The organism is Thiomicrorhabdus sp. Milos-T2, assembly GCF_000702325.1.
In the GTDB taxonomy this organism is placed as follows: domain Bacteria; phylum Pseudomonadota; class Gammaproteobacteria; order Thiomicrospirales; family Thiomicrospiraceae; genus Thiomicrorhabdus.
In genome coordinates this window covers 456,917-514,587 of the sequence record NZ_KL370891.1, presented here as the reverse complement: position 1 = coordinate 514,587, position 57,671 = coordinate 456,917, and the positions used below count along the sequence as shown (strand labels likewise).

Sequence of the window (57,671 nt, the reverse complement as noted above, 5' to 3'; positions counted from 1 at the left end):
ACATGAATATAGCGAGACTCATCTTTAACCCATAAACCGCTTGAAGAACCTATTGAAAAACTCTGATTTAAGGCTTCAGCACGCATTTTTTTGGCATAAGCTTCACTTTGAGGGGCAACAAATTCGCCAATTAACGCCATGACTATCCACATTAAAAACGCCGTTTTTAATACGGCCCACAAAATACGTTTAATGGACCAACCTGTCACTCTTAATATTGTGAGCTCTGATTGATTAGCTAAGCTTCCTAGACCCATTAATGTCCCAATCAATAATACAATTGGAAACAATTCAAAACTATAAACCGGAATTTTTAACAAGGTATATAGGGCGCCTAATCCAATGGTGTAAGTCTCATTTAATTTAGCGACTTGATTCATAAATTCAAAAAATGAAAAAATCACCATCAAAACCAGCATGACTAACAAGGAATAACTAACAACAACGCCGCCTAAATAACGCTCAATTCTATTCATTGTTATTTTGCTCCTTTAATCAAAGGTAGCCATGACTTTGGTTTATTTAAATGAGTATCCGTAATCGCGAACCACAAAAAGACAACGATTACCGGCCACAGACCAAGCCAAACAGGCCAGCCACCATTTGCAATACCTTCACGACCCAAAACTAATAATTGGTTATAAACAATATATAAAACCAAAGCGATAAATAGCTTAGCAAAACGCCCTTCTCTTGGACCCGTACGACTCATTTTTAAACCCAACAGACCCAAAACAACAATGCCAAATGGGGTGACTAATCGCCACTGTAATAAAGCAAGCTCTTCTAAACTTTTGGATTGCATTAACTCATAAGTCGTTTTTTCAAATACCTTAGGCCTTAACTTGCTAGGAGCCAATTCAGGTAAATAACCTTCAAATCTTGCAAATTGTTGCACGCTAACCTCCTTGTTAGCATGTAAATTTCGATAACTATATCCATTTTCCAAAACTAGAACGACTCGATTATCTATCCATTCAAAACGCCCTACAGGTGCAACAAGAATAAGGTCGTTTTCTTTATTGTGATACTTTAACCAGACAGACTCCATTTGCCCATTTTTAGAAATGCTCTTGGTGTAAAGCACACCCTGATTATTAGGCAATGGATTAAATTTACCAGGCACTAAGCCGGCGACTGGAGAAATGGTTTGTGCTTCACTAATTAAAATACGCTCTTGCTGATAACTCCAAGGAGAGACATTCAAACTAATCCATGCCGTGATAAGCGCGATTGGAATTAAGAATATAAATACAATTCGCTTGAAATAATCCGGACCAATAGAACAACTGTTTAAAACGACCATTTCCTGATCTTGATAAAGCCGACCAACCGCTAGCATCACACTAATCAAAGCGACTAATGGCAAAATAATTTCAAGAGCGGGAGGAATTTTAAGTAACAACACTTGTAGCACAACAGAGGCAGGAATTTTACCTTGCATGGCATCGGCTAAAAGCTTAGTAGCTTCACTACCAAACGTAATTAAAAGTAGAACAATCAAAACCGCTAAAAAGGTCAAAAGGAGTTCTTTTAAAATATATTTGTCGAGAATTCGCAAAAACGGCTTCACTCATATTAAAATGGGTTAATAAATATTTTTAAAACATTTTTATTCAGAACATTATACCCAACCCTAGGTGGGTGACATAAACAAAAGGCCGTTTGTACATGAAATCACTTCATTTTTCTTTTAATACTGAGCTTAGCAATATCGACACCCTTATATTACCCGTTACCTCTTCTGGGAAATTACCTCAAGGTATTGAAAACATTCCAAGCCTGCCTGAAATAGAAAGCTTTGTTGAAGGCCTTTATTCTGATGGCGATTTCTCTGGTAAAGTCGGTAAAACCTTACTTTTAATTAAGCCAAAAGACTTCACTATCAAACGTTTATTGTTAGTCGGTATGGGTGAAACAGACAAACTAACCACAAAAAGTTATTTAACATCGCTTAAAGCGACTGCGGATGCTTTGGATCATTGCGGTTCCATTAATACGGTTAATGCTTTAGTTTTTGTTGCCCCTGCAAATATTACAACAAACCACCAGGCCTGGTCGGTCATGCAAATTGCACAAGTTTTTCAAAAGAGTTTTTACGATTATAGTCACGAAAGTCGTGGAGAGCACCCTGTTAAAGAGCCCAAACTAGAAAACATGGTGTTTCCTTGTGCAGAGCAATCATTGGCAGCAAAACAAGGTCAATCTACCGCTTTAGGTATGGCGTTAACGCAAGATTTAGCTAATATGCCAAGCAACTTTTGTACACCGGCCTACCTTGCAGAAACGGCAATTCAATTGGGTAAAGATTATGGCTATGATGTAAACATTCTAGAACGCGATGAGATGATTGAAATGGGCATGGGTTCATTTATGTCGGTTGCTCAAGGAAGTAGTACTCCACCTAAAATGATTTGTCTTTCATACCAAGGCGGTAAGTCTGGTGAAGCTCCTATTGCGCTAGTGGGTAAAGGGGTAACTTTTGATACGGGTGGTATCTCTATAAAGCCTGGTCAAGCGATGGATGAGATGAAATACGACATGGGTGGCGCCGCCACGGTTTTAGGTGTATTTAAAGCATTGGGTGAACTAAAACCTAACATTAATGTTGTTGGTGTTATTCCATCAACAGAAAATATGCCTTCTGGTGACGCGGTTAAACCGGGTGATGTCGTTACCTCCTTATCTGGACAAACCATTGAAGTGTTAAACACGGATGCTGAAGGCCGTTTAATTCTTTGTGATGCTTTAACTTATGCACAGCAAACCTACCAACCAGCAAAAGTGATTGATTTGGCAACCCTAACCGGCGCTTGTATTATCGCCTTAGGACACCATGTTTCAGCCATTATGGGTAATAATCAAGACTTAGTAAATGAGTTATTGGCAGCAGGTCAAAGCACTTACGACCGTTTTTGGCAGCTACCTTTAGGTGAAGAGTGGGATGAACAGCTTAAATCTAACTTTGCAGACATGGCAAATATTGGTGGTCGTGCGGCTGGTTCAATTACCGCAGCACAATTTTTAGCACGTTATACCCAAGACGTTGACTGGGCTCATTTAGATATTGCTGGAACAGCATGGGTCAGCGGCGCAGATAAAGGGGCTACTGGTCGTCCGGTTCCAGCTTTAGTTGAATATTTACTAAAACAAGCGGGTTAAGGTAACATCAACCATGACAAGTTCCTCTTCTGAACAAACGTCGGCAAACAAAACGCAAACTCAAGCCGATGTTTTGTTTTACGTTTTAAATAGCAATCAACCTGCAGAACGTGAAGCCTTCCTCAGTAAATTACTGAATACGATTTGGAAGCAAAAACGTTTATGTGATGTGCGTTTTGCTAATCAAGCAGATGCAACTCGTTATGACTTAACGCTTTGGGATGCCAAACCTCAAAGCTTTATTCATCATGGTTTGGAAAACAATGTTAATGCTCCTATTCAACTTTATGGTGAACAAATTAGTCTAAAGTGTAAAGATGTATTAATTAATCTACACCCTGAGTTTCCGACTATTCATAATCAATATCAGCGTACGATTGAAGTATTAGATCAATCAGACTACCTTATTAAAATGGGGCGTGAACGCTGGAAACTCTATAAACAAGCGGGCATTGAACCCACTGTTCATAAAATTGGTTTTGAATAAGTTTTTAAAATACACCAGGCCTGGTAGCTTTCAAACGCAAAAAAATGGAGTTATAAATGGATATTACTCAACTATTAGAATTTAGTGTTCAACAAGGTGCTTCAGATTTGCACCTTTCTACCGGACAACCCCCCATTATTCGAATAAATGGTGATATCCAACGCATTGAGGCACCCAGTTTTGAAGCTGAGCAGTTACAAACCATGATATATGACATCATGAGTGACGAACAGCGACGTGGCTTTGAATCCTCTTTAGAAGCGGATTTTTCATTTGAGCTTCCAAATATCGCTCGTTTTCGTGCTAATATTTTTATGCACAACCGTGGAATTGGTGGAGTATTTCGTACCATTCCTAGTAATATCATTACGCTTGATGAGCTTGGCGCACCTGAGATATTTAAAGACATCTCCAGCTTCCCTCGCGGTTTAGTCTTAGTGACTGGACCAACAGGTTCTGGTAAATCTACCACCCTCGCCGCCATGGTTGATTTTATAAATAAAAAAGATCCTGCCCATATCCTTACCGTAGAAGATCCAATAGAATTTGTTCACCAACCGATCCGTTCTTTAATTAACCAGCGTGAAGTTCATAGAGATACTCAAAGCTTTACCAATGCCTTGCGTTCTGCCTTACGTGAAGATCCTGATGTTATATTAGTTGGTGAGTTACGTGATTTAGAAACCATTAGACTTGCTCTAACTGCAGCAGAAACAGGCCATTTAGTTTTTGGCACCTTGCACACCAGTTCAGCAGCCAAAACGATTGACCGTGTTATTGATGTATTTCCTGCGGAAGAAAAAGAGATGGTGCGCTCAATGCTATCCGAATCACTTAGAGCCGTTGTCTCTCAAACGCTGTTAAAGAAAACGACGGGGGGGCGAATCGCAGCTCATGAAATCATGTTGGTGAATTCAGCAATTCGTAACCTAATTCGAGAAGCCAAAGTACCGCAAATGTTCTCCGTTATACAAACGTCTAAGCAACTTGGTATGCAAACAATGGATCAAAACCTACTAGACTTAGTCAACAAAAACTTAATCACGCGTGATGATGCACGCTCTAAAGCAGCCAATAAAGCTGCTTTTGCGTAAATGCGTTAAAAGGATATTGCCATGGTTGATACAACACATCTTTCAGAGTTAGATAAATTATTAGTTTTTTTTACCAATAATGGAGGTTCTGACCTTTTCATTACCCCTGGCCGCCCAGCGACAATGAAAAAGGATGGAAAATTAATTTCACTTACTGAAGATAAAATCACCGCCGCTATGGCGGTTCAACTCTCTCATAAGATGATGAACCATGATCAATTGAGCACTTTTCAAAATACGCACGAAAGTAACTTTGCTTACCAAATTAGTGGTGTGGGTCGTTATCGTGTTAACGTTTTTATGCAACGTGGCACACCAGGCATGGTCATTCGTTCCGTTCATACCGATATTCCTGAATTTGATAAACTTAACCTACCTAGCATTATCAAAGAATCCATTATGGAAAAGCATGGTTTAGTGCTGATTGTTGGAGGAACCGGTTCTGGTAAATCAACCACCTTGGCCAGCTTAGTTGACGTAAGAAACTCCACTAAAGACGGACATATTATTACCATTGAAGACCCTATCGAATTTATCCATAGTCACAAAAAAAGCATAGTCACACAACGTGAAGTGGGGGTAGATACCGATAGTTACGAAAACGCACTAAAGAACACCTTACGACAAGCACCTGATGTTATTTTAATTGGTGAGATTCGTAGCCGAGAGACCATGGAACACGCGATTGCTTTTTCAGAAACCGGTCATTTATGTCTCTCTACTTTACACGCCAACAATACCAACCAAACCTTAGATCGTATTATTAACTTTTTCCCTGCCGACCACCGTGGGCATATCCTGCTAGATTTATCGCTCAACCTTAAAGCCGTGGTTTCACAAAGACTTATTCCTAAAATTGGTGGCGGACTGATTGCTGCAGTTGAAGTATTAATTAACTCTCCACGTATTTCAGAATTAATTTTTCATGGAAAAGTAAGTGAAATTAAACAAATCATGCATAATTCTGGCGCTTTAGGTATGCAAACTTTTGACCAAGCTCTGTTTGATCTATACGAAAATGGCTTAATTAACTATAAAGATGCACTACGTAACGCCGATTCAATGAATGATTTACGCCTTAATATCAAATTAAATAGTAAACTACCAACCCCAAACGATGACGATGGTGATTTATCATCAGAAGCCATTAAGTTTAGTTTAAAAGAAGAATAAAGTTTATCTATGTTTATAAAATTTTTAGGGTTAATCACCTTAACCATCTACCAGGCCTGGTCAATTAATGCGCTTGCCGCAAATAAAACTCATAACCACTCTACTGAAATACAAGCAGAGGATCCTGCTATTAAAGAGTTCTGTAAAGAATGGTCTCGAAAGTTACGCACCGTAAAATATCAAGGCTGCATGAAATTAGGTTTAGAAACCAGTGGTGCCAAAAGTGTAAAAGGTCGTGTATTAACACAGCGTCATTTCAAACCCGCTAAAGTCATCAAAGGGTCTCCTGAAGGTCGTATTTTGTTTATTAGTGGAATTCATGGTGATGAGTATTCCGCTATCAGCATGACTTACTTATGGATGCAAAACATGATTAAACACCAAAAGGAAAACCGCCAGCATTGGCTTTTTTATCCTTTAGTGAATCCAGATGGTCTTTTTAGAACCCCTGCTACTCGAATCAATGCCAATAACACCGATTTAAACCGCAACTTCCCCTCTCCAGATTGGGGTGAACTAGCAATTCGATACTGGAAAAAATATTATAAAAAGAATAAACGTCGCTATCCTGGTAAGGCAGCGAATTCGGAACCCGAAACACAGTGGTTAGTAAAAACTATAGAAGAGTTTAAGCCCGATGCCATTATTTCAGTACATGCGCCTTATGGATTATTAGATTATGATGGACCAGAACATGCAGTACCAAATAGAATTGGAGCTTTGAAACATAGAGAACTCGGTACTTATCCGGGCTCGTTGGGGCGTTATGCTGGTGAGTATTTGAATATTCCAGTACTCACCTTAGAACTACGATCTGCAGGCTCTATGCCAACCCAAAAAGAGATTTACAAAATGTGGAAAGACCTTGAACACTGGACTATTTCCAAAATTCAAGCTCAAAAAACCTCTGAAGCTAAGCAAGCCTTGAATCAAAAGCTTTCTGATAAAACGGTCATGAATAAGGTTACAAACACCAATAAACCTGATAAGCCTTAATTCATAAATTTTTAATTCATGACTGCTTTGTCAACTAATCGCTTTTTTAGTTTCACAAAATAAACAACCTAAGTTGTTCTATAGTTATTAAGATTCAACTAAGACCTTTACAAGGGTCTTTGATGTAAGAAAAAAATGAAAGGTTCTTTAGATGTAAAAGCTTAGGTTTAATCAGACAGCGATTGAGAAGCCTTTTTAAATATTACGCCTTTGTCTTAAATCCTGTTAAACAGGCTTCCCGTCACTTTTTGCAATTTGGCAAAAAGTAACCAAAAAACAAACCCCACTCCATAAATAGGCAAATTCTAAGCTTGTGAACTGAAAACGCTGAACTCGCTTCGCTCAAACAGCAGCGTTTTTTTACCGTTCACTACACTAAGAACCTTGCACCATTTATTACAAGGGGACTAATGGCGTTTGTCCAAGCTTCAATATTAAGCACCTCAGAAATAAAAAATAATTCTTAAACAAGCTATTGGGTGGGATTTTTAGGCTGAAGATAGAGAATTATAGCCTTTTTTAACTATTCATCGACCCTTGCAAAGGTTTCAATTACTTAGATGCAACCTGAATAGAGCCTTCTGATTGAACAACCACTTTCCAATCTCCATCTGGATCTCTTTGCCAAAATTGCTGAGTAAGCGTATTCTCAACTTTTCCTGGAAAGGTAATATAGTAGAGATTTTTTTCATTCGGGTATTTAAAAACACTAACCTTTTGCCAATCAACTTTTTCATGATTGTCTTGCAACCAAGTTTTTACATCCGCTAATAAAGATTCTTTAGTTTGCGAGACACCTAACGGCGCTTGCTTTTGATCGACAATCACAACCGGCGTTGAATAAGGCATACTATATTCTGATAGTAAACGTTTCATCGCCTTATTATTCAAGGCCACACAGCCACGACTCGCCTTAGGGGCTCTTGTATAGGTGTTACTAGGTACCCCATGCAACCAAATACCTGAACCGGTCTTACCATGAGATTTATCCCAAATATTAGGATAATTTAAAGGCAAAGCACCAACGCCGTATAAATCAGGAAGGGTATTGCCAGGAAGTAAATCGACTAAATGATAAACCCCAATCGGCGTTCTTTGATCACCTTCTCGTTGTTTCCCACTGCCTTTTTTACCCATAGTGACGTAATAATCAGCCACTCGAACCATTTGGCCTTTATCATTTTTATCATAGAGGTATAAACGGCTCTCTTGTAAAGAGACCAAAATAAGATTTTGTTGTGCGCTCTTGAGAACAAAATCATCAAACCCCGTTGAATGGTTTAAGCTCTCTTTTGAAAACTGCCAACGAACCTCTGCTTCATCCAGCAAAGTATTAACCGATTTAGCATGGTTTTGATGAACTTGTTTTACCAGTTTAAACTGACCCGCTTTAGCCGCCATCAGATCGGCTGTTAGTAATTGAGCAAGCTTATATTTTGGATTATGTTGTTGTAAATCGGTTACATTCGATAATGCCTTATCTAACTCTAAGCTATTGATAGCACTTAAGCTTGAAAGCAACTGTTTTTCGACTTTAACCACTTCATCAGCTTGAACAAGTGAAGCCTGAAAGCCTAAGCCGGTAAACAACAATGTTGTTAACAAATTTTTAACGCGATTCTTTGTTTTCATATATCTAATAACTGTAAGTGCATTAAGTTTTGGTTTAGTGACCATTATACATTACTACCTCTTGGACAATTTTCCACTGTCCATCATGCTTTTGCCAAAGTAAAACCTTGTAAACATCGTCCTTAAAACGGTCTGAATGATAACGTTGGTAAACTCGGGTTCTAACCATGGTAGATGAAATCGGAGTAATCTGAATTTTATCTAAAAACACTTTAATAAACTTGGGTTTTTGTAAATTACGATAACGGCTTTTTTTCCAAGTGTTAAAACTCATTCCGTCTTTAGGAATAAAAGCCTTTTCATCATAAAAACTAAGATAACCTGCGACATCTTGTGCCGACCAGGCCTGACGCCATTGTTCTAACCTGTTTTTCACCACTCTTACGGCATCTGCATTTTCAGCATCAATAATGACATTATTGGTAGGCAAGTGAGCTTGCTTAATATCAAAATATAACCATTTTCCTTGAGGTGAATTGACGGGTGTTTCTTTAAAAATTCGTTGATAAGCTTGTTGTGCATCATAAGCATAAAGTTGGTTAAGGTTTGCTAAAGTGGTGGAGACTTGGGCATCTGCCTGCAAAGCTTCATCTAATCGCTTTTTAGCTTCGGCATATTTTTTTTGTTTTATCAAAATAACGGCAATATTATTTTCTAATGCGCGTTTTAATTCGGGAATTAAATCCCCCGATTTATTCAAGCCTTCCCAAGTTGTCAAAGCACTATCTAATTGACCATTATGTGCAGCATCTAGTCCTTTTTGAAAGGTTTCAGCTTGTGCTGAAAGTTTTTTGTTATCGACCGCGTTAGCCTGAGAAGTTAGCGGCAAACATAGGGTGACCAGTAGAATCGGCAACCAAGCTTTGAGCTTAACAAAAGGCTTTATAGATGGCTTAACAAAAAAGAGTTGAATCATTGGAGATAAAAACATAAATATAAACTTGACCAAAAAATAAAAATAACGATGTATTTTAACGTAAATCACCTATACCAACCATATTACTTTTCAATGATTTAAGCTCATCACGTAAATGAGCTGCCGTTTCAAAATCTAACTCTTTAGCGGCTTTATACATTTGCTTTTCAACTTGTTTAATATGGCTTGCCATTTCTGCCGGTGTCATCGGTTTTTGAGTGTTATATTCTGCCGTATTTTGTGCCACTTTTTTATGATTACCAGGCCTGGTAGTTTTGGCTGCATAGGGTGAATCTTCTAGGATATCGCTTACTTTTTTATTGAGACCTTGTGGGGTAATTCCATTGTCTAGGTTGTATTGAATCTGCTTCGCTCTTCGTCGTTCGGTTTCATCGATGGCAGTTTTCATTGATTTGGTAATTTTATCGGCATACAAAATCGCTTTACCTTCAACATTACGTGCCGCTCGCCCTATTGTCTGAATGAGTGAACGCTCTGAACGTAAAAAACCTTCTTTATCGGCATCCAAAATGGCCACTAAGGCCACTTCTGGAATATCCAAACCTTCTCGCAATAAGTTAATCCCAATCAACACATCAAACTCACCCAAACGTAAATCACGAATAATCTCTATACGTTCTACTGTATCAATATCTGAGTGCATATAGCGCACACGCACATTGTGGTCTTCAAAATACTCAGTCAGGTTTTCAGCCATGCGTTTGGTTAAGGTCGTTACCAATATTCTTTGTCCTAAATCGGCACGCCATCTAATCTCACCCAATAAATCATCGACCTGAGTGGTGGCGGGTCTTACTTCAATAATAGGGTCTAATAACCCCGTTGGACGTACCACTTGCTCAACCATCGTAGAGCAATGCTCAGCCTCGTATTTAGCAGGTGTTGCTGATACAAAAATCGCTTGTGGCATGGCCCGTTCAAACTCTTCAAACATCATTGGGCGGTTATCTAAAGCCGACGGCAAGCGAAAACCATAACCAACTAAGTTCTCTTTTCTTGAGCGGTCACCTTTATACATCCCCCCAATTTGAGGAATGGTAACGTGACTTTCATCAATCACCAATAATGAATTTTTTGGGAAATAATCCATTAGAGTGGGTGGAGATTCACCAGCATTACGTCCAGATAAATAACGAGAATAGTTTTCAATCCCGGTGCAATAACCCAGTTCTACCATCATCTCTATATCTAATTTTGTTCGCTCTTCCAAACGCTGTGCTTCAACCAATTTACTCATTGACCTTAACTCTTCTAATCGGTCTTTAAGTTCAACCTTGACCTTTTCTACCATTTCTAAAACACGTTCGCGTGGTGTTACATAGTGCGATTTTGGGTAAACCGTTATACGCGTTGGTCTTGTCAAAACTTCTCCGGTTAAAGGGTCAAACCAAGCAATACTTTCAACTTCGTCATCAAACAATTCAATACGTACTGCATACTCTTCCGCTTCCGCAGGAAAGACGTCAATCACATCACCTCGCACCCTAAAAGTACCCCGCCACAATTCCACATCATTACGGTTGTATTGCATTGAGGTTAATCGCGTTAAAATATCACGTTGAGTAATTTTATCGCCTAGACGCAACTGCAAAATCATCTTGAGGTACATTTCAGGATCCCCCAAACCATAGATGGCTGAAACAGTGGCAATCAAAATAACATCTTCACGCTCAAGTAATGCTTTGGTGGCTGATAATCGCAACTGTTCAATTTGTTCATTAACGGATGAATCTTTAGAAATATAGGTATCAGAAGCGGGAACATAAGCTTCGGGCTGGTAATAGTCATAATATGAAACAAAATATTCCACCGCATTATTCGGAAAAAAACTCTTCATTTCACCATATAACTGCGCCGCTAAGGTTTTGTTATGAGCCAAAATAATCGTAGGACGTTGTACTGTTTTAATCACGTTAGCAATGGTAAATGTTTTGCCAGACCCCGTTACTCCTAATAGGGTCTGATAGGCTTCTCCATCCTGAATTCCTTCAACCAATTCCGCTATTGCCGTTGGCTGATCGCCATTTGGTTCGTACGGTGAAACTAATTCAAACGCTTTTGACACATTTTTTCCTTTAAAAATACCTATAACTTCCAGTAGAATGAAGAGAATAACTAACTTTTTGAGCAGAACATACTCGTTCTTCAATCAGCTGCGTTGTTCAAATGGCAACTTTCACTCATTTTTACAACTAAGCTTTGTATTATACCTGCTCAAAACTCTGTGGAGAAACCCAATCAATGGCCAAATTATCTGATCGTGTCAAACGTGTCCAACCTTCGCTTACCCTGGTAATCACCGCAAAAACTCAAGAACTAAAACGTGCTGGTAAAGATATTATTAGCCTAGGGGCTGGTGAACCTGATTTTGACACGCCAGATCATATTAAGGCGGCTGGGATTGCGGCAATTCAAAATGGTCAAACTCGTTATACAGCAGTCGATGGTACCGCAGATTTAAAAGAAGCCATTCAAGCAAAATTTAAGCGCGATAATGGCCTAAATTATGAAATGAATCAAATCCTAGTCTCTTCGGGTGGTAAACAAAGTTTTTACAACCTTTGCCAGGCGGCTTTAAATGATGGGGATGAAGTCATTATTCCTGCTCCTTATTGGGTCTCTTATCCCGATATGGCTTTATTGGGTGGTGGCGAACCCGTGATTATTGAAGCGGGGATTGAACAAGGTTTTAAAATAACCGCTACTCAGCTAGAGTCAGCTATCACCCCTAAAACAAAAATGCTAGTTTTAAACAGCCCTTCTAACCCAACTGGAGCGGTGTATTCTGCTGATGAGTTAAAGGCTATTAGTGATGTGTTAATGAATCACCCTAATATTATTATTGCCTCTGATGATATGTATGAACACATTATGCTAAGTGATGCCACGTTCACTAATATCTTAGAAGTCTGTCCAGAGCTATATGACCGAACTATAGTAATGAATGGCGTTTCTAAGGCTTATTCAATGACAGGTTGGCGAATTGGTTATGCAGGTGGACCGGTAGAGTTAATTGCCGGCATGCGTAAGGTTCAATCACAAAGCACCTCTAACCCTTGTTCAATTTCGCAAGCGGCGGCAGTTGAAGCTTTAAATGGTCCACAAGAATGTATTCAAACTATGTTGATTGAGTTTAAAAAACGTCATTTATATGTGGTTGAGCGTATCAATGCTTTACCTGGTTTTAAATGTATTCATGCAGACGGGGCATTTTATGCATTTATGGACATCTCAGAAGCGATGCAGATGAAAAGCTATCAAACCGATGCTGACTTTGTAGCTGACATTTTAGAACAACAATTAGTTGCTGCCGTTCCAGGTTCAGCTTTTGGTGCAGATAAACATATGCGTTTTTCTTTTGCAACCAGCATGGAAAACTTAATTAATGCACTTGACCGTGTTGAAGCATTTATGAAAGCTTAATCATTAATAAATAACCAGGCCTTATATGTTGAAAGTGTTCTCCAGAAGTGGAGAATTTATTAAGGACGCTTAGTAAAGGGATAAAGAGATCTTGCTACCAGGCCAATGACACCCAGAGTGATCCAGGTTATCAGATTAAGACCTTTATCCCCACACACTATAAACTGAACGGTATCTTAGGCAGGACAAGACTCCTAGCCTGTATTCATAAGGTTAGTACAGCCATAGTGTGAACTTACTAAACGAAATTAAATCCTAGCATAAAATAGGTATTTCGAACATGAAAATATACATCGGCATAGACATCAGTAAAGACACCTTTGACGTGGCGGTTTCAACTCAAAAGCAAAGTGTCACTTTTAATAACACCCCAGCGGGGTTTAAAAAGTTTATCAAGTGGCTTAGTGTTTTTGATTCTCCACACATCGCAATGGAAGCCACAGGCAAATACTATTTAGGATTAGCCTTGTATCTTTATGAACAAGAATACCCTGTGTATGTGATCAACCCATTTAAAATCAAACATTATGCTCAATCCAAACTAAAGCGTGTTAAAACAGACAGTGAAGATGCTAAGCTCATCGCAGATTTTTGTGAAGTACACAAACTCAAACCTTGGCAGCCTGACAGTCCGATTATCGCTAAGCTACAAGAGTTCTCAGCACTTCAATCCTTGTTAATTCAAACAAAAACCCGCATTAAAAACCAAATGCAAAGTTTGACAGAAAAAGAAGTACAGAAAATTCAAAAAGCTCAGATTAAACAGTTAGAAAAGCAGATTGAAAAGATTCAATCCCAAATGAAAGGCTGCGTTCAACAGGATGTTGAATTGGCTAAGCAGATGGCATTATTAACGTCCATTAAAGGACTGGGTGAAAAAACAGCGATTGAACTCATCACTCATATCAAAGACATTTATCGTTTTGATAATGCAAAGGCCTTAGCCTGTTACTCTGGTCTTGTTCCACAAATACAGCAATCGGGTAGTAGTTTAAATCGCTCATCGCTTTCAAAAATGGGCAATGCAAATTTAAGGAAGTGTCTCTACATGCCTGCGGTAAATAGTATTGCATACAACCCTGTCTTAAAATCCTTTGCAGACAATCTGAGAAAAAGAGGGGTTGCAGGTAAGAAGATAGTTGCCGCGGTAATGCGCAAATTAATTCATCTGGTTTATGCTATTCTGAAGAGTGGTAAACCCTTTGATCCAGAATATAAGATTGGTGCTTGACTATGAAAATCAAACACGGTATCTGGTAAGTTTTAGAAATTCTTTATAATCACTTTACCAGGCCTGGCTATTAAATATTTACCAAAAAACTTATCATAAATATCCATTCAAAATGTCTAATCACGCCATATCTGGCCAAAATTGATACTTAAGTCACACTCTTTAATCTTAAAATCAAACTGCTCATTACTAAAATCGGCTTCTTTGATAAAACGCCCTTCATGCAGACGATAAACCTTAGCTACTTTTTCTTCTGGATAGGCCAAAATATAAAATTTCACCCCTTCTTGTTGATAAAGTTCAAATTTAGTTAATTCATCACGCTTTGCAGATGTAGGCGAAACAATTTCAACAATTAACTCAGGCGTTTTAGTTAGTTTTTCACCCTGAATATTGCAAGCAATTAAGATATCTGGACGAACCACAGTATCATCAGAACTCTGCCAGTCTACTTCAGCCAAAACCTCGCAATTATCACAAGGTTTTAAAGCTTGATCCATTTGCAACATAATATATTTTTCTATTCGTTGATGAGAGATACTCGGTGATGGAGCCATTGCATAAGGTGCTCCATAAATAAGCTCCCAGTCCCCTTCCCATAATTGGTAATCTCTAACGGTGTAATGTTCGCTATAAGCTAAAGCCATAATTAAACCTCTTGTAAGTTTTTTATTATCATACACTTAATGAGTGATTTGCACGAGATGGTTGCACGAATAAAATAAATCTTACGGTCTAGCTAAACGCTCTCTTAAAAAAACAGGAAAACGTGGTAAACCTTTTTGCGTCAAACCCATGTACTGAAAAGTAATCACACTGCCAATTTTAGGGGGATGTAATCTTTGTTTATTGGTTAAACCGCTCCCTACTTTAATAATCTGTTGCTTCGCTGGATTCAACTTTATAAACAATCTTTCTATCTGCTCGGGTATCAGTTCGCATTCAACGGCCCCTACCAGGCCTGTAAATTTACCCTGACCTTTTGTGTAAGACTTAACAATACACTCTGCATCTTGTTTTTGTTTGATTTTTAAAGCCGTTGATAAACGTCCTGTTTGATAAATCGTAGTGGGGTTTCTAACCACCAAACCTTCACCACCTATTGCCAATATTTGCTTAAGCCTTATCTTCACATCTTGATTAGACTGAATCTTTTTTTGTTCTATGATTTTAATAAATGAATTGGCATTATGCTTTAGAAAAGACCTTAATACCGAGAGTCTTTCTAACAAACCGCCTTTTTGATTGGGTACTTCAAAAATATTATAGGTAATCTGTTTCCAACGATTATCAGGCATTTTTTGACGAACAATCGATACGGTTTCTTGAAACTTACCTCTTGCCAACCAGAGTTCACCGTCTAACTCAAACGGTGGAAAGTTTTGAGTAAACCATTTTGGCGTATTAAAAATATTGCCTTGTCGACTTATTAGATGCTTGCCGTCCCAATAAGCACGAACTCCATCAAGTTTCTCACTCATCACCCAACCCGAAACATCCAGGCCTGGTTGATAAGTTTTTAACAACATTAATTGTGGTTTTTCTTTTGCTAATACTGGCTGTAAATAGAAAACACTCAATAGTAGAACCATAAAAACCAAAAAACCTGGTTTATTGACCAGGTCTTTATGGTTGCTTTGCAATTCTGACACTTTCGAAAAGTGCTGCATTATTATTTGTCTTTAAAGCGTAAATCAGCTGAAATTTTAGTAAGCGTCTTCTCACCAATGCCTTTAACCTCTAAAAGATCTTCTGGCTTAGAGCAGTTCATCTTTTTGCAATGCTCAGATATCGCCATGGCTTTAGCAGGCCCAACACCAGAAAGTGCTGAAGAAATCTCGTCAACAGAGGCAGAATTAACATTAACAGGGCTTGCAGAGACAGAAAAACTTAAAATTGATAAAACACTAAACAAAAAGACGAAAATACGATTTTTAATTACCATGCCATTCTCCAAAATTATGATTCATTAAACTAAGCCATTGAATTGATTCAAAGACAAAAATTAAGATAACATAACCCAGAAGATAAATTAAGCACTATTTACACCTAGATAAGATTTAAACACGTCAAATAAGTATAAAATCAATTTTGTGTTAAGCATTAATATGCGAATTCAAGATATGTTTGTGCAAGAGTTTACCTTAATGCCTTTACTGCAATTTCTTTAAGATGCATGAGTATTTTAACTTTATCATGCTCACACTCAGAACTTAGTCGTTGATTAACTTTAAGTAATAAAGCTTTTATACCCGTTAAGCATTCTTCAAAATGTTCTAAAGCCTGCTTATTACTTAAGCTACAGGAGTCTATACCAAATCGTATCAATTTATCTTTAGCATGCCAACGCTTAGAACCAAATAACGTTAAAGCAGGTATATCGTTTTTAATGTAAGCCGTGGTACTCACAACATCATACGCTGGGGCAATTTCAATTTGATTGATATTTAAATAATAAACACCAAAGTTTTTAAGATGCGCATCTCCATTTTGTAATAAGTTATTCATCACAATCATCTTATAAAGCTGTGTTAATGATTTTAGCCTAAGATGACTAGAGCTAAATAATCGAAGACTCTTAGCAACTTGCTCATAACTCCCTTTATACTTATCATCCCTTTGTTTCGCTTGAAGCACACACATATCTTCAAAACCAAGCGGAGTACCATCATCTTGAATATCAAAACGTTTCATAATAAAAAACTGATCATCGTCAGATAGATAAAACTCTGGAACCACAATTCCCGCTTCTTTAACTGCAAACATACACAAGTATTCATTTAATGCTAAGTGTGGATAGTCATTCCCCCAGGTTTTAACTATGTAATCCTCCAGTTTTAAAGAGGCTTTGTCCTCCACTTTAGCAAGCACTTTTGGTTGAACGCCACTCAAAGGAGAATTCAAGGCAAATCTACTGACAAGTTCATCAAATAATTGAGGTGTATTGGGGTGTAAGAGATCTTCTAAATAAAAAGGGATCGAACTTGGAGAATCTTTTGAGTGATATTCAACCCTTCCTAGAATACTGCCAGATAACAGTGTTAGAAGACCAAAGTCATCTGTGTCGGTTATTTTGGCAAAATGTTTTTTGATAATCGAAAGCAAATAGCCTTCAGGCAAGTGCATCTCGAATATAGGGTGCAATTGAGTATTGACATAACTTTTCTCTCTTACAGGCATGGTCAAAGATACAAACTGCTCTGAATGACAGTTTGACAAGTAATTAAAAACAACCTCTGATTCGGTTTTAACGAGCTTTCCAGCAACCGAATCTAAAACAACAACATCTAATTTATTGCTCATTTTTCAACTCATCAAAAGTAGGAAAATGCGTTTTTTGTTTAAAACAAAGCTCTTGATCAAAGTATTCTAAGATTTTAATCACCTTACGAATACCAATATCAATTGAACGACCTTTTTCTAAAGCATTAATAGTCGCACGAGAAACCCCTACAGCATCTGCCAGTGCTTGCTGAGAAAGCGATTTAGATTTTCGTAGAGCAACTAACTCCACCCCAAGTTCTAGATAAGTCATAGCACTTCAATATGTATAAAATATAATACAAAATATCTTAAAAAATACAAAATGTAAAGTATTTAATACATTTATAAATAGAGATCGTAGGATAAAACTGACAATTAATCAAAAAGTGATTAAATATTTATCATCAGAAGTAACATTTGAGACCTTTGCAAGAATTGTGATTTAAAAAAACAGCGCAATAATCCATAACCAACGTCATACTACATAATCTGACCAAAGCCATGGATTGCCACGTCGCTACGCTCCTCGCAATGACGAATCTAAATGTTCTTAATAAAATCGATCGTCATTGCGAAACGAAGAACTCGGCTGTAGAGACGAGAACAACGCGAAGCAATCCATGGTTAAAGAGGAAAAGGTAACTCCAAAATCAAAGACTTGAACCTATAGACAGACAATCCATTGTGAGCCCTGTATTGCCACTATCTTCGACCTCGCAATGACTAAACTACATATTCCTAATATAATCGCCCTTCTTTGCGAAACGAAGAACTCGGCTGTAGAGACGAGAACAAAGCGAAGCAATCCATGGTTAGAAAAGAAATCCACAATCAAAGATCTGAACCAATAGTATGAGAGACTACTGAATAAAATCTACAATACCTGATGAATGTTTAAAACCAGAAACTAACTGCTCTAACTTTTTAGACACAATATTATATTCATGGTTTTCTAAAAGCTTAGAAATCGAATCCAATTCCAATTTTAACGATTGATAATCAAGATAATCTTCATGAGCCTTCATAATTCTAGGGTGATCTGTACCATCAACATTTTCACCAATTAATAACTCTTCAAACAACTTCTCACCTGGACGCAATCCAGTGTATTGAATTTCAATATCGCCATGGCCTTCAGTATCTATAATTTCTAACCCAGAAAGTTTAATCAATTTTTCTGCCAAATCCGCTATTTTAACCGGCTCGCCCATATCTAAAACAAACACATCACCACCAACCCCCATAGAACCTGCTTGAATCACCAAAGAGGCGGCTTCTGGAATGGTCATAAAATAACGCGTAATCTCTTTATGAGTTACGGTTACAGGGCCACCATTCGCAATTTGTTGTTTAAATAATGGAATAACGGAACCAGAAGAACCCAGAACATTACCAAACCTCACCATAACAAAACGAGTATTAGGATATTCATCCTGCAATGCTTGCAAACTTAACTCAGCCAAGCGTTTACTTGCTCCCATAAAATTAGTAGGGCGTACCGCTTTATCTGTAGAGACTAATACAAAGTTTTTAACTGCATTTTCTGCGGCTACTTCGGCAACCGTTAAAGTACCAAAGCTATTATTGTAAATACCTTCAGTAATATTATGTTCGACTAAAGGTACATGTTTATAAGCTGCTGCATGATAAATTGTTTCAACTTGATATTGTTTAACCAGATTTTCTAACTTAATTTTATTTTTAACATCGCCTAATATCGAAATTAACTCTATCTGTTGATTTGATTTTGCGATAAGTTGAATAAGTTCCTGCTGAATCGAGTACAAAGCGAATTCACTCAACTCAAAAATAATTAATTTTTTCGGCAGTTGTCGTAAAATTTTTCTAGAAAGTTCTGAACCAATAGAGCCACCGCCCCCAGTCACCATAACGACTTTATCTGTTATACATTGGCTTAAAAGGTTATCTTGTGCAGGAACGGCATCTCTTCCTAAAAGATCCTCAATACTCACTTCTCTAACATCAGAAAAAGAGACTTTTCCATCAACAATTTCTTCCATACTTGGCAATGTAGAAACTTTAATAGGAAAAGGTGCTAACCAATTCAACACTCCTTTTCGCTGTTTAGCATTCATCCCCGGTGTTGCAAGCAATATCTCTTTTACTTGAAAACGCTCAACTAACTCTTGTAAATCCGTACGTTGATAAACCTTAATCGCACCAATTTTTTGATGATGTAAACTCTTATCATCATCAATAAATGCCACCACTTTTTTATGAGAAACACCAGAAAGAGCCTGCATTAATTGACGACCGGCATCACCAGCTCCAAAAATCACAATAGAATCAGATTGCTCACTAGTGCCATTTAATCTGAGTAAGAACCAACGAATAATTAAACGTGAACCGGTTATGTACAATATCGCCATTAACCAGGCAATAATTAATGCAGAACGTGGATAAGCCAAATCCAACATTAAAATCGCTGTTGACCAAATCAAAAAACTTAAAGATACTGCCGTGAATACGGTAAACATAAAACGGTGTGTAATGTAGCGAACAACGGCTCGGTAAAGACCTAAACGAATAAAGACAGGTAACGCTAAAAACGGCAAAATAACAATGGATAAAGCAAATTGCTGTGGAATATCAATTGCTCCTAATCGAAGCCATACTGCGATTAAAGAAATTAAAATAAGGCTTACAAAATCCGTGGCAACAGAAATTACTCTTTTTTGCCAACGCGGTAATGGAACTAACCAATCTAAACTAAACATCAGTGCGACACTCCATCACGCTTAACAACCTTTAAAAAAGTAAGCCAAATAATATAAATATCAAACCAAAAACCTTGCTTAGACATATATTCAACATCTAAAGCGACTTTTTCAGGAATTGGCAATTCATCACGACCATTAACCTGCGCCCAACCTGTTAAACCAGGCACCAATTTATCCACACCCTCTTGGGTTCTAAGTTCAATTAAATCATCCTGATTAAACAACGCAGGTCTGGGGCCTACAAAACTCATATCGCCCTTCAAAATACACCAAAGTTGCGGCAACTCATCTAAACTAGATTTACGTAAAAAGTTGCCAATGGGCGTCAAAACACTTTTAGGATCTTGTAAAAGATGGGTTGCGACGGCAGGCGTATCAATCTTCATGCTTCTAAATTTTGGCATTTTAAAAATAGAATTATTTATACCGACACGATCAGACCAATATAGCATGGGCCCTTTAGAGGTAAGCTTAACCATTATTGCTACAATAATCGAAGGGATTAAAAGAATGCTTAAGGCGAATAAAGCCAATAAAATATCAAAGATTTTTTTCAAGATTAAATCCTGGTTGTATTTTTAGAGAACTATGCAAAACTTTGACTGCTTTTAATATAATCAATATCATAAAAAACTTGACCGACTCGCTGAATATGTTCAATCAAATCTTGTGATTCAATTTGCTCAAAAATAGAAATATCCATTAAATAAGGTGTATTTAATTCATCTAAATCAACAAGTACTCGGCTCAAAATCGCATTATCAATGGCATTACCAATAAGTGTCAAATCTATATCAGAACCAGGCCGATAATTCCCTTTAGCACGTGAACCATAAATAATAACTTGTTTAATTGCAGGATAACCTGCAAACACTTGCCGAATCCAAAATATGGTTTGATCAGACAAACCAAACATTACAAAAATGCCTGCATTTTTTCTGCAAACTGTTGAAAAGCCTTTTCATAATGTTTTTGTACCTTTGCAAACTCTTGTTCCAAAACACGCTCATCATACGTATGCACAGTTCGGTTTCGACTTTCAACCATATCCATCCACACCTGACCATCAACAATAAGCCCCAAAGAAAACGCCAATCGGCTTGCTGAACGAGAACCCGTAATACCCTGGTGGCCCTCATACTCCAAATAGTCTTTCATCACTTTCCAAGCCAGTTCATGAGTAAATTCAAATCTTTGCAAAATGCCTTCCTTGATAAGCGATTCAGCAGTTTTATCATGAGCTGATAAAGCCGAAGACAATTGACCTAATGCTTTTAAATAATTTTGATATCGCTGCTTCCAGCGAATGTCTTCACTCATAAATAATTCCTTATCAAACCTGAATACCATAACGTAACCAAAACTATTGAACCCACGTCACGTCACGTACACCCAAAAGCTGTCATCCTCTGGCTTGACCAGAGGATCTCACATTACAAACAAAAGATTATCCAGTCAACCTGGATAATGACGGAATAGTTTTATAATGTCGCCTTGTTATCATTCCAGCAAAGTACTCAGTTGTAGAGCCAAAAACCAAATTATTATTCATTACGAAACGAATAACTAGGCTGCAGAGACGAGAACAAAGCGACGTAACCCATAGTCAACGTCTTACTAGATACTCTGCCGGGTGCAATGGATTGCCACGTCGCCTCGTAGTAACGAATCGATATCCACACAATAGCACACCAGGCCTGGTATGCCCATCCGCAATTTTTTTTGGGATGCATGTATTTATTAACTTCGTGTTTTCTCGTCTCTACAGCCGAGTTCTTCGTTTCGTGTCTTCGTGATTGTTTTTAAATGACTCAGCGGTTTTCTTTAGTTGCTCATCCATAGTGGTAACAGGTTTCCAATCAAGTAAAACACGAGCTTTAGAACTATCTACTTGCAAAGATCCAAACAGCCGATTGGCCACAACACCTTTACCCAATAACTTAGCCATAAAAATCATTAACCCAACAGGTATGGGAAGCAATCTAGCTTTTTTATTAAACGCTTTAGCTACTTTTTGTAATAACTGAGTCGTAGAAACATCCTCACCATCCGAAATCAAAAAAACCTGATTCGCCGCTTTTGGTGACTTTTCTCTATCGGCACATAAAGCAATAAAATCAACCAAGTTATCTAAAGCCACTAAAGAACGTTTATTGTGAACTGCACCAAATGGCAAAGGTACTCCCTTATTAACCCAATTCATCATAGAAGCAAAATTAGCCTTAACACCAGGTCCATAAACTAATGGAGGTCGAATAATCACCACTTCCATACCTGTCTCTTCAGCAATTTTCAATAAGCCCTGTTCAGCCTCATATTTAGATAATCCATAAGGATTGGTAGGAATATATTTATCATCAGGCAAAAAAGAATTACCAGGCCTGGTAAATTCACCATTCACCTTAATCGAACTCAAAAACACAAACCGTTTAACACCAGCTTTAGATGCTTGACGAGCCAAGTTTACAGTAACATCAGTGTTTAATTGTCGATAAGCAACTAACGAACTTTTAGGGTCATCATTCATCATGTGAACGCGAGCGGCTAAATGAATTACAACCTCTTGATTATGCAAGACATCGAAAAAACCCACCATAGTAGACAAATCACCAATCACCACATCTGCATGGGCATTTAATAATTCTAAAGGCTGTCTAAGAATCGCGGTAATGTTACTGTTGTCAGATTGTAATTGCTTAACAAGTGCTTGACCAACAAACCCTGTTGCACCAGTTATTAAATAATTCATTGTATTTGGGCACCTAATAACCGTGTATATTCATCTATTACCAACTGATTTACATAATCAGCAGAAAAGTCTTTATAAGCTCTTTCTCTAGCATTATTACCAAGTCTTTCCACTTCTACTTTATCATCTATTAAAAACTGCATTGCCTTAGATAAATCATCAACATTCTTAGGCTCTACTAATATGCCTGTTTTATTATTTTCAATAGCATCACTTAAACCATATATATTTGATCCAATAGTTGGAACACCCATTGCAGCAGCTTCTATGACTGTTGTTCCAAAACCTTCTCGATAACTTGGTAAAACCATAACATCAGCAAGTTCATAGAATTCTTCAGGGTTAGGTGAAAAATCAAAAAATAACAGATTATCTGCTTTGGAAGCTTTAACTTCACTAATAAAACCCTCTAAAGTCTCCTCCAGAGGGCCTACTAAAAGCAAACAAAATTTGGAATTTGTATCACTGAGATTTTCGAATGCATGAATTAGTTCGATAACTCCTTTATCTTTAGTAAGCCTACCTAAAAATAAAAAAACAAAAACATCTTCCTCAATACCATATTTTCTTCTTGAATTTACACAACCATCCAAAGTGGGCTTAAATCTACTTAAATTCACGCCAGCCAAAGAGCCTTTTCCTAAACAACTAATTTGATTAGGCAAGGCAATTTTTTGCTGAATTAAAAAATCCATTTGACTTGGACTATCTGCATAAACATGAGTATTAAGCTTAACAACCAATTTATCCAGGCTTTTCAATAATACTCTTTTAAAGCCTGAAGACTCCGCCCATGCTTGTCCGGTAAATGTATGAAGTCTGACAGGCGTTCTGGCAAAAAAGCCTGATAAAGCCGTTAAAAGTCCGGCTTTTGGCGTAGTTGAATGCACAACTTGAAAACAATCTTTTCTGAATAGACTGTAGAGTTTAATGCATGAAAGCAAATCAGAAATCGGTGCAATGGGTCGTTTAATTTTCACAACATGATGATTTATGCCATCGAGGGTCAATTGTCCTTCTGAGCAAGCCACAGAAACATCGTATCCAGCAATTCTTATTGATTTTATTTGACTTTCTAGCTGCGTATTTACAAAAAAAGGCACCGTAGATACTCTACAAATTTTAATACTCATTTTTCATAAACCTGACAAATATGATCTTCAACATTCTTAGCGGGATAAAAATCCAGCTGTTTTTGTATTTTTGAATTTGAATAATGAATTTGAGAAGATAGATAGCGAACTCTACTTTGCGTCAACGGAAATGATGGACTAAACTTCTCTAAAATTTTGGTTATAAAAAAAACAAATCTACGAGGAAACCTAATAAAAGGTTTTTTAACCTTAAAACAATCAGCAATCCCATTAATTAATTCTTTTTGACTACAATCATTAGAAACAATAAACACTTGGTTTTTGGACTCTAGCTTCTTTTGAATGCAAAGCAGAATGGACTGAGCAACATCTTCAACATGAATGTAATTAACGATCGAGTTTTGCTTTCCAGTATAGAAAAAAACACCTTTTTTAACTAACACCCCTAACTGGCGTAAAGAATTATTTTTCATATCAGGTCCAAAAACAATCGTCGGTCTAATGATAGTATATGAACCATCGCAATCTAAACCATCTAACCTCTTCTGAATATATATATCAGCTCGTGCTTTGGTAACTTCATACATACCATGTGGAACGAGCTGGGACTCTTCTGTAATCATAGTCTTATGGCCATGACTTTCTTCAACAGCTCCATAACAACCCACACTACTCAGTTGAATCAATCGAATTTTTAAATTATTGTTGACTATACAATCTACAAGACTTTGAACTAGCTTATAATTGACAGACTCCATAAGATCTTCATCAACAACCTCACCCACACAATTAATAATAAAGTCATAACCAGAAATCAAACTTCTAAAATCTATTTTAGGATTTAATAGATCACATTCTATATAACTTAAATTAGTTTGAGTTCTCAAAGACGTATTATCTTTATTTCTGGTAACACAGGTAATTGAAAGATGGTCATGTACAACCAAAACATCCAATAAAGCCTTTCCTACAAAACCACTCGAACCGAATAAAATAACTTTCATAATATATGCTAATGCCTAATTGCTAAGTAAGCCTTTACTCTTCTCAAAAAATATAAAATTTTGGCAAGAATCGGAGTATATTCTCTTTGAATTTGATACATTTCTTTAGTGCCAAGAGCATAATCAGCAGAAATTCCTCCCTCTCTCATGGTGCTATAAATAACATTAGCATGCTGCCATTGAATATTCATATTATGTGCACGAAGAATCCAATCATAATCTGAAGCAATTTTCAGATCGGTTCTATATAAACCAACTTTTTCATAAACTCTTTTTCGCACAATCATTCCAGGATGAAATACTGACATGGTGTACTTTAACTTATCAATATTAGACTCGTAGGTATAATCCCCTGTTAGAGTTTGAAAATTTCCGTTTGTTAACAGTACATCAGTTTTTAAAGAGACCACACTCAATGCTTCAGACAAAGCATCATCCATCAAAAAATCATCTGCATTGACTAATGAAATAAACTCACCTGAACTCAATAATATGGCTTTATTCATTGCATCATAAATACCATTATCTGATTCACTCACCCAGTAATCTATCTGTTGTTCATAGTACTTGATAATATCTAAGGTACGGTCGGTAGAACCGCCATCAACAATAATGTATTCAACATTTGGCCATGATTGCTTGAGCACACTTTTGATGGTGTCTTCTATATGCTCTTCACCGTTAAAAACTACTGTAATAATCGTTATTAAAGAGAATTCAAAAGAGTCACTTTTAGCTTTACCCAAAGTACGAAGACCACCCTTATGTATATTTAAATTTGTATCTGTCACGAACAGCCTTACTTAAACTTTGGTATTTTAAACACTGAATCAACTTGTCCTTTCGCTACACAATCATCACCATACTTTTTTCTCAACCAGTCAGATTCAATTTTAAGAATTGCCTCATCACGAATTGCAAGCATTAGAATAGCTTTAATCTTAAACAGAAAAAAAACTCTAGCGTTATTGAAGATAAATTTGAAGTTTGCTAAACTCCAAATCCCAAAATACTTTTTATTAATCCTATAAGCCTCAATCATCGACTTTTTCATGTTAGATTGACTTGCTCCTTCTACTCTAAAAAAAAGGCCTATGGATTCATTCTTAAAGAATTCTACTCCACTTATATACATTCTTAGTAAATATTCATAGTCCGAAGCCAAAGAATATTTTAAACAGTAAATACCAAATTTTTCATAAACATCCTTGCTAATAAACATCGTTTGATGACAAATAGACATATTTTTTTCAAAGTTCTGGATTGGTTTTACTATTATGGCTAAATCTAGATGCTCATAAACATTTACATAATTGGAATACAGAACAACATTATTATTTGGAACTTCATTACTAAAAATATCATTTAGATAGTCCTGACCATAATAGTCTCCAGAATTTAGAAGGTTAATATAATCACCCTTTGACAGTGTTATCCCCTTATTCATTGCATCATAGATACCTAGATCTTGTTCAGAAACCCAGTAATCAATAGCATGTTCGTATTTACGGATAATATCAAGAGTACCATCAGAGGATCCGCCATCGATAATGATGTACTCAACATTATCGTAGGTTTGGTTAATGACACTAAGAATGGTTTCTTCTAGAAATTGTTCGCCGTTGTAAACAACCGTAACAATAGTGATAAGAGGCTTATCTTTTTCACTTTTTTTGAAGTAGCCTTGAGTACGCAAACCACCCTCGCCTTGACGCCCTTCGCCTTCTGGTAAAAAAACTACGGTTTCAAATTTGTCTTCTGGCTTATGTGTTGCTTTTATTTCTGCGTTGACTAAGTTTGCGTCCACCTTCTGCATACAGCGTGTGGTGCTATAATTTTTATTAAGATCTGTCATAGAGTCAATCTTTTATATTTATTTAGATACCTAACTTCATTAGGCTTAACAAGTATGCTTATTCAGGACCTACCAGGCCTGGTAATTTTTTAATTCAAAACGTCTTTATAAAGCTGGATGTACTTTTGTACAACCACTTTACTATCAAATTCACGCAATACTTTCTCACGATCATTCTGGCATAGCTCATGAGAACAGGAAGTATTTAGAATCCAATCAATACCTGCTTGCAAAGCCTTAAACTTCAAACGTTCTAGCTATATATATTTTCTTCTTTTCCTATCAGCTACTAACATGCCAGACTCATAGTCTAAAAAATATGTAACTAACTGGTCACAATGAACGGTCATGATAAATACCTACTTCTTACCCATTTCTTTGTGGCCTTACCCAAAAATATGTTGAGATTAAAATAACGCACAAAAACTGAATAAAGGACATCGATTCTATCCGATAGAAATTTAGATTGTTTGGCTGGTATATCTTCTATCTCATCAATCAGTTCTTTCTTGTTATAACCTTGAGCCAAGAGAACAGAATCTTCAATATTTTTAAAATAGTTCAATGCTAATTTTTTTCTATACTTTGTAGCAAATGTTAGCTTCCATTTATCAATAGAACCCGTGCTAACCGACTTGTAGTCGTGAACACCCTTTGGATCCCCCATTCGTCCTTTTGTGTCTTGGTTTGCAAAAGACTCAAGCATCTGCACGTCAAATTCTATATCGAGATATTGGCAGATTTTCTCTACATGCATAGCTGGATCCGATACAAATTGCTCATACTGAATAGCTAGTGCTTTGTCACCGAGTAACTGAAAGCCATCAGATAAAGCTTTAGGCCCTAAATTTAAATCACGTTCAAAATGGTACATTTTACGAAATGTTCCATTACTCCATGTTTGCATCATTGAGCTCATTACATGAATAGGATTACGAAATAAAAATATAAACTTAGCATCAGGAAACGCTTTAAATATTTCTGGAATAATTAAATAATATCTGGGTGTTTTGTCCAGAAAATAAATTTCATTGTTTTTACATTGCTTTTGGTAAAGAGTGCTCGCAAAGTCACCAAGTGCTTCATAATAATCAGTCTCCTTATTGGGCAAGTTATCAATAAAGTCCTCTATCGCAGAAAATGACACGTTATGACTGTATTCAGTTAAAACGCCATTTGGTTTGTAAGCATAACTAAACGGAAGCATTATCCAAGGTTCGGCTACGCTAGCTATTTGAGAGTGCGACATCAAAACACGTTGGAGTAAAGTTGAACCAGAACGAGGTAAAGAGAATAGGAATATAGGAGACTTCATTTAATTTTATCTTTTAGTGATTTTAAGAGAGGATAAATACCGGCCTTTCTAGAAAGCTCGGTCAACTGACTTTTTAAACTACCACTTCTGAACTTAAAATTTGCCTTTCTAATTTGTTCGTTTACTTTAGGTTTTTTTTCAAATACAAAACCCTCAGTCTTGCCCCATAACTTCATATGATGAAATTTACTACTTTTTCCACAATGTTCACCACTACCATCATGTCCAATATTTTGAACAAGAGAATAGCGAGGGTAAACGGTATACTGAGAGTTCAACAACTGATGATACATACACCTTACATCGCCTGCTTGCAATGAACCTACCGCCTCTTTTTGTGCCATTCTCATTACATCACTACCAGCAACATGCATTCTTTTATGTCTCGAAACTTGTTCAAATTCAGCTTTATCAATAGGACGATTAATCACATCAAGGGTTCTTCGATACAGCCCCATCCCCCAAGCACAATTTCGTGGCAACACAAAAAAATCCTTATTATATGTATTTATTATTCTTATAGGCGGACAATATCCGGTAATACTTAATATTCCTTCATCATTCTCATAAAAATCCAAAGCATCATTCATGAACCGTAAAAAACCTGGAGCCGTGACAATATCCTCTTCTAGAAAAATCATTTTTCCACAAATTCTAAGAACATCGTCCATGCCAGAGCGGTTATTAACAACACGATTATTCATCGTTCGTTCAAAAACAGTAATATTTCGAAATCCAGCTACGCCTTTTAAATAATCACGCACGTTGGCTACTTTTGCTTCATCGCCTGATTTTGGTGCATCTGAAAAGAAATAAATGTCGCTGTCTTTCGCTAAATCATTTTTTTGTAGCGACTCAACTGTTTTCTTAAGATGTTCAAGACGTGAATATACTGAAATGCCAATTGGTGCCAATTCTATACTCAAACAACCTTACCTCTCATAAATCCTAAAACCTCTTTGTATGCGGTTAAGTCGTAAGAACATTCGCCACAGAAAAAAACGCCTCCAACAGCATCTTCGCAAAGAGGCCAATTCCCATCCCATTGATACATGGCATGGTATTCAAACCATTAAAGCAGCCGCAACCCCACATATCTCAACAAAATAAATACCTCATGAAATATCAACCTTCTTTTTAAATTTTTTCTCTAATAGATCTTTGATCAATTCAAAAGCATGCAGTCTAAGTAAATATGCACCCAAAAAATATAAGGAAAAAGCTAACACACTAAAACTAATCAGTTCGACAACTGGTATGCAATCCAATTCCAATTGTAAAAAATAAATTATCCCTGCAATCAAACCCGAAAGGACCAGGCCTGGTAAAAAATCTTTGAACTGATCATAAATGGTATAGTCAATCAATCTTTTCGTAAAGTAAGTATTTATAAAATAACCCAAAACAGACTGAACAATTTGTCCAATAAGAACCCCTATTATTCCATAGTCTATGGATATAAATAAAATAAGGGCTAGCAATGTTTTTTTTGCAATTTCTAACAACAAAAAAAGATCAGACCGCCCTAATACTTTAAGAATATTTAAGTTGATAGAATGCAATGGAATCAGCAGAGACGCTATAATCATTAATTGCAGGTACAAATTGGCTTCATTCCATTTATCTGGTAGAAACATCTCAAAGATCAATGGAGATAGTGCGGCAAAAAACAAAAAAACTGGAAAAAGTAAAAAGGTCATAACTTTGACCAATTTTTTGTATGAAGCTTTAAGCTGAACTAGATCATCTTGCTTAGTTGAAAGTGCTGGGTAAGTCACATTTTGAATAGCCATAACAAGCTGCATAACGACCATTTCTTTTATTCTATCTGCAAAAAAGTACAGGCCAGCAGTAGCAATACTGAAAACTTTAGCAATAACGATAATATATAGACTATTAAAAACTGTATCGATAACACTGGACAAAAAAAGTTTGTAACCAAAGTGATACATTTCTACCAACGACTGCTTGGAAAACTCTAATGTTGGCCTCCAGAGTCTTTGCATCCACAAGAATATAGATATTAAAAGTACAGAAGCAAGCATCTGACTGATTAAAGCCCAGACACCAAAATCTAAATAGGCTAAAACAATTGCTAAAATACCAGACAAAATCGAAGCTGGTAAATTTGCCTTTAACTGGGCTTTAAAATTCAACTCTCGACTGAGAGTGGCAACTTGAACCGTTTGGAACGAACTGAACAGAATAGCCAGACTAACAACACGAATCAGATCAATCAGTCTAGGCTCTTGATAAAACTGAGCGATGAGAGGTGCTGAGACAAAAAGTAACACATAAGCGACTAACCCCAAAAAAATATTGGCATAAAACGCAGTTGCAAAGTCTTTTTGATTCGGGGTTTTCAAACGGATTAATGCTTGTTTAAGGCCTGAATCCATCAAGGTTGTACCTAATGCTAAGAACACTGTAAGCATCGCTACTAGGCCAAAATCCTCTGGTGACAAAAAATAGGCAAGCAACAGAGTAACAAGTACTTGGACTCCCCGTCTACTGACTAGCTCTGCCATATTCCAGAGGATACCCGTGGTTGTTTTTAAAGTTAAGCTCATTTGTACCTTGGTTAAATCTTGCTTTTGCAATTATTGTTCGACACTGTTAATTGTTTTATAATTTTTTTACAAACCAAAACAAGTGATAGCCAACTTGTCATTTTTGTGGCTCAGCCCTAAGTTCAATAAATTTGACCTGGCCGGCCTGTATTAACGCAAAAAAATAAACCATAAGCCTCGTCACCTAAATATTGCAAATACAAAGGCATACTTCTTTTTGAACGCTATTGTTAACGATATAGCATATTCGACAATAACAGTTTATCTTTTCGGTCCTGTTTTTAAACCCCTCAAGGGTTTTGCAGGGCTCCCAAAATAGCTGGTATTTTCATCAGTTGACTTAGTTACAACTGACCCCATTCCTACTGATGTATTTTCAGAGATATTAAGGTTATCTTTAATGGATACCCCTAGCCCAATCGTAGAGTTTTTCTCAACTAAACAGTTTCCACCAATTAAGGTACCAACTGACATCCATACCTTATCTTTGACAGTTACACCATGACCAATATTACACAAGTTACCGATAACAACATTATCTTCAATCTTTGTAGTCTTTAAAGTTCCACGCACAATAACGCTATTTGCACCAATTTCTACATTTGAACCAATTTCAACACCCGAAAGATGAGGGAAACGTAACACCTCTCCATTTTGGGCTTTATACAATGTGATTCCTTCGCAACCAATAACAGTATTCTCTCGCACAATGCAATTATCACCCAGAACAGTGCCCTTTTTAAGAACACAACCTGCTGCGACAATCGTATGTTTTCCAACAACAACATCATTTTCTATAATCGCTCGAGGATGAATCATTGCTGAAGTATGAATCCCTAAATCACGGTTTTTAGGCAACAGGCTATAAGCCAAATTTTGATTTTCAAAATAGGATAACAATTTAATAAAGGCGTAACGTGGATCGTCAACCATTAAGAAACTAGCATGCTCTAATGGTTGACTTGAGAGGTAAAGTACTTTTTCCTCTGCCGCCAAACTGCCTACCTTTTCAATAAAACAAAAGCTGTTAGGGGTTGGCATACGGCCATCACTAATAGCATTGACTTCAAACTCTTCTAACGATTCTAAAGCTGAATTCACGCCTAAACTTGATAAGATTGTTTGCAAATCTAATAACGAATACGCTTTTCTTAAATCAACAGAAGACATGTTGGTTTAAACCTTAGCGTTTACATAAGTTACGATTTGATTAATGGTTTGAATACCATCAATATCATCATCAGGGATTTCAATACCAAATGCCTCTTCAACATTAAAAAGCACACCAGAAAAATCTAGTGAATCTATACCTTGGTCTCTTAATGGCTTATCCAAATCTAAAGCCGTAACATCTGCAACTAAATTTGCATTTTCAATTGCTTCTAAAATTTGACTGACGTTAACTGTACTCATTTTGAGTTTCCTATCTTTTGTACTAAATTTTTATTTTAACTATTCATTTTTTGTAGGACCATTGAAGCCCAAGATAGCCCCACGCCAAAACCACTTAAACCAATTTTTTGACCGGTCTTAATGGTTTCAATATCTTTGCTCAATAGCAATGGAATTGAGGATGAAACGGTATTGCCATATTCATACATATCAAAAACGACTTTTTCTTGGTCTAATCCTAGTCGGTTGCTAATTGTATCAACAATATATTTACTGCCTTGATGTAAATACCAGCGATCAATATCTTCCTTCGTTAAATCTAATTTATCTAACAGTTTATTAACGGAAATAGGAACTGTTGCGGCTGTAAAGTTAAAGACTGCACGCCCATTCATAAATAATTTTTCTTCGTTGATAAGATTTTTATAGCCCTTACCCTTTGAACCAAAATCAAACCCCAAAGGCACCAGGCCTGGTTGATTTTGTTCCAATAAAGTCACCGTAGCGCCATCACCAAAAATTAAAGCTGTATTTTTATCGTTTTCATCAATAATGTCTGAATAAGGGTCTGCGGTAAACAACAATCCTTTGCTCATGCCGTTGGCTTGCATAAATGCACTGATAACCGATAAACCATAAACATAACCAGAACATCCAAGCGAAATATCAAAACACGCACATGTTTCAGGTAAACCAATAGCGCCATGAACAATTGCAGATGTATGTGGAATATTAAAATCTGGATTTTGTGTTACGACAACACAACATTCAATGTCTGCTACTTGAATCTGTGTTTTAGAATTTAGATTTTCATAAGCTTTAATACATAGATCAGATGCTTTTTCTTCTTTTTCCTTTCTCGCGCGACTCACTACCCCAATTTTATTGCGAATAAAACTCTCATCTGTTTCAAACTTTTCTAAAAACTCTAAATTTGAAACTTTTTTTTCTGGTAAATAAGTCCCAACATGAGTAATAGCAACCATATTTTACTCCTTCACCATCGTGAAATAGACACTACCGATACATTCATTCCCTACCAAAATATCACTTTTCGTTAATCGAAAATTGAAGTTTTTAATTAACCTAACTGTAATTAAAGCATCATCCTCAATAATTCTTGACTGCTCCAGTCTTGTAAAATACCACTTGCCTTTAGCCTCTAAAAACAGACTTTGAAGCAAATATTTATTCATAGCTACGAAGTTTTCGCATAAGGTAAAACCCGTTGATTGTTTAAGTATGATTTGTTGATTTGCCAAATCTAACTGACAATTCGTTATGATTTCATCTTCGTCATATTCATAACTACATTCAATAGTTTCATCATTCTCTACCAATTGATAACTTTTTTCTTCACCCGCCTCTTTAAGTCGAATGTTCACTTTTGCATCTAAGTTTTCGAGCCCTTCCATCAGACTAAGATTTGTTTGAGTAATGCCATTAAACTTTAAATCAATATCACTAATATTTTGATCAGCAAACAGCTTTAATAATTCACTTACTATATCTGCTCCTTGCACATAATTTCGACTACCCTTAAAACAAAAACTTAATTCTGTACTCATAAAACATCCTTAATAACGCTGATTATTTTTTCTTGTTCTAACTTAGTCAGTCCTGGATAAATTGGCAAACATAAAATGCGACTCGCGACACTTCTTGATACTTCACAAACTTGCTTAGAGTGTAAATAATCAAGAGTATCTAAACTTGGATAAAAATAGCGTCTTGGTTGAATGTTATTTTCTTTTAACTTGGCTTCAACTTTTAGTAATTGTTCTTCACTTTCAAATAATACAGGGGCATAGGCATGATTATTTTGACTTTGTGGGTTCCAGTGTTGAAATTTTACCAGACCTGGTAATTTTTGTTGATAGGTTTGCCAAATGCGTTGGCGCTCGGTTTGTATAGTGTCGATTTCGTCCAAAACACATAAGCCCATGGCTGCTTCAAATTCGTTCATTTTGGCATTGGTGCCAACAGATTCGATGGTGGTTGGGCTAGTGATACCGAAGTTAATTAATAATCGAATTTTTTTGGCAAGTTCGTCGTCATTAGTAATTACGGCTCCACCTTCTATGGTGTGAAACAGTTTGGTGGCGTGAAAACTTAAGGTACTGATATCACCATAATTCAATACAATTTGTGATTGGCCATTTTGCTCAGTGTAATTAACACCAAACGCATGGGCGGCGTCGTAAATAACCTTCAGATTATGTTTGTCGGCAAGTTCCTGAATCGTTTCAACTTGACAGGGGTTGCCAAACACATGCACTGGCACAATGGCAGAGGTGTGTTCGGTTATCAGCGGTTCGATATTATTTGGGTCGAGGTTAAAGCAGGTTGGATGAATATCGGCAAATACCGGTTTTAGGCCTTCCCAAGCTAAGGTACTTGTGGTGGCGGCAAAGCTAAATGGCGAGGTAATCACTTCGCCTTTTAACTCGAGTGCTTTATAAGCCAACTGAAGTGCTAAAGAACCGTTTGCCACACAAATTAAGTGTTTTACACCTAAATGCTCTGCCAATCGCTTTTCAAGGGTTTGCAATAGACTACCATTATTGGTTAACCAAGCAGAATCAAAAATACGATCGACATATTCTTGGTACTTAGTTTTGTTTGGTAGGTAGGCTTTAGTGACTGGAATCATTTAATATCACTTCTTATAAGACCATTCAAGTAATTCCCATAACCATTTTTACTGAGAGATTGGGCGGTATGCGCAACTTGTTCATTGCTGAGCCAACCGTTGCGCCAAGCGATTTCTTCTAAACAGGCTATTTTATAGCCTTGGCGTTTTTCGATGGTTTCAACAAACATGGCGGCTTCTAAAAGGCTTTCGTGGGTTCCTGTATCTAACCAAGCAAAACCACGCCCCAACAGCTCAACATTTAAATCACCACGTTCCATATACATTTGATTAATGGTGGTAATTTCAAGTTCACCACGATGACTGGGTTTAACCTCTTTCGCCATTTGCACAACATCGTTATCATAAAAATACAAACCGGTCACGGCAAAATTAGATTTTGGATTTTTAGGTTTTTCTTCAATACTCGTGGCTTTTTTATTTTCATCAAATGCGACCACTCCAAAACGTTCTGGGGCTTTAACTTGATAACCAAAAACAGTCGCCCCACTAGGACGTTCTGCTGCGTTTTTAAGGATGGGTGTAAATCCCTGCCCCCAGAAGATATTGTCGCCAAGCACTAAACAGACATTGTCATTACCAATAAAGTCTTCACCAATGGTAAAAGCTTGCGCTAAACCTTCAGGCTTAGGCTGAACAGCATACTGCAAATTTATGCCTAACTCTGCACCCTCACCTAACATTCGCTGAAAACCTTCTTGGTCTTCAGGGGTGGTAATAATTAAGATGTCTTGAATCCCCGCCAACATTAAAACAGACAAGGGATAATAAATCATTGGTTTGTCATATACCGGAAGCAGCTGTTTTGAAACCCCTTTGGTAATGGGATATAAACGTGTGCCAGAACCGCCAGCTAAAATAATACCTTTCATTATTTATTCCCTAATCTTTCTCGTTGATAACTTCCATCTTGGACATGCTTACACCATAACTGATTATCCAAGTACCACTGAACTGTTTTACGGATACCTGATTCAAAAGTTTCAACTGGTTTCCAACCAAGCTCCCGTTCAATCTTACTTGCATCGATTGCATAACGCATGTCGTGGCCTGGACGATCGGCAACATATATAATCTGTTCTTCATAATTAGCTTCTTTTGGTCTAACCTCGTCTAAAATAGAACAGATTGTTTTTACGACTTCGACATTTTGTTTTTCATTATGGCCACCAATATTATAGGTTTCGCCAATTTTGCCTTCTGTTGCCACTTTAATTAAAGCTCTTGCATGATCCTCAACATACAACCAATCTCGAATTTGATTTCCTTTACCATAAATTGGTAATTCCTTACCTTCCAAAGCATTCAAAATCACAAGAGGAATCAACTTTTCCGGGAAATGATATGGACCATAATTATTAGAACAGTTTGTAACTAAAACAGGTAATCCGAAAGTACGATGCCAAGCTCGAACTAAATGATCACTTCCAGCTTTGGATGCCGAGTAAGGTGAGCTAGGCTCGTAAGCATTTTCTTCTGTAAACATCGGAAGCGTATTTCGCTCAGTTTCACTAAGTTCATCAGGATGAGGCAAGTCGCCATAAACCTCATCCGTAGAGACATGATGAAAGCGAAAATTGGCTTTTTTCTCACCTTCAAGCTGATTCCAGTATTCTCGTGCCTGTTCCAGCAAGGTATAAGTTCCTACTATATTAGTTTGAATAAACTCTCCTGGACCATCAATAGAACGATCCACATGCGATTCAGCTGCAAGGTGCATTACGATACTAGGTTGATATTTGTTAAAAATATTCTGCACACCCAAAACATCGCAAATATCTACTTTTTCAAAAAAATATCTTTCACTATTTTCAACTGACTTTAATGATTCTAAATTACCTGCATAAGTCAACTTATCAATATTAATAACTATATGATGTGTATTATTGATAAGCTCACGTATAACAGCAGACCCAATAAAACCAGCTCCACCTGTAACAACAATCGTTCTTGACACTTCTATATTACTCACGACACTATAAACCAATCATTTAAAAGATTTTCTTTATTATAAATATGAGTGGAATAAATCTCATCACCGTACTTTTGCAACTGCATTCCCGCTTCACTGACAATCGCATGTGCCGCACCTGTATCCCATTCCATAGTTGGCCCTAATCGCGGGTAAATATCTGCTTCACCTTCCGCAACTAAACAGATTTTCAATGAACTACCAATTGAGACCAGCTCTTTTTCTTTATTCGTTTCAATAGCATCGATAAAGTCTTTGGTTTCTTGTGACATATGAGAGCGGCTGGCTACGATTTTATAGGTTTTTCGTTGTTGTGCTGTTTTTAACGGTAGTTTTTGTCCATCTTTAAACGCACCTTCACCTTGTTTTGCCCAGTAGGTCGTATTTAATGCAGGCGCATAGACAACACCTAATACAGGCGTGTCTTTGTGAATTAGTGCAATATTAACGGTAAACTCGCCGTTCTTTTTAACGAACTCTTTTGTGCCATCTACTGGATCAACCAACCAGAAGTATTCCCAGTTTTTTCTGGTTTCATAAGGAATGTTTTTACCTTCTTCAGAAAGAATGGGAATTTGTGTGCCGTTTTGTTGGTCAAGCTTTAGCAGGCCTTGTTCAATAATATGGTGTGCGGCTTTATCCGCTTCGGTTAGAGGCGACTGATCGGTTTTAAACTCGACTTCAAAGTCTTTTTCATACACGGCCATAATGGCTTCACCAGCTTGTTTGGCGAGTGTGATAATTTCTTGTACGTTAATTTTTTCTAACATTCAATAGTCCCTGGTCATTAGTCTTTAGTTAATGGACTGTCTCTACAAAAGACCATTAACCATAGACCGACTTATATATATTTATTTTCTTTTAAATAGTCGATGACATTCTGTGCTGCTGTTTCGATACTGATGCCATCGTTTTTAATTTGTATTTCCGGTTTACTGGGTGCTTCGTAAGGGGAGTCTATTCCAGTAAAATCTTTTATCTCGCCTGCACGTGCTTTTTTGTATAGTCCTTTCGGGTCGCGTTGTTCACAGACGTTTAAAGGGGTATCAATAAACACTTCTATAAACTCACCAGGCCTGGTCATTTCCCTGACTAGATTACGGTCACTTTCAAAAGGTGAGATAAAGGCTGTTAAAACAATTAAACCCGAATCACTAAATAATTTGGCGACTTCACCGACACGACGAATATTTTCAATACGATCTTCTTCGGAAAAACTGAGACCTTTGTTTAAACCATGACGTACATTGTCTCCATCTAGTAGATAGGTGTGTTTATTCATTTTAAACAACAGGTTTTCTACCGCATTGGCTACCGATGATTTGCCACTGCCACTTAGACCGGTAAACCAAAGAATACAAGGAGTTTGTTGCTTTAGCTTTGCACGTTCTTGTTGGGTGACATGGTGTTCATGCCAGACTATATTTTGATTCATTCTTTTTATTCTTTTATTTTAAAACGGAAAAAACACCGGCACTAAAATTAATACAACTATGGAATAAACAATCGTTAACGGTAACCCTGCTTGTATGTAGTGTTTAAACTGATAGTTACCTGGGCCATACACCATTAAATTAGTTTGATAACCATAAGGCGTCATAAAGCTTGCACTGGCCGCATAAGCGACCACCATTATAAATGGCCATGGACTCACGCCTAATAGTTCCGATGTCGCTAAAGCGATAGGAAAACCTATGGCGGCTGAGGCATTATTAGTAATCACTTCTGTTAATAACAGTGTTATTAAAAAGACACCAATTAAGCTACCCATAACGCCCCAGCCAGAAAACAGCCCCATGACCCAACTTGCTACCATTTCAGAAACGCCACTATGCATCATAACGGTCGCAATCCCTAACGCCGAGCCGATTACAATCATCAATTCATAGGGAAAACGTCGCTTTACTTCTGCAAACGTAATCAGCTTAAAAGCAAATAACCCTGCCAGTAAAATCATTAGGCCTTTGAGCAAGGGCATAATTTCAAATGCCGCTAAACCCAACACGGTAATAAAGCTTAGGCCTACCGCTAAACTTTTGGTATTTGAAAGTGGTTTAAAGGACTCTATTGCAGAATAAAAGTAAAAGTTTTGTTTTAAGTTTTCACGTTTATAAAAGTCTGCTCCTGTGGCTAAAACTAAGGTATCACCTGGTTGCAGTTCAATATCCGCTAAGCGTTTCCCCAACTCTTGACCACCGCGTTTAATAGCCACCACCGCTGCATCAAATTTATTACGAAAACCTGCCTCTTTAATGGTGTTACCAATTAAGCTTGAAGTGTGAGATAAAACGACTTCAACGAAGTCCGATTGTTCTATCTCAGAACGACTGCCTGCTAATAAAAGCCCTGCTTGTTTTAATAATATAGGTGCTTCTTTTATATCACCTGTAAATAATAAACGGTCATTCACTTCAATCACCTGGTCTGGTGATACCGGGCTGATTAGTTGGCCGTTACGATAAATTTGTACTAAAAACAAGCTTCCTAGCTCTCTCAAACCCGCCATTTGCACAGTGTTATTAATCACCTTTGAATCAGGGGAGATTTTGGCTTCAATAAAGTATTGTTCCGCTATGGTATCATCTGTTTCAATTTCAGGTAAAAACCGAGCGCTAATAAACGCAATTATCAACATTCCTACCATGAGTAAGGGCAAGCCAACGTATAAAAAATCAAACAAACCTAATTCTGGCAGGCCTGCTTGAACCACAAAACCATTAATAATTAAATTAGTTGAAGTCCCCACTAGCGTTAAGGTTCCACCAAGTATTGCCATATACGAAAGTGGAATTAATAACTTAGAAGCCACATGGTATGGATTATTTTTGACAGAGGATAATAGCGTGGCTACCACTGCTGTATTATTTAAAAAAGCGGAACTTAATCCTACTAAGACTCCCATTCGTAAATAGGACTGCTTTTCGCTAACAACAAATAGTTTTTTTGCGATTAAACTAATCCAGTTTGTTTTTTCTAATACAAAACTGATCAACAATAGGGCAATCAGGGTAATCAATGCTGGGTTCACAAAATTAGCCAGCATCTCTTCTAAGCTGATTAAGCCAGAGAGATAGTAAATAAAAACTAATCCACCAAATAACTTAAAGGGCTGTATCTTCCCTGTTGCTAATAAGGCCAATAGGGCAATGATAGTTCCAAACACTAACCAGGTGGTCACGAGACTACTCAAACACTCAACACGTCTTCAATCGATTGGCATTGCCACTCTGGATAGTGCTGACGAATTAAGGCATTTAAATCTTTTTCAAATGCACTATATTCTTTAGCAGAAACACCACTAGTTTGTGTTTCAGATTTTTTCACAATCATTCCCGCCGCTAAGGTAACATTGGTATATTTATCTATTACGATAAAAGAACCTGTTCCTTTAATATCTGAATAGGGGTCAAAAGAAATTCTTTGATTTACACTTAATTGACAAGAAGCGATTTCATTCAGTTCTAAAACTTCAGTAGCACTTTTTTCTAATGTATTTACGTCAACCCGGTAATCAATTTCGGTAAAACGACCTGTAGTGACATTCGTCGCACGCTTGATTAGATAATCAGTTCCAGGCTTCATCGAAGATTCATCCATCCAAACCAACATCACTTCAAGTTGATCAGCAACTTCAGGAATATCTGAACTTTTTACAATCATGTCACCACGACTAATGTCGATTTCATCACTTAACGTTAAGGTAATCGCCATAGGAGCAAAAGCCGATTCAACTTCCATAATGTCATCATTTACCGCTGGCTGAATCACTTGTTTTACCGTTGATGTCTTCAACGAAGGTAAAACCGTAATCTCGTCACCGACTGAGATATCACCAGCGGCAATGGTTCCGCAGAATCCTCTAAAGTCTAAATGTGGTCGATTCACATATTGAACAGGAAAACGGAAATGATCATGATCAATTGAATCACCAATTTCAATCGTATCCAGCAACTGCATTAACGGGGCTTCTTTAAACCAAGGCATATTGTCACTTGGATTTACCAAGTTATCACCGGTTAAAGCAGAAACAGGACTGAATACTGGATTTTCAATGCCTAATTCTTTTGCAAATTCGATGTATTGAGTTTTAATTTCATTAAAACGATCTTCACTAAAGTCGACTAAATCCATCTTATTCACCGCCACCACAATATGCTTAATGCCTAACAGGCTGGTAATATAAGAATGACGACGAGTTTGGGTTTGTACACCGTAACGTGCATCAATTAAGATAATGGCTAAATCTGCAGTAGAGGCACCCGTGGCCATGTTGCGTGTGTATTGTTCATGCCCTGGAGTGTCGGCAATGATAAATTTACGCTTATCCGTTGCAAAGAAACGATAAGCCACATCAATGGTAATACCTTGCTCACGCTCAGACTGAAGACCATCAACCAATAACGCTAAATCAATTTCTTCGCCAGTGGTACCGTGTTTTTTAGAATCTTTATTGATTGCAGCTAACTGATCTTCAAAAATCATTTTACTGTCATGTAATAAACGACCAATTAAGGTACTTTTACCATCATCCACACTTCCGCAAGTGATGAAACGTAATAGTTCTTTGTTTTCGTGTTGATGTAAATACCCTTCGATATCCGTTGCTAATAAATCTGTTTTTTCAACCGCCATAACCTTAATCCTTTAGAAATACCCTTCGATTTTTTTCTTTTCCATTGATCCTGCTTCATCGTGATCAATCATTCGACCTTGTCTTTCTGATACTTTGGTCAACAACATTTCTTGGATAATTTCAGGTAAGGTAGTTGCCGTTGATTCAACTGCACCTGTTAGAGGGTAACAGCCTAATGTTCTAAAACGTACACTCTCCATTTTCGCTTTGTTACGCAATTCTTCTGGCATACGCTCGTCATCAACCATAATCTTAGTTCCGCCATACTCGACAACAGGGCGCTCTTTTGAGAAATACAAATCAGGAATTGGAACACCTTCTAAGTAGATGTACTGCCAAATATCCAGCTCGGTCCAATTAGATAACGGAAAAACACGAATAGATTCGCCTTTTTGGTGTCGTCCATTATAAATTTCCCACAATTCTGGACGTTGATTTTTTGGATCCCAACGATGGTTTTTATCACGGAAAGAGTAAATACGTTCTTTTGCACGGGATTTTTCTTCATCACGACGCGCCCCACCAAATACGGCATCGTATTGGTAAATATCCAACATCTGGCGAAGCCCTTCAGTCTTCATAATGTCGGTATGCATGCCAGAACCATGCTCAAAGGGAGAGATGTTCATCTCTTGCCCTTTGGGATTAATATGAACAATTAATTCCATACCCACTTCTTTGGCACGTTGGTCACGAAATTCAATCATCTCCTTGAACTTCCAAGTAGTGTCTACATGAACTAAAGGAAAAGGTGGTGGTGCAGGGTAAAAGGCTTTTTGCGCTAAATGAAGCATGACCGATGAATCTTTCCCAACACTATAAAGCATTGCTGGATTTTCGAACTCAGCAATCACTTCACGCATAATGTGAATGGATTCTGCTTCAAGTTTTCTAAGATGGGTTAATCTGTTATTATTCATTCATTAAAAACCTTTTAATATTTTATCCACTCAAATAATTCATCTAAAGACAAAAATTATTTTCGGTAGTCATCTTGATGCGCTAAAAACCACTCATAGGTCATCGCTAAACCTTCTTCTAAAGACGTTTTAGCTTTCCAGCCTAATCTTTCTAAACGTGATACATCCATTAGCTTTCTTGGTGCACCATCGGGTTTGGTGGCATCAAATTCAATTTGGCCTTCATAACCCGTCACTTTAGCCACGGTCTCGACCAATTCACGAATCGTACAATCCACCCCTGTTCCCACGTTAATATGAGAGAGCATGGGTTGAGTTTCTTTTTGATAAATTTCATTATCTAAGTTCATCACAAAAATAGAGGCTTGGGCCATATCATCTACATGCAAAAACTCACGCATTGGCTTACCAGAACCCCAAGCCATGACTACTGGATCATTATTTAACTTTGCTTCATGAAAACGTCTTAATAAAGCCGGAATCACATGTGAGTTCTCTGGATGAAAGTTATCGTTTTCACCATACAGATTGGTTGGCATCACTGAGCGGTAATCACGTCCGTATTGACGATTATAGCTTTCGCATAACTTAATGCCAGCAATCTTAGCAATGGCATAAGGTTCATTAGTACATTCCAATTCACCTGTTAGTAATGCATCTTCTTTCATTGGTTGTGGCGCAAGCCTAGGGTAAATACAAGACGATCCTAAAAACAGCAGTTGCTGCACATCGTTTTGATGAGCTGCGTGCACAATATTGGCTTCAATCATGAGGTTTTCATAAATGAATTCTGCCGGGTATTCATTATTAGCATGAATACCGCCCACCTTAGCCGCTGCTAAATAGACTTGGTCAATTTGGTTAGCGGCAAAATATTCATTAACCGCTTGCTGATTAGTTAAGTCCAATTCAGAGCGGGTAGAGGTAATCACTGTGTTACTGCTATCTTGTTCTAACTGACGTACAATCGCAGAACCCACCATGCCTCTATGGCCTGCTACAAAAATTGTTTTCATGTGTATAAACTCATCTTTATGATTTTATGTTGTAAGAGATTATCTAGTCAAACGGGACAAAGACACACCGTAGAGATTACCCGATCAAGTCGGGTAATGACGTATGGTCACGGGTAATGACGTTTGTACTGGGCAATGATAATTTATCCACCATCATCCTCGGGCTTGACCCGGGGATCTCACTCCCTTATTAAAGATTATCGGATCAAGTCCGATAATGACGTAAATTGAAAGAGATTGCCACGTCGATTTTCTCCTCGCAATGACAGTAGGGGGTTAGATCCTTGGGCTAAAGCCTCAGTATGACAAAACAATTTGTCATTCTGAACGAAGTGAAGAATCTCTCAAAATCTTCGTGTCTTCGTGCCTTCGTGGTGAAAATCTTTGTAGTAAAACTACTCCACAGAAACCGGAACATCATGACCGTGTTCTTTTAGCAAGGCATGGCGTTGAGCGACTTTAAGATCTTCTGCTACCATTTCTGCACACATTTCTTGTACGGTAATTTCTGGTGTCCAGCCTAGTTTTTGTTTGGCTTTAGCGGGGTCACCTAATAAGGTTTCTACTTCAGCAGGGCGGAAGTAACGTGGGTCAATTCTGACAATCACGTCACCTACATTAAGTGCTGGGGCTTTATCTCCTTCAATCGCGGTAATGGTTCCAATTTCATCTAGGCCTTTACCCGTAAATTCTACGGTAACGCCTAGCTCTTCTGCTGACCATTTTATAAACTGACGAACTGAGTATTGCACGCCCGTTGCGATGACAAAGTCATCGGCTTGTTCTTGTTGTAACATCATCCATTGCATACGCACGTAATCTTTGGCATGTCCCCAGTCACGTAAGGCATCTATATTCCCCATATATAAACAGTGCTCTAACCCTTGTGAGATATTGGCTAAACCACGGGTGATTTTACGGGTTACAAAGGTTTCACCTCGGCGCGGTGATTCGTGGTTAAACAAAATCCCGTTACAGGCATACATGCCATAAGATTCACGGTAGTTGACTACAATCCAATAGGCGTACATTTTAGCGACGGCATAAGGTGATCGTGGGTAAAAAGGAGTGGTTTCTTTTTGTGGAATCTCTTGTACTTCACCAAACAGTTCAGAGGTAGAGGCCTGGTAGAATTTGGTTTTCTTTTCTAAACCTAATAAACGAATCGATTCTAATAAACGCAAGGTTCCCATACCATCCACATCAGCAGTATATTCTGGGGATTCAAATGATACAGCTACGTGAGACTGAGCACCTAGGTTATAGACTTCATCAGGTTGCACTTCTTGCAAAATACGCGTTAGGTTTGAAGAATCGGTTAAATCACCATAATGCAGAATAAAGTTTTTATTATCCACATGGGGATCTTGGTAAATATGATCTACACGCTGAGTATTAAATGAAGAGGCACGACGTTTAATACCATGGACCTCATAGCCTTTTTCTAATAAAAACTCGGCTAAGTAAGAGCCGTCTTGGCCGGTGACACCTGTTATTAAAGCTTTCTTTTTCATATTTACTCTACGATTTTATTCTACTGTAACTGATTTTGCTAAATTTCGGGGTTGATCCACATCAGTGCCTTTAATTAAGGCTACATGGTAGCTTAGTAACTGCAATGGAATATTAAAAGTTATTAGGGCGGTAATTCGGCCAACATTAGTGGTGGTTTTTACGACTTTAAAATCTTTGTCTGAACTAATCCTATGCCCTTGTTGTTTTTCTATGGCCACAGGACATGTATCGGACTCTTCGTCTTCAAAGACGATCATTTGCCCACCGCGTGCTTTTACTTCTTGTAAATTTGATTTTAGTTTTTCTAGTAAATCATTTTTATGTGCCGTGGCAACTACTAACAAAACTAAAAATTTATTTAGCATGGTATCCACCTGTTTTAGACGCACCACGAAACTCTATCATATTTTGGTCTTTTAATTGTTTTAACCAGCGTTCTAGGGTTTTTACTGGCACATTAAGCTGCGTTTCAATTTGCGTAGTTCTTAAGCCTGGATTTTTTTGGATAAAATCTAGAAGTTTTTTTACACCCTCAGTTACACCCTCAGTTACACCCTCAGTTACACCCTCAGTTACACCCTCATTCGTTACCGAAGTTTGTTTTTGTTGATTATAACCAATGGCAACCATATAGCCATCCCCGCTTTCTTCATAATCAAAAGTCATGGTTGGGTAATTTTGTATTGCTTTTCGGATACGCTGATAACCACTACCGTATTTTTCGATATCCCCAGTTAAGTAAAAGCCTTCGGCAACCAGCTTATTACGGGTACGCGAGGGGTAACTATCGGTTTTTAATTGCTCAATGGTTAAGTCGCCATAGAGTTTTCCAGGATTAAAAATAGTGATTTTTTGGTCAAATATTTTAATTTGATTGTCCACGGGACTAGTGTAATCTCGATGAATGATTGAGTTTAATACCAATTCACGAAGAGCTTCAAGCGGATATTCAAAAATTTCGGTGCGCTCGACTTTTTTTCCAGTAATTTCAAAGGCGACTTTGAGATGAGAAATGATGATACGCATAGTTTCTTCGACTGCATCAAACAAGGTGGCACGAACCATTTTATCGTCAATAATCATACTTGGTGTCTTAAAGCGCCCGATATGAATATTGTAAGTATTTTGCTCTTTGCCAAATAACAAATTAGCGGCGTGAGTCACCTGGTTTTCTTTAAGCAGATTGAGTTTGATAAGGCTTTCTTCAGGTGTTCCGTTTAAGCTAAAACGCCCTTTTTGATTCACTCGCTCGATAAACTTTTTAATTTTCGTTGGGTCTAAATCATTCAAATTTGTGGCACTGGCAGGGTAGGCATCCCATGACAATTGCAGAGATTGAAGGTGCATATTGGCAATTTCAGTCAGCGTCATTTGGTGATTGCTATTGACTTTGCGCTGGTAGAATCGCCCTTTAAAACTGACTGGCTTAATTGGAAATTCACCTACCTTAATTACTAAAACAGAGTTGTTTTCAATTAACACTGGTTCAACATCCACAATTAAACCTGGCTCTGTTTGCGTTTTGATTTGGTTAATAATCTTTTGTGGTGTTTCTTCAGTTACTGCCAACCCTGATATCGTGCCGTTATCTTGCACACCAACTAACAACCATCCCCCTTTAGCATTGGCAAAAGCACACATCGTTTCAATCGCTTCTTTACCAAATGATTGCTTAAACTCTAGCGTGCCAGATTCTCCTTGTTGTATTAGGGTTAATAAATCCATTACTCTACAGTGACACTCTTAGCCAGGTTTCTTGGTTGATCCACGTCAGTGCCTTTAATTAGGGCTACGTGGTAGCTTAATAATTGCAGTGGAATATTAAAGGTTATTGGGGCGGTAATTCGGCCAACATTACTCGTTGTTTTCACCACTTTAAAATCTTTGTCTGAACTGACATCGGACTCTTCGTCTTCAAAGACGATCATTTGTCCACCACGGGCTTTGACTTCTTGTAAATTTGATTTTAATTTTTCTAGTAAATCATCTTTTGGAGCAATTGCCACGACTGGCATAAGCTCGTCAATTAACGCTAACGGGCCATGCTTTAGCTCTCCTGCAGGATAAGCTTCCGCGTGAATATAGCTTATTTCTTTTAGCTTTAAAGCACCTTCCAGCGCAATGGGGTACATGGTTCCACGCCCTAAAAACAGTGCATTGTTTTTATCCGCAAAAGTATTGGCAATCTCTTTTATTTCATTTTCATGCTCTAAAGCACTGGTTACTAGGCCTGGTAATTTGATTAAACCGTGTACAATTTTTTGCTCTTGTTCTTTATCCATTAACCCTAATGTTTTACCAACAGAGGTTAATAATAAAGATAACGCGACTAATTGTGTAGTAAAAGCTTTAGTTGATGCCACCCCAATTTCAGGCCCGGCATGAGTTAAGAATGTTAAATCACTCTCTCTAGTTAGACTGGATTCTGGAACATTACAAATGGTTAACGTTGGGATATTAAGGGTTGTTCTGGCCTTTTGATTTCCATGGATTGCCGCGGCACTTTGCTCTTCGCAATGACAGTAATTTTTAATTTGTTGCAGTGCTGCAAGTGTGTCGGCCGTTTCGCCTGACTGACTAATCGTAACAAACAGGGTATTGTTTTGAATAACTGGATTACGGTAACGATATTCACTAGCGACTTCAACCTGACAAGGCAGACCAATAATGTCTTCAAACCAATATTTAGCGACTAATCCAGAATGATAAGAGGTACCGCAAGCAATGATTTGGATTTGTTGAATGGTTTTAAAAATCGCTTCGGCATTATGCCCAAAAGCGGAGGTTAAAACACTATCTTTAGTTATTCGAGCTTCAAGTGTGTCGATGACGGCTTGTGGTTGTTCAAAAATTTCTTTGTGCATGTAATGGCGATGTTCACCTAAATCTACCGCGTTAGCTGATAGCTGAGACTGTTTTATTGGGCGTTTAACCAAATCTCCATTTGCATTATAAATTTTGACACTTTCGCGGGAAAGCTCTGCAACATCCCCCTCTTCTAAAAAGATGAAGTTTTGAGTAACAGGCAATAATGCTGACACATCAGAAGCGATAAAATGTTCACCAATCCCCACACCAATGACTAAAGGACTACCTTTTCTTGCTGCAATGAGTGTTTCTGGGAAATCTGAAGAAATAACACCTAACGCATAGGCTCCATCAAAGAGAGCAACCGCTTTTTGAACAGCTTGTAACAAAGTAGATGAATTTTCTAATTGCTGGTGAATACCATGGGCAACGACTTCTGTATCGGTCTCTGAAGTAAAAAGATAACCTTCTGTAAGCTGCTGGGATTTTAAACTCTGGTAATTTTCAATAATACCGTTATGAACAACTGCTACTTGATTATTACAGATATGGGGATGGGCATTATTTTTGGCCGGAACACCATGCGTAGCCCAGCGAGTATGAGCTATACCAATACTGCCATTAAATTCTGTCGTTTGTGATTGAACTTTTTTCTCTAGATTAATAATCTTACCCAGAGAGCGTACACGTTGAATATGACCTTGAGAATCTAAAAGTGCAATACCAGAAGAATCATAGCCTCGGTATTCGAGACGCTTAAGACCTTCCAAAAGTATGGGAACAATATTTCTTTCTGCTACTCCGCAAACAATTCCGCACATAACTCAACTCAATACAAACAAAATAAGCTTGGTATTTTATATTAAAAGCCCTGCTTTCTGTATTTATTTCCAAGTTAATAGGTAGATTCTCCTGCGATTAATTAACAAAACTAACGACAAACATGCTCTCTTAAAAAGCCTATAACCTCATACAAAGCTGCGAACCATTTAATGTATACTCAATTTCTCCACTGGTTCTTGAACCTTCATCTAATTGTGATTCTATTGATTTAGCCAAGTTGACATCAATATCGGTAATACACAACTGATTTTCCCCTGCGATTAAGCCATAGTTTGCACCACTACTACCGCCCCAAGTGGCTTTAAATGCGCTTCCTATTGATGGCATCGGATGTAGACTTTGACTAAAACCTGCTTGAAAAATATCATAAAAATAACCTTCGCTTGGAGAAGCGTCTGACGATAGAACTGTTTTAAACCTGCCTGGCTTACTTGTATCTTCGCCAGGAAGTTTGGACAATTTATCTTTATAGAGCAGAGATATCATCTTAAACTCTGATAACTTTTTAATATCAGCATTTATCTGAGCATTTTCAATCATCGCTTGCGCCTTTAACACTGCACCAAACAACAAGCCGATAATTACAAGCACCATACTCAACTCTACCAAACTAAACCCATGCTGATCTCGTTTCATACTAAACCTTTAAAATTTATACGACAATAACCCGTGCAAATAATCATTAATACTAATTCGATAGTATATTAAATAAGTAACCAGATTCAAGTGATTTAAAATTAATCCTTATACGATTTAGTAGCTATCTTTAAGATAAAAAAAGTTTTTCTTTCTATGCCCCTAATTGAATGGAATTGTTTAAGAATTTTGTGATTGCAAGCATGGTAGATATTGTTATGACATAATCATTTTGTCATTGCGAGGTCGTAGACCGTGGCAATCCATGGCTCACGGCGGGGCGCTGTATTTAGACTTTAACCCTGGATTGCTTCGCTTTGCTCGCAATGACGTTAGAGGATTCGTGGGTACAGCATGGTTTTACTAGAAATACCAGTGATTGATATGGAAGTGTTATTGAGTTACCAGGCCTGGTTAGTTTTCCAGGCTTGGTTTTTTTGATGGGTTTAAAAGAGTAAATTACATGATTTTTGAGTCATGTAACCTTAGTCTTTAATGGTAATAGGTTCTAATTTCCAAATATCTTCGTTATATTCTTTCATGGTTCTGTCTGTTGAAAAAATACCACTTCGAGCTGAGTTAATAATACTCATTCTTAGCCAATTACTTCGGTTTTGATAAGCTTGTGCCGCTTGTTCTTGAACCTCAATATAGCTTTGGAAGTCAGCCAGTGTCATCCATGGATCTGTTGGGCTTTTTATTGAGTTGATAATATCGTTAAAAATACCTGGTTCAAATTGATTGAAGTGACCCGATTCTAATAATGACATCACTGACTTTAGCGCATGACTCTCATTGATGTAATTTTGTGGCTGATAATGATGACGTAAATCTTCAACTTCTGGCGTTTTTAATCCAAATAAAAAGAAATTGTCATCGCCGACGGCTTCTCTAATCTCAACATTGGCACCATCTAAAGTCCCAATAGTTAAAGCTCCGTTCATCATAAACTTCATGTTCCCTGTACCAGAAGCCTCTTTACCCGCAGTAGAGATTTGCTCTGATAAATCGGTTCCCGGACAGATGACTTCCATAGCAGAAACGCGATAGTTAGGAAAGAACACAACTTTTAACTTATCACCAACATCTGGATCAGCGTTAACGATTTGTGCAACATTATTAATGAGTTTAATAATATTTTTTGCCATTACATATCCCGGTGCCGCTTTACCACCAAAAATAACACTCCGGTTTGTCCAATTAGCGGTATCACCTTCTTTAATTCGAGCATAAAGATGAATAACATGAAGTACATTTAACAACTGACGTTTATATTCATGAATACGTTTAACTTGAACATCAAACATAGAATCAATAGATAACTTAACCCCTGTTTTACGCTCGACCATTTCAGCTAAACGCTGTTTATTGTTTTGTTTAACTTCATACCAGGCTTTCTGAAAGGCTTCATCATTTGCTAAAGGCTCAATCTTTTCTAGCTCGGTAAGTTTAGTAATCCAACCTTCACCAATTTTGTCTTTTAATAACGCTCGTAATTCCGTGTTACAGCCAGCCAACCAACGTCTTTGAGTCACACCATTGGTTTTGTTATTAAATTTTTCTGGCCAAAGCTGATAAAAGTCATTAAAAAGACCCTCTTTTAATAACTCTGAATGTAAAGCAGCAACGCCATTTACCGAATGACTTCCCACAATGGCTAAATAAGCCATACAAACATTATTATGCTCATCAATAATTGACATGCGACGTTGTCTATCTACATCCCCAGGCCACTTCATAGAGACTTGGGCTAAGAAACGATGATTGATCTCGTAGATAATTTCTAAAGGGCGCGGTAGTAACATTTCAAATAGACCAACGGACCATTTTTCTAAGGCCTCAGGTAATAGAGTATGATTGGTATAGGCCATTGTTTCGGAGGTAATCTTCCAGGCTTCGTTCCATTCAACCCCCTCTTTATCAACTAATAAACGCATTAATTCAGCTACCGCTAAACTTGGATGAGTATCATTTAATTGAAAGGCATTGTATTTTGCAAAGTCATCGAAACTTGTATTATTGTGTTTCCACTGTTGAACGACATCTTGCAAACTTGCCGAGACTAAAAAATATTGCTGCTTTAGTCTTAAAACCTTACCGTTTTCACTGCTATCATTGGGGTATAAGACCATAGTAATGTTTTCAGCTTCGGCTTTTTCTGCAACGGCTTCATGGTATGACCCTGCATTAAACTGAGACAAATTAAACCCTTCTTGAGCCTGGGCAGACCAAAGTCTAAGCGTATTAACGGTTTGATTTTTAAACCCTGGAATAGGGACATCAAAAGGAACGGCTTCAACCACTTCAGCACCTTCCCAATGCACAATAAGTTGCCCTGTATGTGGGTCAGTATATTCTCGCGTTTCACCCCCAAATTTAATCACTCGGGTATACTCAGAACGCTCAACTTCCCAAGGATACGGACCAACGCCTAACCAGTGGTCTGGCTCTTCGATTTGATAACCATTTTGAATTAACTGGCGAAACATTCCATATTCATAACGCAAGCCATACCCCATAACCGGTAGCTGCAAAGTAGCACAACTATCCATAAAGCAAGCGGCTAATCGACCTAAACCACCGTTTCCTAAACCTGCATCACGCTCTGCATCTTCAAGTTCTTCTAAATTGATACCTAGGTCATACATCGCCTGCGCAGTTTCCGACTCTACTCCTAAATTGAGTAAGTTATTCGTTAAGGAGCGACCGATTAAAAATTCCATTGAAAGATAATATGCTTTCTTTATTTTTTTATCGTTATATGCTTCCCAGGTCTTTTTCCAATGCGCCATTAATCGATCTCGCATGGTGTAAGACAGCGCCTTATATAGGTAATAGTCTTCAGAGGTGATATTACGACCTAATGTATTGCATAAATATTTTAAGAAATCGCTTTCAATATCATCTTTTTCCATACCAATATGCTGGAGCATATTAACTATGACTTCCATTCTTTTTGCTTCTATGTGCGTAGGCATTACTTTTTCTCCGAATACATTTCTATATATTTTTTTGCACTATGCTTCCAATCTAATGACTGTTCCATACCTGTTTTTTGAATTTTTTGCCAGGTACGTTTTTTGCCAAAAAGGTGTAAGGCATGCAAGATAGTTGATTTTAGAGCATGATGGCTCGGGTCATAAAAGACAAACCCAGTAGCGGTTCCTGCTTTTATATTTTCATTGGTGGCATTAACAACGGTGTCAGCCAGTCCACCGGTATGGTGAACAATTGGAGGCGTGCCATACGCCAAGCTATACATTTGATTTAACCCACAAGGCTCAAAACGAGATGGCATTAAAAACATATCCGCCCCCGCTTCAACTCGGTGTGCTAAAGATTCTGAATACCCAATAAATGTCCATAGACGATGCGGGTATTTTTTTGAGATTGATTTAATCTGAGCTTCAAAATATTTATCTCCCGTACCCACAACCACAAAATTTGCGTTGGTCTGTTGAATCAGCTCGGGCATAACCTCAAGCACCAAATCCATTCCTTTTTGTTCAACTAAACGACCCACTAAACCAATCAGTGGCTTATCCATACAGCTAGATAAACGTTCTAAAGACTTTTTCTCTTTTTCGCCGCGCAAGATGCAAAGCTCTGCCAACAACGCTTTTTTATTAGCAAGCTTGCCGGCTATTCGACCTTTTTTAACAGAATAATTTTTTTCAATTAAATTGTCTGTTTCAGGGTTCCAAACATCTTCATCAATACCATTAATAATCCCTGTCAACCGACCTTCGGCATCTCGCTTCTGTAAAATACCTTCCATGCCATAGGCAAATGCAGGGTAACAAATTTCTTTAGCATAAGTTGGGCTTACCGTTGAGACCCAATCCGCCTTTATTAACCCGGCTTTAAGCATTGAAAAATGGCCGTAAAACTCAACGCCATCAACCCCCCAAAGTTGCCAAGGCAATCTCAGAGAATCAAACAAAGACTTAGGGAAATTACCAGGATAAGCCATATTATGAATGGTAAACACCGTTTTAGGGGCATCCTTTTCAAGGCTTAACAACGCCGGTACAAGCCCCGTTTGCCAATCATTACTATGCACAACATCCGGCTGCCACTTTAAGCCTACACGATTCATAGCCAGCTCATTAACCACCATGGAAAATACCGCAAAACGCTCGCCGTTATCCCACCAATCGGTGCCATCTTCGGCTAGATAAGGATTACCAGGCCTGTCAAATAACTCTGGAATATCAATCAACCATACCGGAAAATCAACGCCTTTCATCGCGCCGGTTTTAAGTTGTAAAACTCGCACTTGATAAGCTTTTCCACATCCATTCACGCTAAGCTCAGCGACTTTTTTAATCCCTTTATTGCTGACTTTTTTCAAGACGGACTGATAAGCGGGTAACGCTAAACGAACTTTATGTTTAAGAGCGACTAAAGCATTGGGTAAACTGCCCGAAACATCAGCTAAACCACCAGTTTTAATAAATGGGTGAGCTTCTGATGTTGCAAAAAGAATTTTCATTTAGTTTCCTGATTTATGTTTCACCACGAAGACACCAAGTCTCCGAGTTTTTAAATGTAAAGAGACCTTTGCACGAGAGTATGCACGAGTAAAAATGGTTAAAATTCACCTGATTTTTGTTGCAAAACTTGCGAATAGCTCGCTATTCCCTGCGATTCGCGCCGCAATCAGGCAAATTTTCCCTCATTTTTCTTTCGCACCTATCTCGTGCAAAGGTCTCGTAAAGTTATTGTAATCTGCGTTTTTTTTTGCAAAAAGCGTTCAACTAAAACAATAGTCTTTTGCTCATATGCATTCACTTATTTAAGTCTTAAAACCACCACACTTAATGGCGGCAAAGTCATTTCGGTTGAATAGGATTGGTTCATCCAGGCAACGTCTTCACTATTAACATGCCCCGCATTTCCCTTATTACTTCCACCAAACAGTTCTGAATCAGAGTTAAGCACTTCAATATACTGCCCGGCTTGAGGTAAGCCAATACGATAACGCTCTCTAGGAACCGGGGTAAAGTTAAACACGCAGATTAATTTTTGATTTTCAGAGTGACGTATAAAACTTAAAATAGATTGTTGATAATCATGACAATCAATCCATTCAAAACCAGAAGACTCAAAATCTCGTTCATATAATGCCGGATAAGATTTATAGAGTTCATTAACGGATTTAGCCAATAATTGCACGCCACGATTTAGGCTATCCTCACATAAATGCCAATCTAATGAACGCGATTCACTCCACTCGCCCCACTGCGCAAACTCACACCCCATAAACAATAATTTTTTACCTGGGTGTAAGCCTTGATAAGCTAACAGTAAACGTAAATTAGCGGCTTTTTGCCAATCGTCACCCGGCATTTTTGCAATTAAAGACCCTTTAAGATGCACCACTTCATCGTGTGAAAGTGGCAATACAAAATTCTCCGTATAGGCATACATCTGGCTAAAAGTCAGTTGATTATGGTGATAAGGACGATAAATAGGTTCTTTTTCAAAATAATCCAGGGTGTCGTTCATCCAACCCATGTTCCATTTCATGGAAAAACCTAAGCCCCCCATCCAATTTGGGCGTGAGACCATTGGCCAAGAAGTTGATTCTTCCGCCATCACAACCGCACCAGGGCATTGAGCATGAACCTGTTCATTTAAGCTACGCATAAAATCAATGGCTTCGAGGTTCTCTCTACCGCCATGTTCATTGGGTAACCATTGACCTTCTTCACGCGAGTAATCAAGGTATAACATTGAAGCAACCGCATCAACGCGCAAACCATCAATATGTAACTCTTTTAACCAGTACAAAGCGTTACTAATTAAGAAATTTTTAACTTCATTACGCCCAAAATTAAAGATATAAGTTCCCCAATCTTGGTGCTCACCTCTGCGAGAATCTTCATGTTCATAAAGAGCACTTCCATCAAAACGGCCAAGTGCAAATTCGTCCTTTGGAAAGTGTGCTGGAACCCAGTCCAAAAACACACCAATATCATGTTGGTGGCAGTAATCAATAAAATAACGAAACTCATCCGGTGAACCAAAACGGCTGGTAGGGGCAAAATATCCGGTGGTTTGATAACCCCAAGACTCATCTAGAGGGTGTTCGGAAATTGGCAATAATTCAATATGGGTATACCCCATCCATTGAACATACTCGACTAATCGATGTGCAATTTCTTTATAACTTAAGAAGTTCCCATCATCTGCTCTTTGCCAAGAACCTAAGTGAACTTCGTAAATATTGATTGGCGATTTTTGCCAATCAAATTCAGTTAATTGTTTTGACCAGGCCTGGTCATTCCACTTATGTTTTGATTCGTGAACAATACAGCCTGTTTTTGGACGCACTTCCATAGAAGTTGCATAAGGATCTGTTTTGGTAAAACAGTGACCAGTTTGCCTATTGCGGATTTCAAATTTATAAATATCACCTGCCTGCAAACCAGGGATAAACAACTCCCAAACGCCTGAGCCCCCATTTACACGCATTGGATGCCTTAAACCATGCCAACCATTAAAGTCACCTACGATAGAAACACGTTCTGCCGCTGGAGCCCACACAGCGAACTGTACACCAGAAACTCCGTCTACAACCTTAGGATGGGCACCTAACACATCATACACTTGCCAATGTTGGCCTTCTGAAAACAGGTGTAAATCCAACTCCCCTAACTGTGGCATAAAGGTGTAAGGTGAAATTGTTTCATGAACAGAATGATCAGCTTCGGTCCACTTCACCGAATAGTGTTTTGGTAGTTTTGCTTTTTGTTTATCTGTAATAAAGGCCATAAATAAATCTGAATCTTCAACACGTTTAAGGGGTATCCCTTCTACCTCAGCCTCTTCTGCCGATGGTAACCAAACCGTTAAACTCCAACCATTCTCTTTATGTTTTTCTTTCTCAGACATATCAACAGGATGACAACCCAAAAATAAAAAGGGGTCATAATGACGTCCTTGCGCCAATACATTGATATTTGACTGCAAGACTTTACCGAGAGTTTGCCAACTAATTTGCATAGAATTATTCATCACTTTTATATTTTGTTATTTTGTATTTAGTCTTTTTAATTCACTAACGTTTTGCTTGTTGAGTCAAAGCATTAATGTTTTGAGCTAAGTTATCGGGTAATTGCTGCCAATTAAACTGCCAAGTCCAGTTACCTTCTGAAGTGCCTGGAACATTCATTCGATGCGCACCATCCAGCATTAAAAAGTCCTGCATCGGCACAATGACTCGCTCCGCAACAGAATTAAAACCAGCTATGACTAAAGGCCAAGGCATGGTATAAGCTAAAGATTTATCTAAACCAGCTTTTGCGACGACTTCTTCTGCCAAAGGTTGGAGTTGCTGCATAACCCAATTTTTTGCCCCTTCATCTAAGCTTTCAAACCACCCAATTGTCGTATCATTATCATGAGTACCCGTATAGGTTACAGAATGATTTACTTGTTCATGAAGTGAATGAGGATTATCAGGCAAACCGTTAAATCCAAACTGCAATACAGACATGCCTGGTAAGGCATACTTCTCTTTGAGCGCAACCACTTCGTCAGTAATAATTCCTAAATCTTCAGCAACTAAAGGTAAATCAGGAAAATCTTGTTTTAAAGCCTCTAAGAGCGCATCACCTGGAGTCTTTACCCACTGCCCATTCATCGCAGTTTCTTCTTTGGCATCAATTTCCCAAGAAGCATCTAACCCTCTAAAGTGGTCAATTCTAACCAAGTCAAACTGATGAAGAGCCTCCGCAACTCGCTTGCGCCACCAACTAAAACCATCGGCTTGCATAACCTCCCAATTGTAATGAGGATTACCCCAGCGTTGCCCCGTTTCTGAAAAGTAATCAGGAGGCACCCCTGTAACGACCGTTGGGTCTAAATTTTTATCTAACTTAAACTGCTGAGGATTCGCCCAAACGTCTGCACTATCAAAAGCCACAAAAATCGGCATATCCCCAAATAACTGAATCCCTTTTTGATTGGCATCTTTTTTTAATTTGTACCATATAGAAGATAAAACAAACTGCTGCTTTTTTAATAAGAGTATTTTATCAGCATGCTCATTTGAAAAATTCTCTAAAGTCTCTACGTCTCTATATTTCAAGCCATGCGGCCAAGCTGACCATGAGGCATGATTTTGCTGTTCTCTAATAGTCATGAATAACGCGTAATTTTCTAACCAGTGTGGCGGCTTTGCTAAATACAAAGCAAATTCAACCGGGTGAAAATGCGCTTCCCAATCATGGGGTAATAATGCCGGATTTAAAGCAAAAGCAGAAACCGCTTGATAAGGAGACAAATCATCATGTGGCTGAGTTAAAGGAAGCATTTGCCAAATCTTTAAACCCGCTGATTCCATCCAATCTAAAAACAACCAGGCCTGGTCATTCAATTGGCCTGGTAAATCCTTTTCAGAACCATTCTCCATACCTGTTTGATTGGGTAATGAAGTTGGATGAAGTAATACACCTGCTTGTCTTTTGTTCACACAGTTATCTCTACTTTTTATTGGAACGGTTATCACAATCCCTTTAGGAATTTCAATCTATGGCTTTCGGCATA

At 37.8% G+C, this 57,671-nt stretch carries 50 protein-coding genes and 1 pseudogene (1 of these 51 cut by a window edge); 7 read left to right on the top strand and 44 right to left on the bottom strand.

Features of this window, described 5'->3' with window-relative positions; translation table 11 throughout:
• Positions 1 to 476: the 5' portion of an LPS export ABC transporter permease LptG gene (gene lptG / locus BS34_RS0102220; protein ID WP_029406927.1), read on the bottom strand. Its footprint begins 613 nt before the window's first position; the window shows 476 of its 1,089 coding nt (coding positions 1–476); the start codon lies at positions 474 to 476; its stop codon lies off the left edge, out of view.
• Positions 477 to 478: 2 nt separating this feature from the next.
• The gene (gene lptF / locus BS34_RS0102215) at positions 479 to 1,573 is read right to left on the bottom strand and encodes an LPS export ABC transporter permease LptF (RefSeq protein ID WP_255327149.1); all 1,095 of its coding nucleotides are present in this window, start codon (positions 1,571 to 1,573) and stop codon (positions 479 to 481) included.
• A gap of 98 nt (positions 1,574 to 1,671) precedes the next feature.
• On the opposite strand from lptF, the gene BS34_RS0102210 reads away from it, so the two are divergent.
• The 5 genes from BS34_RS0102210 to BS34_RS12120 are packed head-to-tail and all read left to right on the top strand — an operon-like array spanning position 1,672 to position 6,912.
• Positions 1,672 to 3,162, top strand: coding sequence for a leucyl aminopeptidase (locus BS34_RS0102210; protein WP_029406925.1), 1,491 nt, complete (start codon positions 1,672 to 1,674; stop codon positions 3,160 to 3,162).
• Positions 3,163 to 3,175: 13 nt separating this feature from the next.
• Complete coding sequence (locus BS34_RS0102205; RefSeq protein ID WP_029406924.1) at positions 3,176 to 3,649, top strand: DNA polymerase III subunit chi; 474 nt, start codon at positions 3,176 to 3,178, stop codon at positions 3,647 to 3,649.
• A 56-nt stretch (positions 3,650 to 3,705) separates the two neighbouring features.
• Positions 3,706 to 4,743: a type IV pilus twitching motility protein PilT gene (locus BS34_RS0102200; RefSeq protein ID WP_029406923.1), complete on the top strand. Its 1,038-nt coding sequence runs from the start codon at positions 3,706 to 3,708 to the stop codon at positions 4,741 to 4,743.
• 21 nt (positions 4,744 to 4,764) lie between these two features.
• On the top strand, positions 4,765 to 5,916 hold the full coding sequence (locus BS34_RS0102195) for a PilT/PilU family type 4a pilus ATPase (RefSeq protein ID WP_029406922.1): 1,152 nt from the start codon (positions 4,765 to 4,767) through the stop codon (positions 5,914 to 5,916).
• Between the two features lie 9 nt (positions 5,917 to 5,925).
• Positions 5,926 to 6,912 (top strand): M14 family zinc carboxypeptidase, encoded by a 987-nt coding sequence (locus BS34_RS12120; protein WP_084151544.1) that lies wholly within the window; start codon positions 5,926 to 5,928, stop codon positions 6,910 to 6,912.
• Between the two features lie 552 nt (positions 6,913 to 7,464).
• On the opposite strand, the gene BS34_RS12115 is transcribed toward BS34_RS12120, so the two are convergent.
• Genes BS34_RS12115 through uvrB form a run of 3 tightly spaced genes read right to left on the bottom strand, consistent with a single transcriptional unit; the run spans position 7,465 to position 11,546 of the window.
• Complete coding sequence (locus BS34_RS12115; RefSeq protein ID WP_158660959.1) at positions 7,465 to 8,544, bottom strand: L,D-transpeptidase family protein; 1,080 nt, start codon at positions 8,542 to 8,544, stop codon at positions 7,465 to 7,467.
• 34 nt (positions 8,545 to 8,578) lie between these two features.
• Positions 8,579 to 9,475 (bottom strand): L,D-transpeptidase Cds6 family protein, encoded by an 897-nt coding sequence (locus BS34_RS0102180; protein WP_038126231.1) that lies wholly within the window; start codon positions 9,473 to 9,475, stop codon positions 8,579 to 8,581.
• Between the two features lie 40 nt (positions 9,476 to 9,515).
• On the bottom strand, positions 9,516 to 11,546 hold the full coding sequence (gene uvrB, locus BS34_RS0102175; RefSeq protein ID WP_029406918.1) for an excinuclease ABC subunit UvrB: 2,031 nt from the start codon (positions 11,544 to 11,546) through the stop codon (positions 9,516 to 9,518).
• A gap of 176 nt (positions 11,547 to 11,722) precedes the next feature.
• Between uvrB and BS34_RS0102170 the strand changes: the two genes are divergently transcribed.
• Positions 11,723 to 12,904: a pyridoxal phosphate-dependent aminotransferase gene (locus tag BS34_RS0102170; protein WP_029406917.1), complete on the top strand. Its 1,182-nt coding sequence runs from the start codon at positions 11,723 to 11,725 to the stop codon at positions 12,902 to 12,904.
• 280 nt (positions 12,905 to 13,184) lie between these two features.
• Positions 13,185 to 14,135: an IS110 family RNA-guided transposase gene (locus BS34_RS0102165; RefSeq protein ID WP_029406916.1), complete on the top strand. Its 951-nt coding sequence runs from the start codon at positions 13,185 to 13,187 to the stop codon at positions 14,133 to 14,135.
• A gap of 116 nt (positions 14,136 to 14,251) precedes the next feature.
• On the opposite strand, the gene BS34_RS0102160 is transcribed toward BS34_RS0102165, so the two are convergent.
• The 39 genes and pseudogenes from BS34_RS0102160 to malQ all read right to left on the bottom strand — a co-directional run bounded on the left by BS34_RS0102160 (position 14,252) and on the right by malQ (position 57,597).
• Positions 14,252 to 14,782 carry a Uma2 family endonuclease gene (locus tag BS34_RS0102160; RefSeq protein WP_029406915.1) on the bottom strand — a complete coding sequence of 177 codons (531 nt, stop codon included), beginning with the start codon at positions 14,780 to 14,782 and terminating at the stop codon, positions 14,252 to 14,254.
• A gap of 81 nt (positions 14,783 to 14,863) precedes the next feature.
• Positions 14,864 to 15,805 carry a DNA ligase gene (locus tag BS34_RS0102155; protein ID WP_233993124.1) on the bottom strand — a complete coding sequence of 314 codons (942 nt, stop codon included), beginning with the start codon at positions 15,803 to 15,805 and terminating at the stop codon, positions 14,864 to 14,866.
• A gap of 2 nt (positions 15,806 to 15,807) precedes the next feature.
• Positions 15,808 to 16,080, bottom strand: a complete 273-nt coding sequence (locus BS34_RS0102150; RefSeq protein ID WP_051640639.1) for a ComEA family DNA-binding protein — start codon at positions 16,078 to 16,080, stop codon at positions 15,808 to 15,810.
• A 194-nt stretch (positions 16,081 to 16,274) separates the two neighbouring features.
• Positions 16,275 to 17,438, bottom strand: a complete 1,164-nt coding sequence (locus BS34_RS0102145; RefSeq protein WP_029406912.1) for a type II toxin-antitoxin system HipA family toxin — start codon at positions 17,436 to 17,438, stop codon at positions 16,275 to 16,277.
• Positions 17,428 to 17,670, bottom strand: a complete 243-nt coding sequence (locus tag BS34_RS0102140; RefSeq protein ID WP_029406911.1) for a helix-turn-helix transcriptional regulator — start codon at positions 17,668 to 17,670, stop codon at positions 17,428 to 17,430. The genes BS34_RS0102145 and BS34_RS0102140 overlap by 11 nt, the downstream gene beginning before the upstream one ends.
• A 589-nt stretch (positions 17,671 to 18,259) precedes the next feature.
• Entirely contained in the window at positions 18,260 to 20,137 is a 1,878-nt protein-coding gene (locus BS34_RS0102135; protein WP_029406910.1) for a polysaccharide biosynthesis protein, read from the bottom strand.
• Positions 20,137 to 20,697: a sugar transferase gene (locus BS34_RS0102130; protein ID WP_029406909.1), complete on the bottom strand. Its 561-nt coding sequence runs from the start codon at positions 20,695 to 20,697 to the stop codon at positions 20,137 to 20,139. Before BS34_RS0102130 ends, BS34_RS0102135 begins: the two co-directional genes overlap by 1 nt.
• 29 nt (positions 20,698 to 20,726) lie before the next feature.
• Positions 20,727 to 21,056, bottom strand: a complete 330-nt coding sequence (locus tag BS34_RS0102125) for a nucleotidyltransferase domain-containing protein (protein WP_029406908.1) — start codon at positions 21,054 to 21,056, stop codon at positions 20,727 to 20,729.
• Positions 21,056 to 21,460 carry a nucleotidyltransferase substrate binding protein gene (locus BS34_RS0102120; RefSeq protein ID WP_029406907.1) on the bottom strand — a complete coding sequence of 135 codons (405 nt, stop codon included), beginning with the start codon at positions 21,458 to 21,460 and terminating at the stop codon, positions 21,056 to 21,058. Before BS34_RS0102120 ends, BS34_RS0102125 begins: the two co-directional genes overlap by 1 nt.
• Positions 21,461 to 21,902: 442 nt before the next feature.
• Complete coding sequence (locus tag BS34_RS0102115) at positions 21,903 to 22,889, bottom strand: UDP-glucose 4-epimerase family protein (RefSeq protein ID WP_029406906.1); 987 nt, start codon at positions 22,887 to 22,889, stop codon at positions 21,903 to 21,905.
• On the bottom strand, positions 22,886 to 24,022 hold the full coding sequence (locus tag BS34_RS0102110) for a glycosyltransferase family 4 protein (protein WP_029406905.1): 1,137 nt from the start codon (positions 24,020 to 24,022) through the stop codon (positions 22,886 to 22,888). The genes BS34_RS0102115 and BS34_RS0102110 overlap by 4 nt, the downstream gene beginning before the upstream one ends.
• On the bottom strand, positions 24,019 to 24,987 hold the full coding sequence (locus BS34_RS0102105; protein WP_029406904.1) for an NAD-dependent epimerase/dehydratase family protein: 969 nt from the start codon (positions 24,985 to 24,987) through the stop codon (positions 24,019 to 24,021). The genes BS34_RS0102110 and BS34_RS0102105 overlap by 4 nt, the downstream gene beginning before the upstream one ends.
• Before the next feature lie 8 nt (positions 24,988 to 24,995).
• Positions 24,996 to 25,778 (bottom strand): glycosyltransferase family 2 protein, encoded by a 783-nt coding sequence (locus BS34_RS0102100; RefSeq protein WP_051640638.1) that lies wholly within the window; start codon positions 25,776 to 25,778, stop codon positions 24,996 to 24,998.
• 8 nt (positions 25,779 to 25,786) lie between these two features.
• Positions 25,787 to 26,842 carry a glycosyltransferase family 2 protein gene (locus tag BS34_RS0102095; RefSeq protein ID WP_051640637.1) on the bottom strand — a complete coding sequence of 352 codons (1,056 nt, stop codon included), beginning with the start codon at positions 26,840 to 26,842 and terminating at the stop codon, positions 25,787 to 25,789.
• A gap of 346 nt (positions 26,843 to 27,188) precedes the next feature.
• Entirely contained in the window at positions 27,189 to 28,157 is a 969-nt protein-coding gene (locus BS34_RS0102090) for a sulfotransferase family protein (RefSeq protein ID WP_029406901.1), read from the bottom strand.
• Positions 28,154 to 29,083 carry a hypothetical protein gene (locus tag BS34_RS0102085; RefSeq protein ID WP_029406900.1) on the bottom strand — a complete coding sequence of 310 codons (930 nt, stop codon included), beginning with the start codon at positions 29,081 to 29,083 and terminating at the stop codon, positions 28,154 to 28,156. The genes BS34_RS0102090 and BS34_RS0102085 overlap by 4 nt, the downstream gene beginning before the upstream one ends.
• A gap of 189 nt (positions 29,084 to 29,272) precedes the next feature.
• The gene (locus BS34_RS0102075) at positions 29,273 to 30,757 is read right to left on the bottom strand and encodes a lipopolysaccharide biosynthesis protein (RefSeq protein ID WP_233993123.1); all 1,485 of its coding nucleotides are present in this window, start codon (positions 30,755 to 30,757) and stop codon (positions 29,273 to 29,275) included.
• 231 nt (positions 30,758 to 30,988) lie between these two features.
• Complete coding sequence (locus BS34_RS0102070) at positions 30,989 to 31,897, bottom strand: DapH/DapD/GlmU-related protein (protein WP_029406898.1); 909 nt, start codon at positions 31,895 to 31,897, stop codon at positions 30,989 to 30,991.
• Between the two features lie 6 nt (positions 31,898 to 31,903).
• The gene (locus BS34_RS0102065; protein WP_051640636.1) at positions 31,904 to 32,140 is read right to left on the bottom strand and encodes an acyl carrier protein; all 237 of its coding nucleotides are present in this window, start codon (positions 32,138 to 32,140) and stop codon (positions 31,904 to 31,906) included.
• 35 nt (positions 32,141 to 32,175) lie between these two features.
• On the bottom strand, positions 32,176 to 33,105 hold the full coding sequence (locus BS34_RS0102060) for a ketoacyl-ACP synthase III (RefSeq protein WP_029406896.1): 930 nt from the start codon (positions 33,103 to 33,105) through the stop codon (positions 32,176 to 32,178).
• 3 nt (positions 33,106 to 33,108) lie between these two features.
• Positions 33,109 to 33,687: a hypothetical protein gene (locus tag BS34_RS0102055; RefSeq protein WP_029406895.1), complete on the bottom strand. Its 579-nt coding sequence runs from the start codon at positions 33,685 to 33,687 to the stop codon at positions 33,109 to 33,111.
• Entirely contained in the window at positions 33,684 to 34,772 is a 1,089-nt protein-coding gene (locus tag BS34_RS0102050) for a DegT/DnrJ/EryC1/StrS family aminotransferase (RefSeq protein WP_029406894.1), read from the bottom strand. The genes BS34_RS0102055 and BS34_RS0102050 overlap by 4 nt, the downstream gene beginning before the upstream one ends.
• On the bottom strand, positions 34,769 to 35,644 hold the full coding sequence (rfbA, locus tag BS34_RS0102045; RefSeq protein ID WP_029406893.1) for a glucose-1-phosphate thymidylyltransferase RfbA: 876 nt from the start codon (positions 35,642 to 35,644) through the stop codon (positions 34,769 to 34,771). Before rfbA ends, BS34_RS0102050 begins: the two co-directional genes overlap by 4 nt.
• A complete protein-coding gene (gene rfbB / locus BS34_RS0102040) occupies positions 35,644 to 36,744 on the bottom strand; it encodes a dTDP-glucose 4,6-dehydratase (RefSeq protein ID WP_369699480.1) in 1,101 nt (366 codons plus the stop codon). Before rfbB ends, rfbA begins: the two co-directional genes overlap by 1 nt.
• Positions 36,741 to 37,514 (bottom strand): 3'(2'),5'-bisphosphate nucleotidase CysQ, encoded by a 774-nt coding sequence (gene cysQ / locus BS34_RS0102035; protein WP_029406891.1) that lies wholly within the window; start codon positions 37,512 to 37,514, stop codon positions 36,741 to 36,743. Before cysQ ends, rfbB begins: the two co-directional genes overlap by 4 nt.
• Before the next feature lie 71 nt (positions 37,515 to 37,585).
• Positions 37,586 to 38,188 carry an adenylyl-sulfate kinase gene (gene cysC, locus BS34_RS0102030; protein ID WP_233993190.1) on the bottom strand — a complete coding sequence of 201 codons (603 nt, stop codon included), beginning with the start codon at positions 38,186 to 38,188 and terminating at the stop codon, positions 37,586 to 37,588.
• Positions 38,189 to 38,197: 9 nt separating this feature from the next.
• Entirely contained in the window at positions 38,198 to 39,922 is a 1,725-nt protein-coding gene (locus tag BS34_RS0102025) for an SLC13 family permease (RefSeq protein WP_029406889.1), read from the bottom strand.
• Positions 39,923 to 39,930: 8 nt separating this feature from the next.
• Positions 39,931 to 41,376 (bottom strand): sulfate adenylyltransferase subunit CysN, encoded by a 1,446-nt coding sequence (gene cysN / locus BS34_RS0102020; protein ID WP_029406888.1) that lies wholly within the window; start codon positions 41,374 to 41,376, stop codon positions 39,931 to 39,933.
• A gap of 12 nt (positions 41,377 to 41,388) precedes the next feature.
• Positions 41,389 to 42,297: a sulfate adenylyltransferase subunit CysD gene (gene cysD, locus BS34_RS0102015; protein WP_029406887.1), complete on the bottom strand. Its 909-nt coding sequence runs from the start codon at positions 42,295 to 42,297 to the stop codon at positions 41,389 to 41,391.
• A 56-nt stretch (positions 42,298 to 42,353) separates the two neighbouring features.
• The gene (locus BS34_RS0102010) at positions 42,354 to 43,313 is read right to left on the bottom strand and encodes a GDP-L-fucose synthase (RefSeq protein ID WP_029406886.1); all 960 of its coding nucleotides are present in this window, start codon (positions 43,311 to 43,313) and stop codon (positions 42,354 to 42,356) included.
• Between the two features lie 395 nt (positions 43,314 to 43,708).
• The gene (gene gmd / locus BS34_RS0102005) at positions 43,709 to 44,827 is read right to left on the bottom strand and encodes a GDP-mannose 4,6-dehydratase (RefSeq protein WP_029406885.1); all 1,119 of its coding nucleotides are present in this window, start codon (positions 44,825 to 44,827) and stop codon (positions 43,709 to 43,711) included.
• A gap of 15 nt (positions 44,828 to 44,842) precedes the next feature.
• Positions 44,843 to 45,166 (bottom strand): annotated as a pseudogene (locus BS34_RS0102000) (hypothetical protein); the annotation flags it as partial.
• A gap of 16 nt (positions 45,167 to 45,182) precedes the next feature.
• Complete coding sequence (locus BS34_RS0101995; protein ID WP_029406883.1) at positions 45,183 to 46,553, bottom strand: RNA-binding domain-containing protein; 1,371 nt, start codon at positions 46,551 to 46,553, stop codon at positions 45,183 to 45,185.
• The gene (glmS, locus tag BS34_RS0101990; RefSeq protein ID WP_029406882.1) at positions 46,553 to 48,457 is read right to left on the bottom strand and encodes a glutamine--fructose-6-phosphate transaminase (isomerizing); all 1,905 of its coding nucleotides are present in this window, start codon (positions 48,455 to 48,457) and stop codon (positions 46,553 to 46,555) included. Before glmS ends, BS34_RS0101995 begins: the two co-directional genes overlap by 1 nt.
• A gap of 139 nt (positions 48,458 to 48,596) precedes the next feature.
• Positions 48,597 to 49,115: a type II secretion system protein gene (locus BS34_RS12465; RefSeq protein ID WP_029406881.1), complete on the bottom strand. Its 519-nt coding sequence runs from the start codon at positions 49,113 to 49,115 to the stop codon at positions 48,597 to 48,599.
• A gap of 485 nt (positions 49,116 to 49,600) precedes the next feature.
• Positions 49,601 to 52,093, bottom strand: a complete 2,493-nt coding sequence (locus tag BS34_RS0101980; protein WP_029406880.1) for a glycogen/starch/alpha-glucan phosphorylase — start codon at positions 52,091 to 52,093, stop codon at positions 49,601 to 49,603.
• The gene (gene glgA, locus BS34_RS0101975; RefSeq protein ID WP_029406879.1) at positions 52,093 to 53,610 is read right to left on the bottom strand and encodes a glycogen synthase GlgA; all 1,518 of its coding nucleotides are present in this window, start codon (positions 53,608 to 53,610) and stop codon (positions 52,093 to 52,095) included. The genes BS34_RS0101980 and glgA overlap by 1 nt, the downstream gene beginning before the upstream one ends.
• Before the next feature lie 299 nt (positions 53,611 to 53,909).
• Entirely contained in the window at positions 53,910 to 56,126 is a 2,217-nt protein-coding gene (gene glgB, locus BS34_RS0101970; RefSeq protein ID WP_029406878.1) for a 1,4-alpha-glucan branching protein GlgB, read from the bottom strand.
• Between the two features lie 55 nt (positions 56,127 to 56,181).
• Positions 56,182 to 57,597 (bottom strand): 4-alpha-glucanotransferase, encoded by a 1,416-nt coding sequence (gene malQ / locus BS34_RS0101965; RefSeq protein ID WP_051640635.1) that lies wholly within the window; start codon positions 57,595 to 57,597, stop codon positions 56,182 to 56,184.
• Positions 57,598 to 57,671 lie beyond the last annotated feature (74 nt).

What these genes read in the sequence shown, in the direction of transcription:
- BS34_RS0102210 (WP_029406925.1), top strand. Translation starts at nt 1,672, where the DNA reads ATGAAATCACTTCATTTTTCTTTTAATACTGAGCTTAGCAATATCGAC.
- BS34_RS0102205 (WP_029406924.1), top strand. Translation starts at nt 3,176, where the DNA reads ATGACAAGTTCCTCTTCTGAACAAACGTCGGCAAACAAAACGCAAACT.
- BS34_RS0102200 (WP_029406923.1), top strand. Translation starts at nt 3,706, where the DNA reads ATGGATATTACTCAACTATTAGAATTTAGTGTTCAACAAGGTGCTTCA.
- BS34_RS0102195 (WP_029406922.1), top strand. Translation starts at nt 4,765, where the DNA reads ATGGTTGATACAACACATCTTTCAGAGTTAGATAAATTATTAGTTTTT.
- BS34_RS12120 (WP_084151544.1), top strand. Translation starts at nt 5,926, where the DNA reads ATGTTTATAAAATTTTTAGGGTTAATCACCTTAACCATCTACCAGGCC.
- BS34_RS12115 (WP_158660959.1), bottom strand. Translation starts at nt 8,544, where the DNA reads ATGAAAACAAAGAATCGCGTTAAAAATTTGTTAACAACATTGTTGTTT.
- BS34_RS0102180 (WP_038126231.1), bottom strand. Translation starts at nt 9,475, where the DNA reads ATGTTTTTATCTCCAATGATTCAACTCTTTTTTGTTAAGCCATCTATA.
- BS34_RS0102170 (WP_029406917.1), top strand. Translation starts at nt 11,723, where the DNA reads ATGGCCAAATTATCTGATCGTGTCAAACGTGTCCAACCTTCGCTTACC.
- BS34_RS0102165 (WP_029406916.1), top strand. Translation starts at nt 13,185, where the DNA reads ATGAAAATATACATCGGCATAGACATCAGTAAAGACACCTTTGACGTG.
- BS34_RS0102160 (WP_029406915.1), bottom strand. Translation starts at nt 14,782, where the DNA reads ATGGCTTTAGCTTATAGCGAACATTACACCGTTAGAGATTACCAATTA.
- BS34_RS0102155 (WP_233993124.1), bottom strand. Translation starts at nt 15,805, where the DNA reads ATGCAGCACTTTTCGAAAGTGTCAGAATTGCAAAGCAACCATAAAGAC.
- BS34_RS0102150 (WP_051640639.1), bottom strand. Translation starts at nt 16,080, where the DNA reads ATGGTAATTAAAAATCGTATTTTCGTCTTTTTGTTTAGTGTTTTATCA.
- BS34_RS0102145 (WP_029406912.1), bottom strand. Translation starts at nt 17,438, where the DNA reads ATGAGCAATAAATTAGATGTTGTTGTTTTAGATTCGGTTGCTGGAAAG.
- BS34_RS0102140 (WP_029406911.1), bottom strand. Translation starts at nt 17,670, where the DNA reads ATGACTTATCTAGAACTTGGGGTGGAGTTAGTTGCTCTACGAAAATCT.
- BS34_RS0102135 (WP_029406910.1), bottom strand. Translation starts at nt 20,137, where the DNA reads ATGTTTAGTTTAGATTGGTTAGTTCCATTACCGCGTTGGCAAAAAAGA.
- BS34_RS0102125 (WP_029406908.1), bottom strand. Translation starts at nt 21,056, where the DNA reads ATGTTTGGTTTGTCTGATCAAACCATATTTTGGATTCGGCAAGTGTTT.
- BS34_RS0102120 (WP_029406907.1), bottom strand. Translation starts at nt 21,460, where the DNA reads ATGAGTGAAGACATTCGCTGGAAGCAGCGATATCAAAATTATTTAAAA.
- BS34_RS0102115 (WP_029406906.1), bottom strand. Translation starts at nt 22,889, where the DNA reads ATGAATTATTTAATAACTGGTGCAACAGGGTTTGTTGGTCAAGCACTT.
- BS34_RS0102110 (WP_029406905.1), bottom strand. Translation starts at nt 24,022, where the DNA reads ATGAGTATTAAAATTTGTAGAGTATCTACGGTGCCTTTTTTTGTAAAT.
- BS34_RS0102105 (WP_029406904.1), bottom strand. Translation starts at nt 24,987, where the DNA reads ATGAAAGTTATTTTATTCGGTTCGAGTGGTTTTGTAGGAAAGGCTTTA.
- BS34_RS0102095 (WP_051640637.1), bottom strand. Translation starts at nt 26,842, where the DNA reads ATGACAGATCTTAATAAAAATTATAGCACCACACGCTGTATGCAGAAG.
- BS34_RS0102090 (WP_029406901.1), bottom strand. Translation starts at nt 28,157, where the DNA reads ATGAAGTCTCCTATATTCCTATTCTCTTTACCTCGTTCTGGTTCAACT.
- BS34_RS0102070 (WP_029406898.1), bottom strand. Translation starts at nt 31,897, where the DNA reads ATGTCTTCTGTTGATTTAAGAAAAGCGTATTCGTTATTAGATTTGCAA.
- BS34_RS0102065 (WP_051640636.1), bottom strand. Translation starts at nt 32,140, where the DNA reads ATGAGTACAGTTAACGTCAGTCAAATTTTAGAAGCAATTGAAAATGCA.
- BS34_RS0102060 (WP_029406896.1), bottom strand. Translation starts at nt 33,105, where the DNA reads ATGGTTGCTATTACTCATGTTGGGACTTATTTACCAGAAAAAAAAGTT.
- BS34_RS0102055 (WP_029406895.1), bottom strand. Translation starts at nt 33,687, where the DNA reads ATGAGTACAGAATTAAGTTTTTGTTTTAAGGGTAGTCGAAATTATGTG.
- BS34_RS0102050 (WP_029406894.1), bottom strand. Translation starts at nt 34,772, where the DNA reads ATGATTCCAGTCACTAAAGCCTACCTACCAAACAAAACTAAGTACCAA.
- rfbA (WP_029406893.1), bottom strand. Translation starts at nt 35,644, where the DNA reads ATGAAAGGTATTATTTTAGCTGGCGGTTCTGGCACACGTTTATATCCC.
- cysQ (WP_029406891.1), bottom strand. Translation starts at nt 37,514, where the DNA reads ATGTTAGAAAAAATTAACGTACAAGAAATTATCACACTCGCCAAACAA.
- cysN (WP_029406888.1), bottom strand. Translation starts at nt 41,376, where the DNA reads ATGGCGGTTGAAAAAACAGATTTATTAGCAACGGATATCGAAGGGTAT.
- cysD (WP_029406887.1), bottom strand. Translation starts at nt 42,297, where the DNA reads ATGAATAATAACAGATTAACCCATCTTAGAAAACTTGAAGCAGAATCC.
- BS34_RS0102010 (WP_029406886.1), bottom strand. Translation starts at nt 43,313, where the DNA reads ATGAAAACAATTTTTGTAGCAGGCCATAGAGGCATGGTGGGTTCTGCG.
- gmd (WP_029406885.1), bottom strand. Translation starts at nt 44,827, where the DNA reads ATGAAAAAGAAAGCTTTAATAACAGGTGTCACCGGCCAAGACGGCTCT.
- BS34_RS0101995 (WP_029406883.1), bottom strand. Translation starts at nt 46,553, where the DNA reads ATGGATTTATTAACCCTAATACAACAAGGAGAATCTGGCACGCTAGAG.
- glmS (WP_029406882.1), bottom strand. Translation starts at nt 48,457, where the DNA reads ATGTGCGGAATTGTTTGCGGAGTAGCAGAAAGAAATATTGTTCCCATA.
- BS34_RS12465 (WP_029406881.1), bottom strand. Translation starts at nt 49,115, where the DNA reads ATGAAACGAGATCAGCATGGGTTTAGTTTGGTAGAGTTGAGTATGGTG.
- BS34_RS0101980 (WP_029406880.1), bottom strand. Translation starts at nt 52,093, where the DNA reads ATGCCTACGCACATAGAAGCAAAAAGAATGGAAGTCATAGTTAATATG.
- glgA (WP_029406879.1), bottom strand. Translation starts at nt 53,610, where the DNA reads ATGAAAATTCTTTTTGCAACATCAGAAGCTCACCCATTTATTAAAACT.
- glgB (WP_029406878.1), bottom strand. Translation starts at nt 56,126, where the DNA reads ATGCAAATTAGTTGGCAAACTCTCGGTAAAGTCTTGCAGTCAAATATC.